Genomic DNA, 56954 nt, shown 5'->3' on the forward strand with positions numbered 1-56954 from the left:
GTTGACCCAGCGCGGAGCGGATGTCCGTGTCATCATGACCGGGTCAGCGACGAAGTTTATCACTCCTCTCACTCTGCAGGTGTTATCGCGGAACCATGTAACGGTGGACACGTTTGACGAGCACCGGCCGGAAGTGGTAAATCATATTGACTTGGCGGATCATGCCGATTTGTTCGTGATTGCTCCGGCCACGGCAAACATCATTGCCAAAATGGCTCACGGCTTGGCCGATGACATGTTGTCCACCACGTTACTTGCGACCCGGGCGCCCGTTGTTTTGGCGCCGGCAATGAATGTCAATATGTATGAAAACCAGGCAGTGCAAGAAAACATCGCGATTCTGAGAAAAAGGGGCATTTTGTTCATTGAGCCGGGCGAAGGACAACTGGCTTGCGGTTACGTCGGCAAAGGGCGCATGGCGGAACCGGAGCAGATTGTCGAATGGGTGGAGCACTTTTTCTCCAATCGCCGGCTTTTGGCGGGAAAAAAGGTTTTGATCACGGCCGGCCCCACGTTGGAACCCATTGATCCGGTCCGCTATATCTCCAACCATTCTTCGGGAAAAATGGGATTTGCCTTGGCGGAAGCGGCCCGTGAGGCAGGAGCGGAAGTGATTTTGATCACCGGCCCGGTCTCCTTGAAAACGCCTCTCGGGGTCCGGCGGGTGGATGTCCGGCGAACGGGCGAAATGAAAGAAGCCGTCCGGAAACATTTGCCGGAGGTGGATGTGATTTTCAAGGCGGCCGCCGTTTCGGATTACCGTCCCAAAGAATTTATGGAACAAAAAATGAAAAAAACCAAAGACGAGATGACGTTAAACCTGGTCAAAACGGAAGACATCGCCAAATGGGTCGGAGCGCACAAAAAGCCGCATCAATTATTTGTGGGCTTTGCCGCCGAAACCGAAAATCTGGAAGCTTATGCAAGTGACAAATTAAAACGAAAAGGGATGGATTACATTGTGGCCAATAATGTAACCATGCCCGGAGCCGGATTTGGCAGCGACACCAATATTGTCACGGTGTATGACCGGCACGGAAAAGTTTTTTCCCTGCCCCGGATGAGTAAATTGGAGGTGGCACGGAAGTTGATGACCTTGGTTGGGGACTGGTTTGCAAATGATTGCTGAAGTGATCGTGGATGTGCCGGCTCAGGCCGCAGACCGCCCGTTTGATTATTTGATTCCAAAAGAGCTGGAACCGGATATCCGTGTGGGCAGCCGGGTCCATGTTCCTTTCGGGAACCGCAAGCTGATCGGATATGTTGTGAAAATCAAAGAGAAGGCGGAAACCAAGCGGGTGAAACCGGTTATCGAAGTGATGGATTTCATCCCGCCTCTTACGCCTGAACTGGTTGAGCTGGCCGCCATGATGGCGGAAGAATATATGTGCCACACGATTACCGCTCTGCAATCCATGGTGCCGGCGGTTTTGAAAGGAAAGTACCAAAAAGTGGTTCGTTATGCGGATAATCAGACGGACGAGATCGCAGACGATCTGTCTCTGATTGATTGCGAACCTTTTTTGACCCGGTTGAAAGAGAAAGGCGAGTGTACCTGGGATGAGGCGTTATCGCTTGGCATGAGTGCCTCCCGGTTGCGAAAACTTGCCGCCGTCGGACGGATCATTCTGGAAGAAAGAGTGGGAGACCGGGTGACCCGGAACAAGGTGACCTGGGTGTTTCCCAAAAGCCGGGAAACCCTGCTCCAAGCTTTGGAAGGATTGAGCAAAAGGGCAACGCGCCAGCGGGAAGTGCTCCGATATTTTTTGGCTCAAGAAAGCGAAATTCCGCTTCCCCGGTTGCTCAGTGAGCTTCAAGTATCCCGTTCGACGATCCAAAGCCTTGTCCAAAAAGGAATTTTGATGGAAGAGGAGCGGGAAGAATTCCGGGATCCTTATCGGCATCAACAATTTCAAAAAACCAAGCCGCTTCCTTTAACCGGCGAGCAGCAGAAGGCTTATGACGCCATGATGGAATCCATCCGTGAGAACAAGCCCCGTACCATCTTGTTGCAAGGGGTGACCGGAAGCGGAAAAACCGAAGTTTATCTTCAAGTGATTGCGGAAGTTTTGCGGCGGGGACGGGAAGCAATTGTGCTGGTTCCGGAGATCTCCCTCACCCCGCAGATGGTGGAACGGTTCAAAGGCCGCTTCGGTGATCAGGTGGCGGTTTTGCACAGCCGTCTGTCCGGCGGCGAACGGTATGATGAATGGCGAAAAATCCGCCGCGGGGAAGTGAAGGTGGCCATCGGTGCCCGGTCCGCCATTTTCGCACCGTTTCAACAGCTTGGATTGATCATTATTGATGAAGAACATGAGTCTTCCTATAAACAAGAGGAAAATCCCAAATATCACGCGCGGCATGTTGCACAGTGGCGGATTCAAAAACACGGGGCAACCTTGGTATTGGGTTCCGCCACGCCGTCGTTGGAGAGTTACAAGCAAGCTTGCGAAGGGCATTTTCACCGGGTGGAGTTAAAAGAACGGGTTCACGGACGCCCCTTTCCGGAGATGAAAGTGGTGGATATGCGAAAGGAGCTGGCCGACGGCAACCGGTCGATGTTCAGTGCATGTTTGCGGCAGGAACTGACCCGGTGCCTGGACCAAAATGAGCAGGCGGTGTTGTTTTTAAACCGGCGCGGCTTTTCCACTTTTGTCATGTGCCGGGAATGCGGCGAATCGGTGATGTGTCCCCATTGTGACATTTCGTTGACTTATCACCAGACGAACCGGACGGTGCGTTGCCATTATTGCGGATATGCGGAGCGTGTGCCGGAAGTTTGTCCGTCATGCGGCAGCAAATATATCCGCCATTTCGGTGTCGGAACGCAAAAAGTGGAGCAGGAATTGGTCCGCCATTTTCCCGGTATCCGCGTGATCCGGATGGATGTGGACACCACCAGTCGCAAAGGGGCGCACGAACAGCTCTTGAGCCAATTCGGGAGAAAGCAGGCGGATGTTTTGCTTGGAACCCAGATGATTGCCAAAGGGCTGGATTTTCCAGATGTTACATTGGTGGGGGTCATTGCGGCGGATTCGATGCTTCATTTGCCCGATTTCCGCTCGGCGGAACGCACATTTCAATTATTGACTCAGGTCAGCGGCCGGGCAGGACGGCATGAAAAGCCGGGAAAAGTGGTGATCCAAACCTATAGTGCCGATCACTACAGCATCCGGATGGCAGTCCGCCGCGAGACGGAACGTTTTTACCGGCAGGAAGCGGAAGTCCGCAAAAAACATTTTTATCCCCCTTATTGCGGATTGTTTTCTTTTTTGATCAGTCATCCGGACCGGGTGAAGGTGATGCGTGCGGGGCAAGAGCTGGCTTTTCACCTCGGAAAGGATTTTCCGTCCGATTGTGAGCTCTTGGGACCGGTACCGGCTCCCATTCCGCGGATCAAAGACCGTTACCGCATGCAAATGTTGATTAAATATCCGCCCGGCAGCCCGTCCGTTCAGTGGTTGAAACACCGGGTGAGAGAAATGCTTTATTCGATGGAGGATCCCCAATTGAAAATCAGTTTGGACCGGGATGGAATGGAATCGTTGATTCCGGCCACTGCTTTATAAAGAAAAGACAGGAAAGGAGCTTGATGATGGCAATTCGCAACATTGTTCAATACCCGGATCCGGTCTTGAAGAAAAAAGCCCGGCCGGTTCAAAAATTCAACGCACGGCTTCACAAACTGCTCGATGACATGGCAGAAACCATGTATGATGCAAAAGGTGTCGGGTTGGCGGCTCCGCAAGTCGGGATATTAAAAAGAGTGATTGTCGTCGATGTCGGGGAAGGGTTGATGGAAATCGTGAATCCCGAAATCGTTGAGAAGAAAGGGGAACAACTTGCTCCGCCGGAAGGGTGCTTGAGCATTCCCAATCTGTTGGGGGAAGTGCGGCGGGCACAATGGGTGAAAGTCACCGGGCAGGACCGGGACGGAAATCCGGTTGAAATCGAGGCGGAAGGTTATTTGGCCCGGGCATTGCAACACGAAGTGGATCATTTAAACGGTGTATTGTTTATTGATATTGCTGACCGCGTATTCCGTCCGGAGGAGGAATTGGATTGAGCAAAGCCAGAGTGTTATTTATGGGCACGCCGGATTTTGCTGTGCCCTCTTTGCGTTTGTTGCTGGAAGAGAAGGATCAGGTGGAAGTGATCGGGGTGGTGACCCAGCCGGACCGCCCCAAAGGCAGAAAAAAAGTGTTAACGCCGCCCCCAGTCAAGGTGGAAGCCATAAAACATGATCTGCCGGTGTTCCAGCCGCAAAAATTGAGATCAGAAGAAGCCATCCGTCAGGTTTTGGAACTTCAGCCGGACTTGATTGTGACCGCGGCATACGGACAAATTTTGCCGGAGCCGGTTTTAAATGCCCCCAAATACGGATGCATCAATGTTCATGCCTCGTTGTTGCCCAAATACCGGGGAGGGGCTCCGATCCACCATGCCATTATCAACGGGGAAAAGGAAACCGGGGTGACGATCATGTACATGGTCAAAGCGCTGGATGCCGGGGACATGCTCTTGCAACGGGCTATTCCGATCACCTCCGGGGATAATGTGGGGACCATGCATGATAAATTGGCAAATCTTGGCGCAGAATTATTAAAAGAAGTTCTTCCTTCCATTCTGGACGGCACGGTGCAGGCCGTTCCTCAAGATGATGAGCAGGCGACTTTTGCCCCCAATATCACCCGCGAAGATGAAAAAATCGACTGGGAACGAACTGCTCAGGAACTGGATTGTCAAATCCGCGGCTTGTGCCCGTGGCCGGTGGCCTATACATTGTGGAAGGGAAAACCGTTTAAAATTTGGAAGGCTTCGGTGGTGAATGAAGAAACCCAAGGCGAGCCCGGCACGGTAATCCGGCTTGATGCCGATGGCATTGTGGTGGCCACCGGCAAAGGATTGCTGCGATTGACGGAGGTACAGCCTTCCGGAAAAAAACCCATGCCGACCAGGCAATTTATCAACGGCCGGCAGATGAAGGCAGGAGATCGGTTCGGTGACTAAACAAAGGGAGGTCAATGCCCGGGAAACCGCTCTTTCCATTTTGGAGAAATGGGAAGAAAGACAAGCATACAGCAATTTGCTTTTGAATCAGGCGCTGCAAGCGTCCCCGTTGAATGAGAAGGACAAGCGCCTGGTGACTGAACTGGTTTATGGAACGATCCAACGGAAAAACACACTGGATTGGATTTTGAACCAGTTGGTGAAAAAAGGTGTCGGCTCTTTGGAACTCTGGGTCCGCCAATTGTTGCGGCTCGGGATTTATCAATTGCTTTATCTGGATAAGATTCCGGAGCGGGCGGCGATTTACGAAACGGTGCAAATCAGCAAAAAGAGGGGGCACCGGGGCATCAGCGGCCTGGTCAACGGGGTGTTGCGTTCTTTTTTAAGGAACCGGCACCGGTTGACACCGAAAAAGAATCCGCAAACCCTGGCGGAAAAAGCGGTTTCGTATTCCCATCCCGAGTGGATAATCGAACGGATGGAACAGGCATACGGGGAGGAAGAAACGAAAGCGGCATTGCTTTCCAATCACCATCCCCCCCGGGTGAGTGTCCGGGTGAACAGGCTGAAGATGGATCCGGATGTATTCATCAAAGAGTGGAATGCAACCGGAACCGGCCAGGCAGAGGCATCCGGAATCGCACCGGAAGGGGTCACGATTTCAGGCGGTGGAAACCCGGCGTTCACCCCGTGGTTCCGGGAAGGGTATTGCACCATTCAAGATGAAAGCTCGATGTTGGTGGCGCGAGTTTTGGCGCCGGCACCCGGAATGAAGGTGTTGGATGTCTGCGCGGCTCCCGGAGGGAAAACGACGCATTTGGCGGAATTGATGGGGAATCAGGGACACATTGTGGCCTGTGATGTCCATGACCACAAACTTTCCCTGATCCGGTCCAATGCTTCGCGACTTGGAATTGATATTATTTCCGTCCGGCAACTGGACGGGCGGAACCTGCCCGGACCCTTTCAACCGCATATGTTTGATGCCATTTTGCTCGATGCCCCCTGTTCCGGATTGGGAGTGATCCGGCGCAAACCGGATTTAAAATGGGGCAAAGAAGCGGAGAATATTGAGGCATTGGCACAGTTGCAAAAAGAGTTGCTGGATGCGGCTGCCCCGCTGCTGAAACCGGGCGGGGTTCTTGTGTACAGCACCTGCACTTGGGAACCGCGTGAAAACCGGGAGCAGGTGGAGTCCTTTTTAAAAAGGCATCCGGATTTTTCCGGTGACAACACCTGGAAGGAAAAATTGCCGGACCCGTTGAAAAACCGGGTCCATTCGGGGGACGGTTGGATTCAAATCCTGCCGCACGATTTTTTAAGTGACGGTTTTTTTATTTCACGGATGATCAAACATTGAAAGGTTCAGGGCGATGCGCCCATGTGCCGGAAATCAGCGGGAACAACATCCCGCTGATTTTTTTATTCCATCCCCCCATGCATGATTTCCCGGGCTTGGTGGGAAGTTATGGATGGTGATGTTTAATGAGAAGACCCAATCGTGTTTTAAACAGGGAACGCAAAAAGAAAAAGAAATTGGAAGAACATAATGAACAACAATTAAATAAAGCGGTGAAAGAGGAAACACCCGTCTATCCGGATTTGGATCAGAATCTGGAGTTTATCAAAAATGTTCTGGGTGATTCCTCGGATCTGGTGATACGTGAGTTCACGATTGACCAACCCCGGAAAAAAGCGGCCGTGATTTATTTTGATGAGTTGATCAATAAAGAGTTGGCCCATAATTTTTTAATCCGGCCGCTGATCAAGCTGGAAAAAACAGGAGAAGAGCTGTCGGATCCGTGGGAAACGATTGTCAACGAAGTGGAGGCCGGAGAGACGGAAGAAGTCGATCAGATGAGAAAAGTCTTGGAAGGCGTGTTGGGAGGGGACACCGTTTTATTGGTGGATGGTTCCGAAAAAGGGTTGATTGTCGGCTCGAAAGGTTGGGCTACCCGGGGTGTTGATGAACCACGGGCAGAACAAGTGGTGCGAGGGCCCCGTGAAGGATTGAGTGAAACCTTAAATTTCAGTTTGTCCATGATCCGCCATCGTCTGCGGGATCCATCCCTGCGTGTGAAGTATATCGCGGTGGGAAAAAGGACCAAGACGACGGTTGCCGTCTTGTATATTGAAGAGATCAGCGAAAAACAAATCGTGCAAGAAGTGGAAGAGCGGATCAAACGGATCAAAATCGACGGGATTCTGGAAGCCGGTTATATTGAAGAGATGATCCAGGATCAAATGTGGACGCCGTTTCCGCTGTTACAAAACACGGAACGGCCGGACACGGTGGTCTCGCATTTGTTGGAGGGGAAAGTGGCCGTGATGGTGGACGGGGCTCCCCAAGCGTTGATTGCCCCGGCGGTGTTCAGCCAGTTTTACAACAGTCCGGAGGATTATTACGAGCGTTATTTGATTTCGACGTTCCTGAGGTTTATCCGTTTGCTCAGTTTGTTTATCGCCTTATTGTTGCCGGCACTTTACATCGCTTTCATTTCGTTTCATCCTGAAATGATCCCTTCCGACTTGATGCTTGCGATGGCTGCGGGACGGGCCACCGTGCCGTTTTCGGCAATTGTGGAGGCATTGATCATGGAGATCAGTGTGGAAATTTTGCGGGAAGCCAGCATTCGCCTTCCGGGACCGATCGGGCCGACCATCGGGATTGTCGGGGCGCTGGTCATTGGGAACGCGGCGGTGACCGCCGGACTGGTTTCCCCCGCCTTTGTGATTGTTGTCGGTTTGACGACGATCAGCTCGTACGCCAATCCCAACTACAATGCAGCCATTTCGGTCCGTCTGCTGCGCTTTCCGTTCATGATCGTCGCAGCGATGTTCGGGTTGTTTGGCATCATGATCGGATTGATGCTTTTGCTTTTGCATCTGGTTCAGCTCCGGTCTTTTGGCGTGCCGTACATGGCTCCGTTTGCCCCCTTGAATTTGAGGGATCTCAGAGACTCCCTGATCCGCATCCCGTGGCCGTGGATGAAAAAACGACCGACCATCTATCAGACACATAATAAAATCCGCTTGAAAAAGGGAGGAACCAAAGATGGATCGTAAAACCGCATCCAAACAAGTCATCACTTCCTATCAGGCTTTCACGCTTCTTTATTCCACCATTTTTGGAGCCGGTGTCCTGAGTTTGCCGAGGTCGGTCGGGGAATCGGCCGGAAACGATATGATTTGGGTGATTCTTTTGTCCGGGGTGGTCGTGGCGATCCTGGTGTATTTGATGACCCGGCTTTGTCAGCGGTTTCCCGGGATGACACTGGTGCAGTTTGCCCCTTACATTTTGGGTTCCAGAAAAAGAAAGTGGGTCGGATATGTCATCAGTTTTCCCTTTTTGTTGATGGTGGCGCTTTTTTTTGTCATGGGGACGGCATCAGTCGTGCGCATTTTTGGGGAAACCGTGGTGACGACCATGTTGCCGCGCACCCCTGTGGAAGCCGTGATGCTTATTTTTCTTTTGGCGGCGGCTTTTGGTGCGGGAAGTGATCTCGGAGTGATTGCCAAATTGAACGAGTTTTTGTTCCCGATCACGTTGATCCCTTTCTTGTCCATGATATATGCTTTGTTTCAAAGCGGGGAAATCACCAACATTCTGCCGCTCTTTCAACTGGATCCGATGGTCTTGCCGAAAGCGTTGATGGGAGGCGCTTTTGCTTTTGCCGGATTTCAAGTGGTGATGATTTTTTCCGGGTTTTATCAACAACCGGAGAAAATGAAAAAAGCAAATATGATTTCCATCCTCGCCATCACCATTTCGTATTGGTACTTGTGTGCCATTTCCTTGAGTGTTTTTGGGATCGACGAAGTGAAAAATTTGATGTTTCCTGTTTTGGAAGTGGCCAAAGTGGTCAAGATGGAAGACATTTTGTTTGAGCGGATCGAATCGGCCATTTTATCAATTTGGCTGGTTGCGGGTTATACATCGGTGGTCAATTTGTTTTCGGCTTTGGTTCAAATCATCATCGAGTATTTTCGCCTTTCCGAAAGGTACCGCCGCTGGATTGCTTTTCTCGCCGTCCCGGTTTTTTTGTACTTGGCATTGATCCCGGAGAATACACAGGAAGTGGGGATTTATGCCGATCGGATCGGGCTTTATGACGGCGTCATTTCTGTCATCATTCCCGTGGTTCTGTTGCTGGTTGCCGTGATTCGCAAGAAGAAAGGAGAAGTTCGCGATGAAATTTAATCTTCTCCAAAGAAAAAGATGGGTCATCATACTTTCGGTGTTGTCCCTGATGTTGACCAGTGGATGTTGGGATGCGATCGAAATTGAAAAACGGGCGGTTGTCGTGGCATTGGCGGTGGACCAAAGCCCGTTGGGGCATAAAGTGTCAATCCAAGTCCCGAACCCCCGCAAAACCGTCGGCGGCGGTGAAGAAGGTGGGGGAGGAGGCGGAGGTGCCGGAGCTGTCGAATTATTTTCGGAGGAAGGACGCACCCTCCAGGAAGCATTCATGCAAATCGAGAATGAAACCAATTATCCTTTGTTTACGGGACACACTCAAATTTTGTTGATCGGTGAGGAGTTGGCGAAAAACGGGACCAGGGATTTGATGGAAGGATTGAGGCGAAATCAACAAATCCGGCGCCATTTGTGGCCGGTGATCATTCAAGGCGAGGCGAAGGATGCCTTGGACGTTCAGGTTCGTCTCGAAGAAATTCCCATCGATTATTTGCGGGAAACGATCGATACCGGAATCAAAAATGGGCGTTTTCCGTCGATGGTTTTGGGGGAGTATTTTGAGGAATTGTCCAACCCGGCCAAACGGGCCCCGATTTTGAATGTTTTCCGCGTCTCTGACAACCGCTATGTTTGGAACGGAATCGGCATTTTTAAAAATGACCGCCTGCTCGGGGTTTTGAAACCGCCTTTGGTCAATGCATTGCTGCATGTCCGGGAACACAAACCCGGATGGCCGGTGATGATCGATTGCCCCCAACAACAGAAAGGGCAAATCGTGTTTTTTCCAAAATCATCCTCCAGCAACATTCACATTTCGGACAAGGAACCGGCGATCGACGTGAACGTGAGCATGGAAGGGGAAATCACGGTCAAAGAATGTACTTCGTATAAGCTGGATCAACCGCAAAAATACCAGATGCTCAGTAATATGGTCCAACATGAATATGATAAATCTGCGAAAAAGCTGATTGATCTGGCCCAAAAAGAGTACAATACAGATATCTTTGCCCTTGGCAAATTTGTAAAGGCTTATTACCCGAAACTGTATCACCGGTTGAACTGGGAAAAAGACTTTTCCCAAATACCGATCCGCATTCATTATGACGTGGATGTGCGAAGAGCCGGTTTGGAGTCGAAGTGACACAGGGGGGAGGAGAAGCCGCAATATCTGTCAGAAAGGACACAAAAATCTTCACGAGCTGTCCCTTTTCTTTCATTGGGACTATGATATAATAAGAAAAGTTTTGAACAGGCGTTCCCTGTTCAAGATGGATGGCTAGTTAGGAATTGGTGAGATCATTTATGAAACCTTTTGCATACGATTTGACTTATGAAATGTGGATGGAATGGATGAAAGAAAGGAATCAACCGGCATTCCGGGCCAAACAGGTGATGGATTGGCTTTATGTGAAACGCGTTGATTCATTCCGGGAGATGACGAATCTTCCCAAAACGTTGAGGGAAACCTTGGAGGAGCATTTTCAACTGGCACCGCTTCAAATCATCACCCGCCAGGTTTCCAAAGACGGTACGGTGAAATTCTTGTTTGGTTTGCATGACCAACATGCCATTGAGACCGTGGTCATGCGGCACAATTACGGAATCAGCGTTTGTGTGACCACCCAAGTGGGATGCCGGTTGGGATGTACATTTTGTGCATCCACACTGGGCGGATTGAAACGGAACCTTTCCAGTGGAGAAATTGTCGCGCAAGTGATGATGGCTCAAAAATATTTGGACCAAACGAATGAAAGAGTGAAATCGGTTGTTGTCATGGGTTCCGGTGAGCCTTTTGAAAACTACGATGCCACCATGCGTTTTGTTCGCACGATCAATGATTCGCATGGTTTAAATATCGGGCAAAGACATATTACCGTTTCCACCAGTGGAGTGGTGCCGAATATTTATCGGTTTGCTGATGAAAATTGGCAAGTGGGTTTGGCCATTTCTCTGCATGCGCCCAATCAGGAATTGCGCAAGAAATTGATGCCCATCAGCCGGAAGTACCCGCTCGCTGAACTTTTGGAAGCGTGTTGGTACTACATCAATGAGACCGGACGCCGGCTCACTTTTGAATATGCCTTGATCGGCGGGAAAAACGACCAGGATGAACATGCCCACGAACTGGGGCAACTGCTGCAAGGAAAAAATTGTCTGGTCAATTTGATTCCGGTCAACTACGTTCCGGAACGCAATTACACCCGGACGCCGCGGGAACAAATTTTTGAGTTTAAACGGATTTTGGACTCATATCATATCAATACAACCATCCGCAGAGAACAAGGACATGACATTGATGCGGCATGCGGACAATTGCGGGCCAAACACAACCAGTCAAAATGAGAATTTTTCGGGCGGCATGCAATCGATTCCCGAGGAAAACGCGAAGGTTGAGAAACGTCATTTCCTCTATATTGCATTTCAACCAAGGGAAACTGAAAGGGAAAGGGGTAACCGGAATGGAGCTAGCTCGGCGCACAGACATCGGACGTGTGCGTGATCTGAACGAAGACAGCACAGGTCTGATTGTGACCAAATCCGGGGCTGTGATTGCCATTGTTGCGGATGGAATGGGCGGGCATCAGGCTGGAGACGTAGCCAGCAGCAAGACCGTGGAAACCATTGAACAGGTGGTCTCAGCCCAACCCTTGGATATATCTACGGATGAAAAAAGTGACTTACTTCTTCATGCAGTAGGGAAAGCGAATGAAACCGTATATAATATGGCAGCTGAGAATAACCAATATAAAGGGATGGGTACAACGGTGATCGCATCCATTGTAGACACCAAAGAAGTTGTCTTGGCCCATGTGGGAGACAGCCGGGCATATATGCTGCATAATGGCGGACTCTATCAATTGACCGAAGATCATTCCTATGTCAATCTTTTGAAAAAACATGGGCAAATCACTGAAGAAGAAGCGGCAAATCATCCGCAACGCAATATGATCGTCCGGGCAGTCGGAACCAGTGAAGAAGTGGAAGTGGATTTGATCAATACACCATGGAGTCAGGGAGACACGTTGCTCCTTTGCTCAGACGGACTGACTACAATGGTTAGCGAGAGGGAAATCGGGCTTGTTTTATCTTCCAAAACCATGTCCTTGGATGAGAAAGCGGATCAGCTGATAAAAATGGCGTTGGACGCCGGCGGAACAGATAATATTTCCCTTATCTTACTAAGGCATACAGGAAGGTCAGCGACATCTTAATCGGGTGCAAGGAGGAACGAGGTGACCATGCAGATGGAAGGGAAGAAGCTGGGGGGACGTTACGAAATCGTCAGCCGCGTCGGCGGCGGAGGGATGGCCGTTGTATATAAAGCAAAAGATGTGCTTTTAAACAGATATGTCGCCATCAAGGTCCTGAGTGAATCCCTCAGTAATGATTCGGAATTTATACGTCGATTCAGCCGGGAAGCCCAGGCTGCTGCAAGTTTGTCTCACCCCAATATTGTCAATGTTTATGATGTGGGGCGCGATCACTTTACGCATTACATTGTGATGGAATTGGTGGAAGGTCCGACCTTGAAGCAGTACATTCAGGAGCGCGGTCCCCTGCCCGTTCAGGAAGCGGCGACGATTGCCGTTCAGATTTGTGACGGATTGGCCCATGCCCACGAGAATCAGATTGTGCACCGGGACATCAAGCCCCACAATATTTTGCTCGGTCCCAACGGGCGCGCCAAAGTGACAGACTTCGGAATTGCCCGTGCCGCCAGCTCATCCACGATTACCCAACAAGGATCAGTGATGGGGTCGGTTCATTACTTTTCACCGGAACAAGCCCGGGGCGGGGTGATTGGCGAAAAATCGGACTTATATTCGTTGGGAATCGTATTGTATGAAATGTTGACCGGAAGAATTCCGTTTGACGGGGATTCAGCCATCAGCATTGCATTGAAACATTTACAGGAAACACCTGAAGACCCCCGGAAATATAACTCGAATATTCCGGATAATGTTGCGGAAATCGTCATGCGGGCCTTGAGCAAAAATCCGGAAGACCGGTTCGAATCGGCCCGTGACATGATGAAAAGCATCCAGTATGCGGTACAATTGACGCCCCATATGGAAGCCAATTGGGTGAATCACCAACGGAATCAAGGACAGGAAATGTACCAGACGATTCCGTTGAATGAAGAATCGTCGAACAATGACGAACAATATGAGTCGCCGGTACAGCGTCCGGAGATTCGCTCCGGCAAAAAAGAACCGTCCCCGCAAAAGAGCCAAACGCAAGGACTCGGGGAGCGCACGCTGACCAATCTGGAGCGGCTGAAGAATGTTTCCGGTGACAAAGAAAAAACGGTCCTGCAACGGACGGTTGTCTGGCTCGAAAATGTGCAAGCCAAGTTGCCTTGGTGGCAAAAGCTGTTGTTTGGCCTCTTTACCATTGCAGTCATCGTCATGTTGAGCATCTGGGGCTTTACCACCGTTTGGGGACTGTTTACCGGGGATGGAAGTGAATCCGAACAACAACAAGCGCAGGAAAATGTGATTCCAACCTTTGCAACAGAAGAAGATGCCGTGAAGTTTGCAGAGAAACACGGTTTGGGAAAACCGGAAATCAGCTATGTCGAGGGAGATCCGGGAAAAGTGGTGGAACAATCCCCGAAACCGGGAACAGAATTTTCATCGGATACAAAAATTAAACTCAAAGTCGGAATTGACGGTGTAACAGTTAAGAATTATGTTGGAGGATGGGAATCTACTCCGAAAGAAGACAGACTTAAGTCCGATCAACTGGGATATAAAATCAAGGTATACTGGTGTTCCGAAAGTGGTGGGCAAGATGCATACCATGTTTTTAAACAGGAACCTAGTGGTGGTCAACCTATTAAACGAGGTGAAACAGTCAAGGTTTATACCTATACCCCGAGTATAAGTTCAGGGTGTGTACCGGCTGATTATAACCGATAATTTTTTTAAAAGGAGGTCTCCGATGCCCTTTGGTCAAATCGTAAAAGCAATCAGCGGATTTTACTACGTGCGCACGGATGAAGGGAAAGTGATTCAATGCCGGGCGCGTGGTGTTTTTAAATTTGAAAAGAAAAAGCTGACTCCGCTGGTTGGCGATTTGGTGGAAATCGAACAAACGGGGTTGGACGAAGGCGTGGTGACCTCCGTTCAACCCCGTTCTTCTGAATTAATCCGTCCGCCGATCGCCAATGTGGATCAAGCGATTGTGGTGGGTTCCCTCAAACGTCCCCGTTTTCAGCCCATGCCGCTGGACCGTTTCCTGGTTCACGGGGAACGCGAAGGGTTGAAGATGGTTATTGTTTTGACTAAAAAAGACTTGGTGAAAAATGAACAAGAAATTGAAAAAATCCGGTCGGTATATGAACCGGCAGGTTATCCCGTTATTGAGACGAGCATCAAAACCGGAGAAGGAATTGATGAACTGAAACAACACCTCAAAGGAAAAGTCTCCGTTTTCGCCGGTCAATCCGGTGTCGGAAAGAGTTCTCTGTTAAATGAATTGCTGCCCGGGCAAAAGCTTGAAACCGGGAAGGTGAGTGACAAAATCGGGCGTGGGCGCCATACTACCCGGCAAGTGGAGCTGCTTTCTTTGCCGGAAGGAGGTCAAGTGGCGGATACGCCCGGTTTTAGCCAACTCCATTTCAAAGGCATGGAACCGGCTGAGCTGGGGGATTGTTTTCCCGAGATCCGCCAGCGCGCTCCGGAATGCCGGTTTCGAGGTTGCCTGCACATTAATGAACCGGATTGTGCGGTCAAAGAAGCGCTCCGTCAGGGACAGATGGACGAAAAGCGGTATCAGCACTATACACAGTTTTTGACAGAGATTAAAGAGGCATTGGAAAGGAGATATACCTGATGATTAAGATTGCCCCCTCGATATTGTCCGCGGACTTTGCCAATTTGAAAAAGGAGATTCAGGAAGTGGAAAAAGGCGGAGCCGACTGGATCCATGTGGATGTGATGGATGGGCATTTTGTGCCGAATATCACGATGGGGCCACTGGTTGTCGAAGCGATCCGCCCCCATACCGGTTTGCCCTTGGATGTCCATTTAATGATCGAAGAGCCGGACCGGTATATTGACGATTTTGTCAAAGCCGGGGCCGATTTGATCTCCGTTCATCAAGAGGCCTGCCGGCATTTGCACCGGACGGTTTCTTATGTGAAAGAACGGGGAGTGAAGGCCGGCGTGGTGATTAATCCGGCAACGCCCGTGCAAATGCTGGAACCGGTTTTGCCGGAGGTGGATCTGGTTTTATTGATGACGGTGAATCCGGGGTTCGGCGGACAACGGTTTATTCAAAATGTGTTGCCGAAAATCCGGGAGGTCCGGAAAATGTTGGACGAGCAGGGCCGGATGCATGTGGATATCGAAGTGGATGGCGGCATTCAGCCGGAAACGGCCCGCTTGGCGGTGGAGTACGGAGCCAATGTGTTGGTGGCAGGTTCGGCAATCTTCGGACAGAAGAAGCGGGCAGAGGCGATCAAAGCCATCCGGCAGGCGGCTGAAAAATAAACAAAAAGGTGGAGAAAATGGCGGGCAAAAAACTGGTCACAATGATTGAAATCGCAATGATGGCTGCAATTGCCATAGTACTTCATAAGTTGATGATTCCGTTTCATTTATGGCCCAACGGTGGTTCGGTGACCTTTTCCATGGTTCCGATTGCGGCAGTGGCTTTTCGCCGCGGGGCCAAAGCGGGGGTCATTTGCGGAGGAATCACCGGGTTGTTGTTATGGATGTTGGGAGGCACTGTGATTCATCCGGCTCAGGCCGTTCTGGACTACCCGCTTGCTTTCGGGGCCTTGGGGGTTGCCGGATGGGTCCGGATGGGTGAAGCAGCGAAAAGGCCATTGCTCTTCCTTTCTTTGGGACTTCTCTTGTCCGGCGGATTGCGGCTGACGGCCCATTTCCTGTCCGGGGTTATTTTTTTCAAAGCATTCACTCCCGCCGGCCAATCCGTCTATCTGTATTCGCTGGTGTATAACCTGTCGTACATTTTGCCGGAAGTGATCCTGACCTTCCTCATCATGGCGGGAATTTGCCGGTCGGCGCCGCAACTGATCAGAAGACAGGGATAGATGGTGAAGAGATTGGAAAAAAACAGGGTGGTTGTGATTGCCGGCGGTGATTTTACCCGTTTTGAGGCGGGACTCATTCGTCCGGAAACGGATCTGATTATTACGGCGGATGCAGGGGCCATGAGCCTGGAAGCACACGGATTGGTTCCGGATATTGCCGTGGGGGATTTTGACACCACGGGCATTGGCTATATCGAAACGTTGAAGCAAAAGGGAGTGCGGGTTATTCCGCTTCCCGCCGAAAAAGAAGTGACCGATTTACATTTTGCTCTCCTTTGCGCCATCCGGCAAAAACCGAACGAAATTTTGATCCTGGGAGCGCTGGGCGGAGACCGGGCGGACCATATGCTGGCCAACATCGGATTGTTGGAATGGTTAAAGGAAGAGGGCAAAAATGCAACCATGCTTCATCCTGCGAACCGGTTGCGGTTGCTTTCGGGACCGGGAAAGATGAGGATAGACAGCAAAGATTTTCAATATGTTTCGTTGCTTCCGGTTTCCCGGAAAGTGACCGGGATTGAGACGGACGGATTGAAATATCCGCTCAAAAAGGAAACGTTGTACCGGGGACGAACCCGGGGGATCAGCAATGAGTTGGTGAAAGTGCCGGCTTTCGTTTCGGTTGAAAAAGGGATTTGTTTGGTGGTCGAAAGCCGGGAATAAACAAAACCTGCGGTGTGCCGCAGGTTTTTCTTGTTTCGGGAAGAAAAATTCAGGCTCGTCTTTCAGGATTTTTCCGGAGGTTCTAGGTACACATTCTCATCTATAGAATATAAATAAGTTGAAAAATAGGGTATTCTTCCTTTTGTCGATCCTGGTGAATTGTTGAAATGAGGGGTGATCCTGGTGAAATTTTACACGTTTAAATTGCCGAAGTTTTTGGGCGGGATGGTAAAAGTTATCCTGGCCGCTTTTAAAAAAGATCCGCAATAAAAAAAGAAACCACAAAAAAAGCACCTCTTCACGGTGCTTTTTTCCTGGCATTATACACGGGTAACCTTGCCGGATTTCAATGCGCGGGTGCTTACGTACACGCGCTTTGGTTTTCCGTCTACAAGAATGCGGACTTTTTGGACATTGGCGCCCCATTTTCTCCGCGTTTTGCGGTGAGAATGGCTTACTTTATTTCCAGCATGCCCTTGTTTTCCGGTTACAAAACAACGACGAGCCATGTCGACACCTCCTGTTTCTCACTCGTTCCAACCGATGAAACGTTACCAACCGGTAACTTTATGGACTAAACACCTGGTCATTTTAGCATACCTCCCCGCTGCTTGCAAGGAGTTGACAGGTTCAGTATGATGAATATTATTGCTCTTTTATTCGTTATGTTAATATTGTACAATTGACCTAGCTGGAATAAGTACCTCATTTGGGAGGAATCAAAATGAGCGTTGAAATAGCCACACAACTTGGACAGATTGAAGTGACCAATGATGTGATTGCCACGGTTGCCGGGATCGCGGCAATGGATTGTTACGGATTGGTCGGCATGGCATCACGCAGTCAATTGAAAGACGGGATTACGGAATTATTGCGAAAAGAGAACTTGAGTAAGGGAATCGAAGTCCGTGAAGAAAACGGCGAGATTGTGATCGATCTGTACATCATTGTCGGCTACGGCACCAAAATTTCGGAAGTGGCGAGTAATGTGCAGTCAAAAGTGAAATACACGCTCAGTGAAATTATTGGAGTCAAAGCCAATAAAGTGAACATCTTTGTACAAGGTGTTCGACTGGTGAATGAAGAGTAAGGAGGAGCATTGTGACAAAGCAACAAATCCATACATCACAGTTTTTACAGATGATGCGGGCGGGTGCCAGGGCACTCAACAAAAACGCAGAAAAAGTGAATGCATTAAACGTCTTCCCCGTGCCTGACGGTGATACGGGAACCAACATGAGTTTAACCATCAGTTCCGGTGTCAAAGAGATGGAAAAAGCTTCTGCAACCGCCGGGACCGTTGGGGAATTGGCGCAAGCGCTCGCAAAAGGTTTGTTAATGGGAGCACGAGGAAACTCCGGCGTGATTCTTTCTCAGCTATTTCGTGGTTTTTCCAAAGCAGTGGCGGATAAGGAGTTTATTTCGTCTCACCAGCTGGCCGATGCGTTTCAGCGAGGGGTCGATACGGCTTACAAAGCAGTGATCAAGCCGGTGGAAGGAACCATTCTGACCGTGGCGCGCGAAGCGGCAGAGGCTGGAAAGAAACAGGCGCTTGCGGCCGATGATCCGTCCGTTGTGATGAATACCGTTTTAACCGAAGCAAAAAAAGCGTTATCAAAGACCCCGGAGTTCTTGCCCGTGTTAAGGCAAGCCGGGGTGGTGGATGCCGGTGGACAAGGCTTGGTCTATATTTATGAGGGAATGCTTGCCGCCTTGAGAGGGGAAGAGGACGATGCTTCCGAAGTCCTCCCGGATGATCTGTCGTCCATATCGGATCTGGCTCATGAGTCGGCGCAGTCCAAATTGGATCCGGCTGACATTCAGTTCGGATATTGCACCGAATTTATGGTGAACCTGATGACGGACCGCCGGGAAACCGAAGTCTTTGAGGAGGCGGAATTCCGACGGGCATTGGAGCAATTTGGGGATTCCATCTTGGTCGTCTCCGATGACGAGCTGGTGAAAGTCCACATTCACGCCGAATATCCCGGAGACGTGCTGAACTTTGCAATGAAATTCGGCGACCTGAAAAAAATCAAAATTGAAAATATGCGCGAGCAATATGACGATGTGGTCAACAAAACACCGGCACCGAAGGCCAAAGCGGAAGAAAAGCCGGCTGAAAAGACTCCATATGGCATTGTGGCCGTCGCGTCCGGGAAAGGAATTGCGGACATTTTCCGTTCGATGGGCGCGGATGTGGTGATTGAAGGCGGCCAAACAATGAATCCGAGCACGGAGGATTTGGTTCGTGCCGTGGAACAACTCCATGCAGAGCATGTGATTATCCTCCCGAATAATAAAAATATTATTTTAACCGCAGAACAAGTGGGAGAAGTGGTGGGCCAGCCGGTGCATGTTTTGCCGACACGCACGATTCCGCAGGGGATGGCAGCGTTGTTGTCTTTTGATGCAACCGTTTCGCCTGAAGAAAACAAGGAGAATATGACGGAAGCTTTCCAAGAAGTGAAATCGGGCGAAATCACCGTGGCTGTACGTGATTCCCAAGTGGATGGGTATCAGATTGAGCAAGGAAATTATCTTGGCATCCTGGAAGGCAAAATCGAAGTCGTCGACAAGGACTTAAAGCAAACGTCCTTGGCTTTGCTGGCTGACATGATTGAAGAGGACACGGACATTGTGACGATCTTCTATGGAGAAGCGTTGGAAGAAGCTGAGGCACAAGACCTGGTGCAAACCTTGGAAGATCAATATCCCGATGTGGAAATCGAATTGTATGACGGCGGTCAGCCGGTTTATTACTACTTGTTTGCGGTTGAGTAAGGGGAGGATCAAATGGGGAACGTTAAAATCATTACAGACAGTACGGCAGATATTCCCAAGTCACTTGCAAAAGAATTGGACATCACGGTCATCCCGATCAATGTGCATTTGGATGGGGAATCTTATCAGGACGGAATCAACATCACTCCGGATGAGTTTTATCTGAAAATGAGCCGGACGGATCAATTGCCAACCACTTCACAACCTTCTCCGCTGGATATTGTCAGCGCGTTTAAACGAGCCGTTTTTGACGGGGCCAAAGAAATCATATCTTTTCATATTTCATCGAGAATGAGCGGGACTTATCAATCTGCTTTGCTGGCAAAATCAATGGTGGAGGAAGAATATCCCGATGTCAAAATTGAAGTGGTTGACACCAAAACCGTCACCTACTGTTTGGGGGTGATTGTCGTTCTGGTGGCGCGTGCCGCCAAAGAAGGCAAGCCGTTTTCGGAACTGTTGTCCATGGCGATGAAGATCCGGCAGGAACAAAAATTGCTTGCTTTGGTCGATACCCTGGAATATTTGCATAAAGGCGGCCGGATCGGAAAAGCGGCTGCCTTTGTCGGTACCTTGTTAAACATCAAGCCCATCATTACTGTCAATGATGACGGGGAAGTGGAAGCTGTTGATAAGGCGCGGGGAAATAAAAAGGCGGTCCAAAAAGTGTTTGACGGTTTGAAAAAGAAAGCGTCGGGCCGTCCGGTTGCCTTGGCGGTGATCCATGCAGCCAAAAGAGAGCAAGCGGAACAATGGATGGCACGGGCTCAGGAACTGTTTGACATCCGGGAACAACATGTAGTGGATATCGGGCCTGCCGTGGGGACACATGCCGGGCCCGGAACCATCGGCTGCATCATTGTGCCCCTGGACCGGCTGTGAGCCGGGAAAGCAGTCTGAAGAGGTGGAGTTTATGAAATATCGGACGGTTTTTGATATTATCGGCCCGGTGATGATCGGGCCGTCCAGTTCCCATACGGCAGGTGCAGCCCGTATCGGCAGAGCGGCACGGACCATTTTCGGACGAAAACCGAGCCGGGCAGAGATTACATTGTACGGCTCCTTCGCCAAAACTTACCGCGGCCACGGGACGGATGTCGCTTTGGCAGGCGGATTGCTCGATTTTGACACTTTTGACAAGCGGATGGTGCATGCGCTTCAAATCGCCGAACAAGAAGGCATAACAATCCGCTTTCATGAATCCGATGAAATCACGGACCATCCCAACACGGCCCGGATCCGGCTGGAGGACGAAGCGGGAAGTCTGGAAATCGTCGGGGTATCCATCGGTGGCGGAAAAATGGAAATTGTGGAATTAAATGGTTTTGAACTTCGTCTGTCAGGGAACGGGCCGGTTTTGTTCGTATTGCATCAAGACAAATACGGAGCGGTCGCGCGTGTTGCCGGTGTCCTTGCCGAGCATCAAATTAACATTGCATTTATGCAGGTGTCGCGCAAGGAAAAAGGTTTGCAGGCACTGATGTCCATCGAGACGGATCAACCGGTGGACGAAAAGGTGCAAGCGGAAATTCGCGACTTGGAGGATATCCATGCTGTAACGGTTTTATAGTTTCACCACCGCCGTTTCTTCACAGATGACGGCGGTTTTCTATGAAAAGGGGGTTTCGTTGATGAGATTTCGTACCGTGAGGGAATTGACAGAAGTGGCTCAAACCCTGAAAATCCCGATCTCCGAAGTGATGATCCGGCATGAGGAGGAAGTGATGAATCGTCCGCGGGCAGAGATCGTGGAGGAAATGGGAAAAAATCTGGATGTGATGACAGAAGCGATCGAACGGGGATTGACGGAAGAAATTCGGTCTCACAGCGGCATTACCGGTGGCGATGCGAAAAAAATCCGGGAATACCGGAAAAAAGGCGTGTTTTTATCCGGCACCACGGTTTTGGATGCGGTTTCAAAGGCCACGGCCGTGTCCGAAGTGAATGCCGCCATGGGAACGATTGTCGCAACCCCAACTGCCGGAGCTTGCGGGATTTTACCCGGAGCCATTCATGCAGCGGCTGACAAATTGCAATCGGACCGGGAAACGATGGTTCGCGCTTTATTTACAGCCGGGGCCATCGGATTTTGCATTGCCAATAATGCATGTATTTCCGGAGCCGCCGGGGGATGTCAGGCTGAAGTGGGTTCAGCGACCGCCATGGCCGCCGCCGCTGTGGTGGAGATGGCCGGAGGAACCCCTTCGATGTCGGCAGAAGCGGTTGCCATTGCGTTAAAAAACATGTTGGGGCTGGTTTGCGATCCGGTTGCCGGTTTGGTGGAAGCGCCCTGTGTGAAACGAAATGCCATGGGGGCTTCCATTGCGCTGGTTGCGGCAGATATGGCGATGGCCGGAGTGAAGAGTGTGATTCCTGCCGACGAAGTGATTGATGCCATGTACAAAATCGGCCAATCCATGCCGGCCGCCTTGAAGGAAACGGCTCTGGGAGGGCTTGCGGACACTCCGACGGGAAGGGCATTGGAACAGCGGGTTTTCGGGAATTCCGGAAAATGAAGAAACTGAAAGAGATTTCCGTGGAAGTTCTTCCCGGAGTGGGGAAACAGAAAAAAGAAGCCCTTGCCGAGTTGGGGATCCATTCGATCGCTGATTTATTGTCCTATTTCCCATATCGTTATGAAGACTATCGACTGAGCGACTTGTCTGAAGCCCGGCATGAAGAGCGGGTCACGGTGGAAGGGCAAGTTTACGGGCAACCAAGTGTTCGTTGGTACGGAAAGAAAAAATCAAGAATGACGCTGAAACTCCTGGTTCGAGGCATTCCCGTCCAAGTGGTTTGGTTTAACCAGGCGTTTTTAAAAGATAAACTGCAAGCCGGCAAAACGATTGTCGTCTCCGGAAAATGGGACCGGAACCGGATGCAACTGACAGCGGATCGCACGTGGATCAGTCCGTCGGAAATCGAAAAATATGCCGGCCGGTTTGAACCGGTTTACTCCGTCAGCGGAAAAGTCAAGGTGAACTGGCTCCGCAAATTGATTCATTCAGCCTTTCAAGCGTACGGACAGGAGATCGGGGAGATTTTGCCGCATGCATTAAGGAACAAGTACCGGTTGATTCCGCGGGCCACCGCCATGTATTATCTGCATTTTCCCAAAGGAAAAGAAGAAGGGAGACAGGCGCGGAGGCGCATGGTTTACGAAGAGCTGTTTCTGTACGAATTAAAAATCATGTGGTTGCGCCGGATCCACCGGACGAAGGGAAAAGGGCTGGCGCATGCGTTTCCGGATGAAAAAGTGGAGCAATTCATCGCCGGACTTTCCTTTCCCTTGACCGGAGCCCAACAAAGGGTGACACGCGAAATTCTCAATGATCTCCGCGAACCGGTTCAGATGAACCGCCTGCTGCAGGGGGATGTTGGTTCCGGAAAAACGGTTGTGGCCGCCATCGCGTTATATGCCAATTATTTGAGCGGGTATCAGGGGGCAATCATGGTGCCCACCGAAATTTTGGCGGAGCAACACGCTTCTTCGTTGCAGGGGTTATTGTCTCCTTGGGGGTTAAATGTGATTACGCTGACGGGAAGCATGACGGCGCGGGAAAAAAGAGAGGCGCAAGGCCAAATCAAGATGGGGCTTGCGGATGTGGTCGTGGGGACCCACGCTTTGATTCAGGAAGTGGTGGAATTCCGGAAATTGGGCTTGGTTATTACCGATGAGCAACACCGTTTCGGGGTGAAACAGCGGGCGATGTTCAGGGAAAAAGGGGAAGTGCCGGATGTGTTGCACATGACGGCAACGCCCATTCCGCGGACGCTGTCCATTACAGTGTTTGGCGAAATGGATGTTTCCACGATCGATGAGATGCCAAAGGGAAGACAACCGGTCGATACGTATTGGGTAAAAAAAGAATTGTGGCCGCGCATCGTGAATTTTATCCGGGAAGAATGCCAAAACGGGCGGCAAGCCTATGTGATTTGCCCGCTGATCGAAGAATCGGAAAAACTGGACCTGGAAAATGCGCAAGAAGTGTTTGAACAGCTTGTGACCGAGTTGGCGCCCCTTCGGGTCGGATTGTTGCACGGGCGCATGTCGCCAGCGGAAAAAGAAGAAGTGATGCGTTCGTTTGCCGAAAATGATGTGCAGGTTCTTGTATCCACCACCGTGGTGGAAGTCGGAGTCAATGTTCCCAATGCTACCGTCATGGTGATTTATGATGCCGACCGGTTCGGGCTGGCTCAGTTGCATCAGTTGCGCGGCCGTGTGGGCCGGGGAGGGGGGGCTTCCACCTGTATTCTGGTGGCCAACCCCAAATCGGAAACCGGCAATGAGCGGATGCGGATTATGACCGAAACCACGGATGGATTTGAGATTTCCCGACGCGATTTGATGCTGAGGGGGCCCGGCGATTTTTTGGGGGTGAAGCAAAGCGGGCTTCCTGATTTTAAAGTGGCGGATCTAAACCAGGATTTGACCGTTTTGGAATACGCCCGCGCCGATGCGGCGGAATATGTCAGCCGCGATGATTTTGCGACCTCGGAAGAAACCAAACCTTTATATGAATATCTGTGTGCACAAAACCTGACGGAAGTCAATTTTGACTGAAACAGGTCTGAAACCGGTCATGGATGGCCGGTTTGTTTTTTTATCACAAACTTTTTCTTGCCGAAGACATAAGATATATTGTTCGAAACCGATCCGCCGACGGGTAAAGGTGGTGGATATCACGGCAGGAGGAGTGTTTTATGAATCAGCGTGACGCTTTTTATGTGGAGCTGGCAGAGGAGATCAACCGGACAGTCGGCAGAAATGCCGTTTCTCCCAAAAAAATTAAATCCTTGATCAAACAGGCCAAACAAATTCGCAGATCTTACGGCAAGATGGGGCTTTGGGCTTTTGCCCGGGAATTGCCCTGGCAGATCTTCACCCCCCGGGAAATCGACCGTTTGCAACGTTCGCCGCGTTGGCATGAATTATCCAACCGTTTTGTGGATGCGATGGTGATGGAAGGGGTCATTACTCCGATTGAAGCCAACATGATCCGCCGTTATTTGTAAAAAAGCATGGGCCTTTCAATCAGACGGATGCCGGGGTGTTGTCATATCGTATAGAGAAATCCAAGTGGAAAGGAGGAGAAGGATGGGAAAAAGAAATCGGGCAAAGAAAAAAGCGATTCGCAAGGCGAAGGCCCCTTCCGACAAAGTTGACAATCTGAAGGTCGAAGAAAATTGGGATGATCCCAAGCCGGAAGAAGCAGCACCGGTGGCTGTCAACGAATGGGAAGAGGACTGGTTGTTCGGGGATTTGTTTTTGCAACCGGAAGCAGATGAGCCGGCAGAACGCAAAGACTTCGAAGAAGAAAGATAGGATCGTTTCCATGCAAAAAAAAAAATGGCTCGCCTCAATAGCGAGCCCCATGTTTCTTACGCATCCATGCGTAAGTCTTCAATGGGAGAGGAGAAACCGGAGGAAGAGCTTATTGGGGAAACGTAAGTCTTCTCCGCGGTTGACAGCATCGCAGCAGATGCTGTCATCATTTATGATTTCCATTTTTCGGGCGTTCATACCTCTTCTTTGAATGTTTTTTACAGATTTTCTTTTGCCGGTTCTTTATGGTAGGATAAGAAACGTAATGCATTCATAATCCATTCATAAAGTCAGGTGTAAAATGATATGCGAATCATTGCTGGAAAAGCCAAAGGAACCCGTTTGAAAATGGTTCCCGGCAAGCATGTTCGCCCGACGGCAGATCGTGTCAAAGAATCCTTGTTTCAAGTGATCGGTCCTTTTTTTGATGGCGGCATGGCCCTGGATTTGTTTGCGGGCACCGGCGCATTGGGGCTGGAAGCTTTGAGCAGGGGATTGGATAAAGCCGTTTTCATCGATTCTTCGCGGACAAGCTGTGATGTGATCCGGATGAATGCCGGTGCTTCCAAATTAAGCGATTCCGTTGAGGTTTACCGGAATGACGTCCAACGGGCGTTGCCGCTTTTAAAAAAGCGCCGTTTACAATTCGATTATATTTTCTTGGATCCTCCTTATAAAAAAAATTTACTGGCTCCCACGATTGAAAAGATTTCCAAGCACGGGTTGTTAAAAGGGGATGGCTTGATTGTTGCCGAACATGAGGCGGAATGCGTTCCCCCGGAAGAGATAGGGGCTTTCCGACGTTATCGCTTGCTAAATTACCGGGATACATCGATTTCTTTATACGAATGGGGTGAGCCGAGTGAAAGTGGCAGTATATCCGGGAAGTTTTGACCCGATTACGTATGGCCATTTGGATATCATTGAGCGCGGAAAAAAAGTGTTTGACAAGATCATCGTGGCTGTCCTGATTAATTCTTCGAAAGATCCATTATTTTCAGTAGAAGAAAGAACGGAAATGATCCGGGAGGCGACCCGGCATCTTTCCAATGTCGAAGTGGACAGCTTTAACGGCCTGTTGGTCGATTACTTGAAAAAAAGAAATCCCCATGCCATCTTACGCGGCCTTCGGGCGATTTCCGATTTTGAGTATGAATTGCAGATTGCCTCCATCAACCGAAAATTAAACGACAAGGTTGAAACCTTTTTTCTGATGACAAGCAACGAACATTCCTTTATCAGCTCGTCGATGGTCAAAGAAGTGGCCCGATACGGGGCGGATGTCAAAGATTTGGTTCCCGGGACCGTGGAGAAAGCGCTCAGAAAAAAATTCAGTGAAAAATTTGCCCGCTGAAACCAGGATCAGCGGGTTTTGTTGTAACGGAAGGATTGGGCGACGGCTTTCGTTTCCTGATAAACCAGCGCCAAAAACCAAATCAGGGTGACGGTGACCGCAAAACCCTGTAAGATTCCCCAGACGGAAAAAGCCACTGGGGAGGTGACCGGGTGAAAGACGGAAAGAATGGTTGTGTCATTTTGCAGAGAATAATTGAAAAACGGAAAAATGATGATGGTGATCAGTGCCGCAAGGAACCCGTGCAGGATTTTGGCGGCAAAGTAAGGATAATACCGGATGTCTGTCCGGCTGATCATGCTGGCGATTTGGGCATGGATGGAAAGGCCGTTCCATCCGATGATCAAGCTGACAATGGCCAATTTATAAAGAATCGGGACGGACGGGTCGACGGAACTGGCAACTTGCGAACCGACGGTGATTTCAAACAACCCGGCTAAAATGGATTCGGACAGTTCCGGCGGAAATGAAAAAAAGGTCAACAGATTGGAGATGCCTTTCAATAGCGGTGCCGTGACCCCCACATAGTTGATCAGATGGGTCAACACGGAAAACATCATGATAAACCCGCCGATTAAAAGCAAGGTCTGAATGGCGGATGTGACGGATTGCCCGATGAGTTGCCCCAGTGTCCGGCCGTCTTGAATCCGGGCCCGGTGCATTGCCGCCATGGCACGGGTCAAAATAAACCCTTTCTTGATGCCGGGGGGAGGGGTCGGCGTGGCTTGTTTTTCATAAAAGCGCATGGAAAATCCGACGATAAATGCGCTGATGTAGTGGGCAACGGCCAGGATCAAGCCGACGGATTTATTTTCAAAAAAACCAACAGCCACCGCTCCGAAAATAAACAAAGGTCCGGCGGTGCTGGTAAAGGATATCAAACGCTCCCCCTCTTCTTTGGAAACCAGATTTTGTTCCCTTAAACGGGCGGTCAGTTTGGCGCCCATGGGGTTGCCGGAAATCAAGCCCACGGCCATGACAAAAGCACCGGCACCCGGAACACGGAAGATGGGGCGCATCAAAGGCTCCAACAATACGCCGAGAAAATGGACCACTCCGAAGCCCATCATCATTTCCGCCGTGATAAAAAACGGCAACAATGCAGGAAAAACGACGTCCCACCAAATATGTAATCCTCTTAATGATGATTTCACGGCTTGCTCCGGGTACATGACCAGGATCACCGCGATGAATAAAGCGACGGATGCCAGCAAAACGGTTTTTAATTGACTTCGGAGAAGGGCTGGATTCATATGCATTCTCTCCTCACAGTAGCTGCATCAATACCATGTCTACGCAACGGGATGGTGGATTAGACCGCTTTGTCCAAATGTTTCGGAAATGCAGATGAGAAAGAAAGGTGGGAAAGGGATGACCAGACCCAAAATCGGATTGGCTTTGAGTTCGGGAGGGGCCAGGGGGTTTGCCCATTTGGGCGTTTTGAAAGTCCTGAAAGAAGAGGGTATTCCCGTCGACTGTGTGGCCGGAAGCAGCATGGGAAGCATCATGGCTGTTCTTTTGGCCAACGGCCTGGATCTTGACATGTGCGAAAAACTTGCTTGTTCTTTAAAAAGAAAATATTGGCTTGATTTTACGGTTCCGCGAAAGGGATTTGTCCCGGGGGAAAAGGTGAAAGCGTTGATTTGCCTGCTTGCACATCATAAGAAATTGGAAGAATTGCAGATTCCGACCGCGATTGTGGCCACTGATCTCGTTACAGGGGAACCGGTTGTGTTTACCGAAGGGCCTGTCGATCAAGCGGTTCGGGCCAGCATTTCCATTCCGGGCATTTTTGAGCCGGTGATCCGGGGAGATCAGGTGCTGGTCGACGGAGGGGTGGCGGACCGCCTGCCCGTTTCGGTGGTGAGAAAACTGGGGGCTGATTTCGTGATCGCCGTGGATGTCATCCCGAGGGCGCCGCAAGCTGAGATCCGAAATATTTTTGATGTAATTACACAAACTTTAATTATCATGGAAAAACAAATAACCGGCCAAAAACGGTCAACCGCCGACTTTTTGATCCATCCGGATGTAGGGGACATCCAAGTGACATCTTTTTCCAGAGTGGAAGAATGCATCCGGCGGGGGGAAGAAGAAGCCAGAGCCCAAATCGACAAATTGAAAGAACGAATCCATCACTGGCAAGGAGAGAAAGCATTGAATGAATTCATGGACTAAACGGGAACGGATTCCTGTCATTGCCTTCATCGGACTGGTGGCGGTCATCGGAGCCCTGTTTCTTGTTCCCATCCCGTATTACACGATTTCGCCGGGATCGGCTGAAGATGTGAGTCCGTTGGTGAACGTAAAGGGGCATCCGCCTGATGAGCAGGGGGATTTTTATCTGACGACGGTCTCGATGAAGGAAGGGGTCCTGATTGATTATCTGTACAGTTTCCTGTCCGGGAATGTGGATTTGATTCCCGAAGAGAAAGTGCTGGCCGAAGGCGAGTCGGACGAAGACTATGAACGCAGGCAAGCGGAAAGCATGCAAATGTCACAAAATCATGCTGTGATCGCCGCTTACCGGTATGCCGGGAAACCGGTCACGGTCCGGGTGCGGGGAATCGAAGTTTTGCGTTTGATCGACGGGTCCGGCGGGCTTGAGGAAGGGGACCTGATTACGCAAATCGATCATCAACCCGTCCGGTCGGTGGAACAGTTGACCGGTTACCTCAGCCGGAAAAAAGCCGGGGAGAAGGTTCATGTCCGTGTCGTCCGCCAACAAACCCCCCGGGACCTTCTGGTCCGATTGACTTCCCTGCCGGCAACGAAAGGAAAAGAAAAAGCCGGCCTCGGCATTGTGCCCGTTTTAAAAACCGAAATTCAAACCGATCCTTCTGTCCGGATTGACAGTGCAAAAATCGGAGGGCCTTCAGCCGGGTTGATGTTTTCCCTGGAGGTGTTAAACCGGTTGATGCCGGAAGATTTGACCCGTGGTTACCGGATCGCGGGCACCGGCACCATCTCGCCGGACGGGCAAGTCGGGCAAATCGGGGGCATTGAGTATAAAATCACGGCGGCGGCCGAAAAAGGGGCGGAACTCTTTTTTTGCCCCGCAGACAAAACCCCTGCTGACCAAAATGAAAAGTTGGCAAAAGCGACGGTGAAAGCAAAGAAATTTCCGATGAAAGTGATCCCGGTCCGTTCTTTAAACGAGGCCGTGGAGTATTTGAAACGGTTGCCAAGTCAAAAACATTGACAGAGATTGGTTTGATATCTTATAATAACCCTGTTTTTATACAAGGAGTGGAATTATGCAGATTTCTCTGCACCAATTAAACCAGGCAAAAGATGGGCTGTTGTTTGTAGAGGATACGATTCACTTGACATTGGATGAAGAAGTATCCGGACTTGAACAATTAGCGCCGGTTGACGTGAAAGCCCGTGTGGAGATGGTTGATCCTCATTTTTTTGTTGCCAAAGGGGAATTATCAACCACCGCTGTGTTTTCTTGCGCCAAATGTTTGAGTGAATTCAAGCAGGAAATCAAAGCGAGCTTTGAAGAACATTTTACAGATGATCCGCACCGGGCCGTGGAATCCGAGGAGCAGGAAATTCATTTGGCCGATGAAAATAAACTGGATTTGACTCCGTTTATTCGGGAAGCCTTGTTGCTCCAATTTCCTTATATTCCTGTGTGCCGGGAAGATTGCAAAGGGCTGTGTCCGGAATGCGGAAAAAACCGGAACACCGAATCGTGCCGGTGCCGGGTTGAAAAAATCGACCCCCGGCTTGCGGTTCTGGGGGACTGGTTTCAAAATGATGCGTAACAGTATATGAAACTTCCCGGGCTTGTGTTACATTCTTAGAGGGGGTGAAACAAATGGCAGTACCTTTTCGGCGTACATCTAAAACGCGTAAACGCAAACGTCGTACTCATTACAAACTTTCTGTACCGGGTATGGTAAATTGCCCGCAATGCGGAGCACCCAAATTATCCCACCGCGTATGCAAAGAGTGTGGATATTATAAAGGCTCTGGAGTGGAAGGAGTCGTGAACGACTGATTCACGGGCTCCAAAGACAACAGGACTGGCGCTTTGGTTCGCCAGTCTTTTTTTTGTTGTCAAATGACTCTTTTTTTTATATACTGAATTAGTACCAGGTATTAATAACTGATCATAAAAACGGGAAAGGTGGTGACTCCGTTATGCGGTTATCCAAAAAAGAACGGCAACAGCAAGTGATCCGGGCTTTTGAAGACGAACCGTTCTTGACGGATGAAGAATGTGCCAAACGATTTGGCGTGAGTATTCAAACCATCCGTTTGGACCGGTGGGAGCTGGGGATTCCGGAATTGCGCGAACGTATCAAGCACATGGCTGAGAACCATTTGGATCGTGTCCGATCCTTGTCGTTGGATGAAGTGATCGGTGACGTGGTGGATTTGCAGCTCGACCATAGCGGAGTTTCCATCCTTGAAATAAAAAAGGAGTATGTTTTTGCCCGCAATCACATTGCGCGGGGGCATATTCTGTTTGCTCAAGCCAATTCGCTGGCCATCGCCGTTGCCAACGCGGAAGTCGCCCTGACCGGGGCGGCGGGAATCCGTTTTGTCAGACCGGTTTATCTGGGGGAAAAATGCATTGCCAAAGCCAAGGTCGTCAAAAAATTATCTTCCCGGTTGCAGGTGGACGTGCTGACAAAAGTAAACGGCGAAACCGTTTTTCAAGGCACATTTGATGTGTATTGCCTGGAAGATAAGGAGCTTGTTAAGGAGGAGCTTTGATGCGGATAGCAATTGATGCACATGGAGGAGATCATGCTCCGGACGCAGTGGTGGAAGGGATCAGACAGGCGAAAGAAAAATGGCCGGATTTAAAGATCATTTTAATCGGCCTGAAGGACATGGAAGATCAATTGGCCTTGGATGGCGTTGAGTTCCGGCCGGTGACGGAAAAAATCGAACCGGAAGACAAACCGACCCAAGCCGTTCGGCGGAAAAAAGATTCTTCCATCGTTGTGGGTTGCCAGATGGTCAGAAAGAAAGAGGCCGATGCGTTTATCAGCGGGGGAAACACCGGTGCGCTGATGGCGGCGGGTTTTTTCCACGTCGGCCGGTTGAAAGGAGTCGACCGTCCCGCACTGGCTCCCGTTTTTCCGACCCTCAACGGAAAAGGAATTCTCGTGTTGGATGTCGGCGCAAACCCGGAGGCCAAACCGGAGCATTTAAGGCAGTATGCGACGATGGGAAGCATTTATGCCGAAAAGGTGTTGGGTTTTGAGTCTCCGCGTGTCGGGTTGCTCAATATCGGGACCGAAGAGGGGAAAGGAACAGAACTTACCCGGGAAGCCTATGCGCTGATCGAAAAAGATTTGGCAGCCCGGTTTGTGGGAAATGTGGAAGCCCGCGACATTTTGGAAGGGCCTTGTGAAGTGCTCGTCTGTGACGGTTTTACCGGAAATGTGCTTCTGAAAAACACCGAAGGGGTGGCCAAAGCGGTTTTTGGCCGTTTGAAACAGGAACTCACGGCCAATTTGATGACAAAGTCCATGGCGGCCTTGTTGAAACCGCGCTTGAAAAAGTTTGCCCAAGCGATGGATTACAAGGAGCATGGAGGAGCTCCGCTTTTGGGGCTTAAGGGGCCCGTGATCAAAGCGCACGGTTCTTCCGATGCCAGAGCCTTTTGTAATGCCATCCGGCAAACACGCCGTTTTTTGCAACACGATGTGATTTCGCGGATGGAAGAGGAATTGTCTTAGGAAGAGAGGAGCTGGAAAATGAGGTCAGTGGGTATATTGGGAACGGGATCCTATTTGCCGGAAAAAGTGTTAACCAATGCCGATTTGGAGAAAATGGTGGATACCAATGATGAATGGATCGTAAGCCGGACAGGCATTCGTGAGCGCAGGATTGCGGCTCCGGAAGAAGCTTCTTCCGATTTATCCGTCAAAGCGGCGGAAAAAGCACTGAAAAAAGCCGGGATCCGTGCCGAGGAGCTTGACATGATCATCGTCACGACCGTGACACCGGATATGAATTTTCCGGCGACGGCTTGCTTGGTGCAAGACCGGCTCGGTGCCAAAAAAGCAGCCACGTTTGATTTGTCGGCCGCATGCACCGGTTTTATTTACGGAATATCAACAGGTGCACAGTTCATTGCAACGGGTGTATACAAATATGTGCTGGTGATCGGGGTGGAATGCCTGTCGCGCATTGTTGACTGGACCGACCGGAACACTTGTGTGTTGTTCGGCGATGGTGCCGGAGCCGCGGTGCTCGGTCCGGTGGAAGAAGGATATGGTTTCTTGTCTTTCGAATTAGGAGGAGACGGTTCGGGAGGCAATTTGTTGAATTTGCCGGCGGGAGGATCCCGTCTTCCGGCTTCTGAGAAAACCATCCGGGAGCGCCTTCATTATGTGCATATGTCCGGACGGGAAGTGTTTAAATTTGCGGTGCGCGTGATGGGAAATGCCACGGAAGAAGCACTGGCCAAAGCAGGTTTGTCAAAAGAAGACATCGATTTTCTTGTTCCTCACCAGGCGAATATTCGCATTATCGATTCTGCAGTGAAACGGCTGGGCCTGACCGAAGACAAAGTGGTTGTGAACCTGGACCGCTACGGGAACATGTCATCCGCCTCGATTCCGGTTGCTCTCGATGAAGCGGTGGAACGCGGACTGATTAAAAAAGGGGATACGATGGTTCTCTGCGGTTTTGGCGGCGGCCTGACCTGGGGGGCAACCGTTTTGAAATGGGCGTTGGATTAAAGAAGAGGGAGGAATCCGAGTGAGCAAGATCGCCTTTGTTTTTCCGGGCCAAGGTTCGCAAAAAACCGGCATGGGATTGGAAATATACAAGGCCACGGAGACCGCGAAACAAGTATTTGCCGATGCGGACAAAACGTTGGGGTATGCCTTGTCGCAACTTTGCTTTGAAGGGCCGGGAGAACAGCTTCGCTTGACGAAAAACACACAGCCTGCCATCCTCACGACAAGCATCGCCTTGTGGAAAGTGCTGGATGCGCAGTTGGACCGAAAACCGGATTTTGTAGCCGGACACAGCTTGGGGGAATATTCCGCATTGGTGGCTGCAGGCTCCCTTTCTTTTGCGGATGCCGTTCTCACTGTACATAAACGCGGAACCTACATGGAAGAAGCGGTTCCGGCCGGTGAGGGGGCAATGTCTGCCGTAATGAACCTGGATCGCGACAAACTGGTGGAAATTTGCAAAGAAGTGTCGCACGAAGGACACGTGGTGGAACCGGCAAATTTCAACTCCCCGAACCAGATTGTGATTTCCGGTCACCAAGCGGCGGTCAAAGAGGCAGGGGAAAAAGCGGTGGAAGCCGGGGCGCGCCGTGTGATTCCGCTTTCGGTCAGCGGACCGTTCCACTCTTCGCTGATGCAACCGGCCGCAGACCGTTTGGCGGACCACCTGGCATCGGTTCCGATCCGCGAGGCGAAAGTGCCGGTGGTGGCCAATGCCACGGCACGGGGAGTGACGGATTCCGAAGCGATTCAGCAACTGTTGGTGCAACAAGTGGCTTCCCCGGTTTTGTGGGAAGACAGTGTGCGATACATGCTGGAGGAAGGGGTCACCGTCTTTGTCGAGATCGGAGCCGGAAACGTATTGTCCGGACTGATCAAAAAAGTGGACCGGAAAGTCAAGACCCTCTCCGTTCAGGATCCGGAATCGTTAAAACAAGCGGTTGAAACCTTACAATCTCTCAAATAGGGAAGGAGAGACTGCGGATGTTGACAGGGAAAATTGCATTTGTGACGGGCGGTTCGCGCGGGATCGGACGAGCCGTGGCGCTGTCTTTGGCCGATGCCGGTTGCGACGTGGCCGTCTTTTACGCGGGAAACCATCAGGCTGCGGAAGAAACGGTGGCGGCCATCAAAGAAAAAGGGCGCAATGCCGTGGCGGTTCAAGTTGATGTTTCCAAAGCGGATCAAGTGGAACGCGCTTTTAAGGAAGCGGAATCCACTTTGGGGAAAGTGGATATTTTGGTGAACAATGCCGGCATCACGCGGGACAACTTATTGATGCGCATGAAAGAAGAAGACTGGGAACAGGTGATTGACACCAACTTGAAAGGGGTCTTCCTGTGCACCAAAGCTGTTGCCCGCACCATGATGAAGAAGCGGAGCGGCCGGATCATCAACATCAGTTCCATTGTCGGCATTGTCGGCAACCCGGGACAAGCCAATTACGTCGCGGCCAAATCCGGAGTGATTGGGATGACCAAAACGATTGCAAAAGAACTGGCCGGCCGCGGGATCACCGTGAATGCCGTGGCACCGGGTTACATCGATACCGACATGACCAGCCGGTTGGATGACACGATCAAGGAGCAGATGTTATCCGCCATTCCGCTGGGCCGGTTTGGCAAACCGGAAGATGTGGCGGAAGTCGTCAAGTTTTTGGCTTCCGATGCCGCCGCTTACATCACCGGTCAAACCATTCAGGTGGATGGCGGCATGGTCATGTAATCCGTTGATTGCTTGTCCACAATCAAATGCGTATAATACGAAAGGGAGGTGAAAGAAATGGCAGAAACAACGTTAGAACGAGTGAAAAAAATCATTGTGGAAAACTTAAGCGTTGAACCGAGTGAAGTAACGTTGGAAGCAAACATCAAAGAAGATCTCGGTGCAGACTCTCTCGATGTGGTGGATCTCATCATGGAACTTGAAGATGAGTTTGACATGGAGATCTCCGATGAAGAGGCTGAAAAAATCGCCACGGTCGGAGATGTCGTGGAATACATCGAAAAAAACCAACAATAAGCATTTTTTGTACTTATTCTAAAGTCCCGTATCATGCGGGACTTTACACACCTAATCGTATGAATGAGGAAAGGCGGTGGACCAGATGAACCGGGTTGTCATCACTGGTCTTGGAGTCATTTCTCCTCTGGGCAATGATATTGATACCTTTTGGAATCATTTGATTCAGGGAAAATCCGGAGTGAGTACGATCACGCGGTTTGATACTTCGGATTTTGCAGTCAAGATTGCTGCGGAAGTGAAAGATTTTAATCCATTGGATTTTATGAATAAAAAAGATGCCAAAAGAATGGACCGCTTTGTCCAATTTGCCGTGGCCGCATCCAAAATGGCTCTTGAGCATGCCGGACTGGACATGGACAAAGTGGAAAAAGAACGGGTCGGCACATACATCGGCTCGGGAATCGGCGGACTGGAAACGTTGGAGGAACAGCACAAAGTCATGATGAAACGGGGACCGCGGCGGGTCAGTCCTTTCTTCGTTCCCATGATGATTGCCAATATGGCATCCGGTATCGTTTCCATTCAAATCGGGGCCAAGGGACCCAACAGCGCGGCCATTTCGGCATGTGCCACCGGAACGCACTGTGTCGGCGATGCTTTTAAAATTTTGCAACGCGGCGATGCAGACGTCATGATCGCGGGTGGAACCGAAGCCACCATTTTGCCGATGGCAGTTGCCGGTTTTTCAGCGATGGGGGCATTGTCCACCAACAATGAGGCTCCGGAAAAAGCCAGCCGTCCGTTTGACAGGGACCGTGACGGATTTGTCATGGGGGAAGGCGCCGGCGTGTTGGTTCTGGAAACCTTGGAACATGCACAAAAACGTGGAGCCAACATCATTGCGGAAGTTGTCGGATACGGCATGACTGCGGATGCTTATCACTTGACAAGTCCTGATCCGGAAGGGGACGGGGCAAAACGCAGCATGCTGATGGCTGTCAAAGACGCCGGACTGGAGCCGGAAGATGTGGACTACATCAATGCACACGGCACGTCCACCGATTACAATGACAAATTTGAAACCATGGCGATCAAAGGCGCATTTGGCGAGCATGCCAAACGTTTGGCCATTAGCTCGACCAAATCCATGACCGGCCATTTGCTGGGAGCAGCCGGCGGCATTGAAACCATTGCAACGGCACTCGCCATTAAAGAAGGCATTGTTCCGCCGACCATCAACTTGGAAAATCCGGATCCTGATTGTGATTTGGATTATGTTCCGAATGAAGCGCGGAAAATGCGGGTGCGTGCGGCCCTGTCCAATTCGCTCGGATTCGGGGGGCATAATGCAACCATTGCCTTGAAAGAATATCAGGAGGCATAAGGAAAAGGGGTGAAACGGAATGGATCTGGCACGATTGGAGCAAATCACCGGATTAAAGTTTCATAACCGAAAACTATTCCAACAAGCGTTCACCCATACTTCATTTACGCATGAGAAAAAGGCGACCGGCGTGCATCCGGATAATGAGCGGTTGGAATTTTTGGGGGATGCCGTTTTGGAATTGGCGGTTTCAGAGTATTTGTTTCAACAGTATCCCAAAATGAGCGAAGGAGACTTGACACGCACGAGGGCCCGTGTCGTGTGTGAAGCTTCATTGGCCTCCTTTGCCAAAGAGTTGGGATTTGGTGAACATGTCCGCTTGGGAAAAGGAGAAGAGATGACCGGAGGACGTTCACGGCCATCTCTTCTGGCTGACGTGTTCGAAGCGTTTATCGGAGCGCTCTTCTTGGACAGCGGGCTGGAGCAGGTGAAAAAGTTTTTGGAGCGCGTTGTGTTTCCAAAAGTGAATAGTGATTGGCTGAAAAACATGCTGGATGCCAAAAGTCAATTGCAGGAAGTCGTTCAGCAAGGACGGCTGGGAACTTTGGAATACCGCATTGTGGATACAAAAGGTCCGGCTCATGACCGCCATTTTGTCGTCGAGGTGTGCTTGGACCAAAAACCTATCGGGAAAGGGACGGGCCGGTCCAAAAAAGAGGCGGAACAACGTGCTGCTTCAGAGGCGTTGGCAAGATGGAGAACTTAAGCGTATGAACCACCGCAAATATACATTACGGTGGTTTTTGTTTTTGATAAGAGGGGGGGAGAAACATGGAAGTGATTGCGCCTGTTTTTTTTCAAGTTTTTTCAATCATGGCCATCATTCTCCCTGTTTCCGGGGGGATTTTTGCTTTGTTCCTGTTGTACAGAGGGGTGAAAGCATTGGAAGGGATCCGGGACACCTTGGAAAAGTTTGCAGGTGGCCAAAACCCGAAAAATGAGGAGCACCCAGATGAACAAAACTGAAAAGGGGATAGACCTTTCCGTTTGCATCCATTATAATTGATAATAAATATCATTTTCAGCAAGCGGAAAGGGGTTTTCAACATGCCCCCTGTCAGTTATGCAGTGGATATCTTACCGACGCAATTTCATATTGTCTTTCCGGAAGAAAATGATTCCTCTTTCATGTTGCTTTCCGGGCGGGAACTGTTGAAACATGAAGTGTGCGTTCGTTTGTTGGAAGAGTGGTCGGAACGGATGAAGGTGAATTCCTTGAGCGTTGTGGCTTCTCAATTTTCCAAACATTACAGTTTTACGGTTGTGGTTCCTGCTTTGTATGCGATGAGCGCATTAAATGAACGATTGGATTTTTCGCCGGACAATGTGCGGATTCAAACCACTTGGCAACATCAGCGTTTGAACATGCAATTGCAATTGCGCGATTGGAAAGCACAACCGATGAGGGAGAAAAACCGGAAGTTTTTGCGTGAGCAATTATTGACATCATTATTTACTCATCATATTGCTCCCCTTTGGCATCAATTGCACCGTCTGACCGGCATTCCTTTATCGATTTTGTGGGAAAACCTCGCCGGATATATTTATTGGTTATATGAATCCAAATTAAAAGAAGATGACCAGGTGAATCCGTCCTTGGCCCAAGATGATTTTCATTATTTGCTTTCCGGGGCGGAGGCCGGCATGTTTCGCGAAAAAGTTCAACCCATTGGCCGTTACTATGCCGGTGCTCAGGCAAGAGTCCGAAAAACTTGTTGTTTGTATTATCTGGCCAGTGAAGATCAGGTTTGTTGCCAAAATTGTCCGCGCTTACAACAACGCGGCCCGGCAAATGGATGAAACAAGGACGATATTTCAGGAAAAGCCGCTTCGACATTTACCGGGAGGCGGCTTTTTTTTAGAGGAAATAGCGGTTAAACCGGAAAATCAAGTAATAAGCGGTCTGAAAGGAGAGGAAGGATCATGGATTTTTGTTCGTATCAGGACTTTCAAAAAGTGGAACTGAGGATCGGGCAAATTGTCAAAGTTGCTCCTTTTCCCAAAGCCAAAAAACCCGCCTACCAATTGTGGATCGATTTTGGCGAAAAGCTGGGAGTGAAAAAAAGCAGTGCCCAAGTGACAAAACGGTATCAGCCGAAAGAGCTGGAGGGCCGGAAAGTGGTCGGTCACCAATTTGCCGCCCAAGCAGATCGCCGATTTTCAATCGGAAGTGTTGGTGCTCGGAGTTGATTCGGTCCAAGGCGGGGTGACACTCTTGGACATCGATCATGAAGCTCCTTTGGGAAGCCGGGTTTATTGACAGACGGATGTTGATGAATCTGTGATCAATATGAAAAAAATCAATCCCGCCCGTTTTTTTGTGCTAAAATATATCAGTTCATACACTTTGTAAGGGTTGTGCTCTTTCTTTACAGACATGAGAAGAGCATTATTTTTTGGGGAGAGGAGGGCTGTTTGTGTATTTAAAACGACTGGAGATGAATGGTTTTAAATCCTTTGCCGACCGGACGGAATTGGAGTTTGTTCCCGGGATCACCGCCGTGGTCGGGCCGAACGGCAGCGGAAAAAGCAATGTGACCGACAGCATCCGCTGGGTACTGGGGGAACAAAGCGCCAAATCCCTGCGCGGCAATAAAATGCAGGATGTGATTTTTGCCGGCAGTGACACCCGGAAACCAGTCGGTTTTTGTGAAGTCTCGATGACGTTTGATAATTCGGATCACCGCCTGCCCCTGGATTATTCCGAAGTGACTATCACCCGGAGGGTTTACCGTTCAGGGGAAAGCGAGTATCTCTTGAATAAACAACCCTGCCGGTTGAGAGACATTCATGAGCTGTTCATGGACACCGGAATCGGGAAAGATGCCTACTCCATGATTGGGCAAGGCAAGATTGATGAAATTTTAAGCTCAAAATCCGAAGACCGCCGCATTATTTTTGAAGAGGCGGCCGGGATTGTCAAATACAAAACGAGGAAAAAAGAAGCCGAAAAAAAACTGGAGGACACCGAACAAAACCTGGCGCGCATCCATGATCTGATCCATGAAATTGAAAGCCAGGTGGAGCCTTTAAAAGAACAGGCCGATAAAGCCCAAAGATTTAAAGAATTGAAAGAAACCTTGAAAAATGTGGAGATCGGCTTATATATACATAAAATTGAATCGTTGCACGATGAATGGGAAAAAGTGACGACGCAAGCGAAAAAATTGAAAAATACACAGGTTTCACTGGCGGCCGAAATCACAAAAAAAGAAACCGCTTTGGAAGAATTAAAACAAACACTGCACGAAGTGGAGACCCAATGGGAACAGGTCCAAACCCGTTTGATCACCATCAGCGAAGAGCTGGAAAAAGCGGAAGGACAAAAAGAAGTGCAATTGGAGCGGGTGAAAAACCGCAAAGAAAACAGACAACAATTAATTGAACGGATTTCCCTGTTGAAGGAAGAATTAAAGCGGTTGAAAAGCGAAGAAGAGCAGGCAGCCGGGGAACTGGAGCGGAAAAAACAAGAATTAAAGGAAAAGGAAAAAGAGCTTGCGGTATTTAAATTGCGACTGACGGGAGTCACCGGTGATGAGGGCGAGCAGCTGCAATCATTAAATGAGAAGTGGCAGGCCCATGAGAAAAAATTGGTGGCTCTTTCCAGTGAAAAGCAATATACGAAAGATCACCTCAAACAGTTAAAAGAACGGGCCCGGTCGCTCGGTGAGACGAAAAAGCAATTGGAGAAAGAGGAAGAAGAACACGAAAAGCAATCGGAACAATTGGCCGCTTCAATCCATGAAGTGGAGCAGGCATTGAAACAGGCGGCGGATGAAGTGCGCACCCTTGCGGAAGAACGCGAACGGTTGGAAGAAGAAGAGAAAAAATGGACGGGGGAATTGCGCCAAGCCGAGCAGGTGTTTAACCGCCTCCGCTCCCAGTTGGAATGGATGAGGGAAGTGGAAGCGGAGCATCAAGGGTTTATGCAAGGAGTGAAAGAAGTTTTGCGTGCCCGTGACCGGGGCGTTCCTTCTTTGAAGGGGGTTCACGGGGCGGTGGCCGAACTCCTTCAGGTGCCGGAAGAATATGAGGCGGCGCTGGAAACCGCTTTGGGAAGTGCATTGCAACATATCGTCGTGGAAGATGAAGCCACCGGACGCGGCGGAATCCGGTATTTAAAAGAAAGAAGATTGGGACGGGCCACTTTTTTGCCGCTTTCTGTCATCAAGCCACGGAACATGGAGTCATGGGAATTGGACAGTTGCCGCCGGGTGGACGGTTTTGTGGGCGTCGGGTCCGACTTGATTCAGTATGATCCGCGTTACCAAGCATTGTTTTCTTATTTGTTGGGCAGAGTGGTTGTGACACGGACCCTGGAACAGGCCAATCAACTGGCGCGGATTTTATCTTACCGCTACCGGGTGGTGACCCTGGATGGAGACGTTGTCAATCCCGGGGGATCGATGACGGGAGGAAGCCGCAAACAAAGCAAAACCAATCTTCTGGGCCGAAACCGCCAATTGGAAGAATTGGAAACCCGGTTGAAAGATGCCGAAACAAAGGTGCGCCAAGTACAGCAGACCTTGGATGAGATCAACCGCCGCAAGCAGGAATTGGAAGACAAGTGGGAACAGGTCCGCAAACAAGGAGAAGAGCGGAGGCTGAGAGAACAGGAGCTGCGCAGCCGAGAACGCGAATGGTCTTTGGCCCGGCAAAATGTGGTGCAGAAAAAAGAAGAAATCCTGGCAGAGATCGGGCAGGTGCAAAAGCAAAAAGAAGCTTACCGTGCGCAGTTGGAAAACATCGACCGGGAAATCGCCGCGTTGCAAAAAGAGCAGGAAGCTCTTGAACAACTGCTGAAAGAGTCGCAGGAAAAAGCAAAAGAGCAGGCCCACACCCGGGAGGAAGTCAGCGAAAAAATTACGGAATTGCGCATTCAAGTGGCCCAAGTCAGCCAGGAGATCACAAACTTGGAACAAAACTTGCATCGCACGCGGAAAGAAATCAAGCGGGTCACCGGTCAAAAAGAAGCGGCCGCCGGGGAACTGGAGGCGCTCGAAGACCATCAGGAGAATAACCAGGTTCAAATGGACCGGTTGGAAGAAACCATCCGGCATCTCAAAGAAAACAAAGAGCAAGTCCAGATGCAATTGAATGAAATCCGCAAGCGGCGTGAACAGATGTTGCTCATGCGGGAGAGCCAGGAAAAAGAAGTCAGACAGATGCAACAGTCGCACCGGCAACAGGAGCAAGATTTGCATGAATTGGAAGTGCGCGGCAACCGCCTGGATGTGGAATTGAATCACCTGTTGAACAAGTTGGCGGAAGAATATGAGATCAGTTTCGAACGGGCCAAGCAACAGTATCCCGTCCCGGAAGAACCCAAACAGGCGGAAAAGGAAGTCCGTTCACTGAAAGGAAAAATCGCCGCCCTCGGCGATGTCAACCTGGGAGCGATTGAAGAGTATGAACGGTTGAAAGAACGTTACGACTTTCTGAAATCGCAAGAAACCGACTTGCTGGAAGCCAAAGAAAAACTTTTTGAGATTATCCATCAATTGGTTGAAGAAATGGGCCGGCGGTTTGAAGAAAGTTTTGAACTGATCCGCATCGAGTTTCAAGATGTGTTTGTGAAAATGTTTGGCGGCGGCCGGGCCGATTTGAAACTCAGCGAGCCGGACAATCTCTTGGAGACCGGCATTGACATTATTGCACAGCCACCCGGAAAAAAATTGCAAAACCTGAATCTGCTCTCCGGCGGGGAAAGAGCCCTTGCGGCGTTGGCACTTTTGTTTGCGGTGCTCCGGATCAAGCCGGTTCCGTTTTGTGTGCTGGATGAGGTGGACGCGGCTTTGGATGAAGCCAATCTGACGAGATACACGCAATATATGCAGGAATTTTCGGGGGAAACGCAGTTTATTATTATCACCCATCGTAAACATACCATGGAAGGTGCCGATGTGTTGTATGGAATTACCATGCAGGAATCGGGCGTATCCAAACTGGTATCGGTGAAGCTGGAAGAGTATGATGATAAAGTGGAAGTTGCCGCCACAAAGGAATAATGCAAGAGATGGGAGGAACAACATGAGTTTTTTCCGGAAATTAAAGGATCGCGTGTCCAAAAAAACGGAGACGGTCACCCAGAAGTTTGTGACCGGATTGAGCACGAGCAGGGATCAATTTGTCGGGGCCATCTCCAACCTGTTCAGCGGACGCAGCAAAATTGACGAGGATTTGTATGAAGAATTGGAGGAAATTCTCATTGGCGCCGATGTGGGGGTCCAAACCACGATGTACTTGGTGGAGCGTCTGCGCGATGAGGTGAAAGAGCGGAAAATCAAAGACCCCGTGGAATTAAAACCGCTGTTGTCGGAATTGATCGCCGAGATTCTCACGAAGGATGAAGAGGAACAGGGATTGCGGTTTAATGAAGACGGCCTGACGGTCTTTTTGTTCGTGGGAGTCAACGGTGTCGGAAAAACCACCACGATCGGAAAACTGGCACACCGGCTTAAGAATGAAGGGAAGAAAGTGGTGTTGGCCGCGGGAGACACCTTTCGCGCCGGGGCCATTGAACAACTGGAAACCTGGGGCCGACGTGCCGGGGTGGATGTGATCAAACATCAAGCCGGTTCCGATCCGGCGGCGGTCATTTATGACGGCATTCAGGCGGCCAAGTCCCGCAAAGCGGATGTATTGCTTTGTGATACGGCCGGCCGGCTGCAAAACAAAGTGAATTTGATGGAAGAGTTGAAAAAAGTTCACCGCGTGGTGACCCGGGAGGTGCCCGGAGCGCCGCATGAGGTTTTATTGGTGCTGGATGCCACCACCGGACAAAATGCATTGGTACAAGCGAAACAATTCCGGCAAGCCGTCAATGTTTCCGGAATCGTCCTGACCAAACTGGACGGCACGGCCAAAGGCGGAATCGTGATTGCCATTGACCATGAGCTGGGATTGCCCGTGAAATTGGTCGGGCTGGGGGAACAGGCGGATGACTTGCAGGAATTTGATTCTGAACAATTTTTGCACGCCTTGCTGCAGGACATGATGGAAGAGGAAGCTTCCGAAGGCTGAAAAATTTTCTCTTGCAAGGAAAAATCCTTGACATCGCTTTGGGTCTCCGATATATTATACAACCGTAAAGGTTATTGCCTTGACGGCGTTTGGGGGGATCACTCCCGTGTTGGATCAAACTACCCAAATGAATTTGCTTTATGATTTTTACGGCACGTTGTTGACGGAAAAACAACGTTCGTTGCTTGAACTATATTATGTGGAAGACTGGTCATTGGGTGAAATCGCTGAGCATCAGGGAGTCTCCCGACAGGCAGTCTATGAGGCGATTAAGCGAGCCCAATCCACCATGCTTGATTTGGAAAAAAGTTTGGGATTGGTGAAAAGTCACCTGAAACGGCAACAATTGATCGAAACGATCAAGAGCCGGTTAGATCAAATGCCAGAAGCAGCCAAAGCAATCGGGCCGTTGATCCGGGAGTTGGAGAAGCTCGATTAATCAGCCATGTGAGGAGGGGGCCATCATGGCGTTTGAAGGTTTATCGGAAAGACTGCAATCCGTCATGCGGAAGTTGCGTGGCAAGGGGAAAGTGACTGAAGCGGATGTAAAAGAAGCGATGCGGGAAGTCCGCTTGGCATTGCTCGAAGCGGATGTGAACTTCAAAGTCGTGAAACAGTTCATCGACCGTGTGAAAGAGCGGGCGGTCGGACAAGAAGTGATGAAAAGTTTAACCCCCGGCCAGCAAGTGATCAAAGTGGTGAATGAAGAGTTGACCCGGCTGATGGGGGGAGAACAAAGCAAACTGCATCAAGCCCAGAAGTCACCGACGATCATCATGATGGTTGGATTGCAGGGTGCCGGTAAAACGACCACTTCTGGCAAATTGGCCCGCTATCTCAAAAAGCAGAATCGCCGTGCCCTCTTGGTGGCGGGAGACGTTTACCGGCCGGCGGCGATCAGACAATTGGAAGTGTTGGGGGAAAGTTTGGACACGCCCGTTTTCTCCATGGGAGATCAAGAAAGCCCCGTGGTGATCGCGGAGAAAGGCGTCCAAAAGGCCAAAGAAGAAGGCTTTGATTATGTCATCATCGATACGGCGGGGCGCCTGCACATCGATGATGAGATGATGGACGAGTTGAGGCAGATCCGCGAAAAAATTTCGCCGCATGAAATCCTGCTTGTGGTGGATGCGATGACCGGGCAGGATGCGGTCAATGTGGCAGAACACTTTCATCAGCAACTGGGGCTGACGGGTGTGGTTCTGACGAAGCTGGATGGCGACACCCGCGGAGGAGCGGCTTTATCCGTCAAAGCGGTGACCGATTGCCCGATCAAATTTGTCGGAACGGGGGAAAAAACGGATTCGCTTGAACCGTTCTTCCCGGACCGGATGGCATCCCGCATTTTGGGAATGGGCGACGTGCTGACGTTGATCGAAAAAGCCCAGTCTGCGGTGGATGAGGAAAAAGCCAAAGAGATGGAACGGAAAATGCGCACCTTGTCTTTTACTTTTGATGATTTTTTGGATCAATTGCAACAAGTGCGCAAGATGGGCCCGCTCGAGGACATGCTTTCCATGTTGCCGGGAGCGGGGGCGATGAAAGGTTTGAAAAACGTTCAAGTGGATGAAAAACAGCTGGTGAAAGTCGAAGCGATCATCCGTTCCATGACGCCACAGGAAAAATCCCATCCGGAAATCATCAATGCCAGCCGGCGCAAAAGGATTGCACAAGGCAGCGGTACCACGGTGCAAGATGTGAATCGCCTGTTGAAGCAATTTAATGACATGAAGAAAATGATGAAGCAATTCTCCCAAATGGCAAAAGGCGGGAAGAAGAGAAAACGCAGAGGTTTTCCTTTCCCCTTTATGTGATAAACATCATTCTTGACTTTGATGAGGAGGTGAAAAGTGATGGCAGTGAAAATTCGTTTGAGAAGAATGGGAGCCAAAAAAGCACCATTTTATCGTGTGGTCGTGGCTGATTCCCGCGCTCCCCGTGACGGACGTTCCATTGACGAAATCGGATACTACAATCCGATCACGGAACCGGCCACAGTGAAAATCGACGAAGAAAAAGCCCTCTCTTGGTTGGCCAAAGGTGCGCAACCTTCCGACACGGTTCGCAACCTGTTCAAAAGAGAAGGGATTCTGAAAAAAGTTCACGAACAAAAACATGGCAAATAATGAAATGGTCTTGATCCGACAGGAGGACCAAGATGAAAGAACTGAAAGAACTGATTGAATACATGGCGGCGCCACTGGTCGACCATCCGGAAGAAATCCGGGTGGATGAAGTGGAGAAAGATGATGTCATCATCTACCGATTGTCCGTCACCAAAGAGGATTTGGGAAAGGTTATCGGCAAACAGGGACGGGTTGTGCAGGCGATCCGTTCCGTGGCCAAAGCTGCTGCCTGGAAGGAGAAGAAACGGGTATGGGTGGAAATCATGAATACTTAAATGTGGGCCGGATTGTCGGAACACATGGCATTCGCGGGGAAGTTCGTGTCCAATCCAACACGGATTTTCCAGAAGTCCGTTTTGCACCCGGCAGCCGGCTGATCCTCCTTCCTCCGCAAGAAGAGGAACCGATGGTGCTGACGGTGGAAAAAAACCGCATCCATCAATCCGTCTATTTGGTCAAGTTCCGCGAATGGGACAATATCAACCAAGCCGAACCTTTCAAAGGAGGACGATTGGTGGTCCATAAAGAAGATCAGGTGCCTGTCGATGAAGAAAGTGGAGAATATTATTTCCACCAGATTGTCGGCCTGACGGCTGTCACGACCGATGGACAAGAACTGGGCCGGGTCAAAGAAATCTTGCCGCTTCCGGCCAATGATGTTTGGGTGATTCAGCCGGCCGATCAGAAAAAAGACATTTTGATTCCTTATATTTCCGAGATTGTCAAAGATGTCGATCTCAAGGAAAAACGCATCACGATTGAGTGGATGGAAGGACTGGCGTAACCTTGGCACACATTCATTTCGATGTTCTCACCCTTTTTCCCGAGATGTTTGAAGGCTTTATGCAAACCAGCATGATTGCTAGGGCTCGTGAAAAAGGTTTGATCTCAGCGAATCTGGTCAATTTTCGTGAATATGCAACAGACCGGCATCGTACGGTGGATGACACGCCGTATGGTGGCGGCGGCGGCATGGTCTTAAAACCGGAACCGCTGTTTCGTGCCGTCGATGATCTGACACAAGGCTCACCACGTCCCCCCATCCTGTTGATGTCACCGCAAGGTGAAACCTACACGCAAAAAAAGGCCGAGGAATTGGCACAGCACTCCCGGTTGATTATCCTTTGCGGTCACTATGAAGGATTTGACGAGCGAATCCGGGAGCATCTGGCCACCAAGGAAATTTCCATCGGCGATTATGTTCTGACCGGCGGAGAATTACCGGCGATGATTTTAATTGACAGCATCAGTCGTCTGGTTCCCGGAGTACTGGGGAATGAAACTTCAGCGGTGACCGATTCTTTTTCCACCGGGTTGCTGGAGTATCCCCAATACACGAGGCCGGCGGATTTCCGCGGTCTCAAAGTGCCTGAGGTGCTGTTGTCCGGGCATCATGCCAAGATTGAAAAATGGCGGCGTGAGCAGTCATTGCTTCGGACTTGGCAAAGAAGGCCCGATCTTCTGGAAAAAGTCCCATTAACCGAAGAGGATCGCCGCTTTTTAAAAAAGCTGTCGGATTAGGATGGCGAAATTGTATTCAATTAGTGGCTGTGGTAAAATATCCCCGTTCTGGTCGTTCGACGGCATTGGACGGAGAGACTGATGAAAGGAGGTTTGGATGAGATGCGTCCAATCATTCGTGAAATTACCGAAGAACAACTTCGTAAAGATATTCCTCAATTCCGTGCAGGGGACACCCTCCGTGTTCACGTGCGCGTTAAAGAAGGACAACGGGAACGGATTCAGGTGTTTGAAGGCGTTGTGATTCAACGTCGCGGCGGAGGCATTTCCGAAACATTCACCGTTCGCAAAATTTCTTACGGGATCGGTGTGGAACGTACCTTCCCGTTACATTCACCGCGCATTGAAAAAATCGAAGTGGTTCGCCGTGGTAAAGTTCGTCGCGCCAAATTGTTCTACTTGCGTGAACGCCGCGGAAAAGCCGCTCGTATTAAAGAACTTCATCAAAAATAATAAGACAGAAGAAAAAGGGCTTGAGGATCAAGCCCTTTTCTCACATTGACGAGCCAATTGGGGGAAATCCAATGACCTCATATGTCCCTCGTACAGAGAAAAACAATCAGGAATACGGGAAAGGCGGAAAAGTGCTGGATTGGGTTCGTGCATTTCTGATCGCCGTTCTTTTGGCGGTGTTGATTCGTATCTTTGTTTTTGAACCTTTTGCCGTATCCGGTCCGTCGATGGAAGAAACGATGTATACCGGAGATCTGGTTTTGGTCAATAAGTTGATTTACAAAATGAGAGAGCCTGAACGAGGAGAAATCGTTGTTTTTCACGAAAGTAAAGACAAAGATTTCATCAAACGGGTAATCGCCTTGCCGGGGGAGACGGTCGAAGCCAAAAACAATAAAATTCTGATCAACGGGAAGATCGTGGATGAACCTTATCTTTCCGACCATATGCGCACCATGGATTTTGATGAGGTGCAAGTGCCGCAAGGCAAGGTTTTTGTTCTGGGGGATAACCGGTTGAACAGCACGGACAGCCGGGTGATCGGAGCGGTTTCGATGTCTCAACTGGTGGGAAGGGCGGAATTTATTTATTGGCCCGTTTTTGAAATGAAATGGTTGTGATTTTTTCAATTGAAGGAGCCTTTTTGAAAGCTCCTTTTCCATTTGACACCGATTGGAAAAATCCCCCTGTTGGCAACAGGATAGAAGAGGTGTGACGTACATATGACCATTCAGTGGTTCCCGGGACATATGGCAAAGGCGCGCCGGCAGGTTGAAGAGAAACTGAAGTTGGTCGACATCGTGTTTGAATTGTTGGATGCGCGTTTGCCGTTATCCAGTCGAAATCCCATGATGGATGAAATTCTGAAAGACAAGCCCCGTCTCATTTTATTGACCAAATGCGATTTGGCGGATGAACAGGCGAATCAGGCTTGGATGAAATATTTTCAAGCCCGTCGGATGCCGGTGCTTCCGGTTGATGCACAAACAGGGAAAGGGGTCCAACAGATTATTCCGGCGTGTGAAAAAGTCCTGGCCCCGCTGTTCCAACAAAGAGAGAAAAAAGGGATTCAGTCCCGCAAATTTCGAGCCATGGTGACCGGAATTCCCAATGTGGGAAAATCTTCGTTGATCAACCGCCTGGCCAAACGTTCCGTTGCCGAAACCGGTGACCGGCCCGGGGTGACCAAAGCACAGCAGTGGATCCGGGTCGGAAAAACCATGGAACTGTTGGACACCCCCGGGATTTTGTGGCCCAAATTTGACGATCCCGTCACCGGCTTGCGTCTGGCGGCAAGCGGCGCCATCAAAGAAACGATTTTGCCGATCGATGAAGTGGCTTTGTATGTATTAAATTATTTAAAAGACCGGTATCCGGATCGTTTGAAAAAACGGTACAAACTGGAGCAAACGGAACAAGACGGAGTCACGTTGATGGAGGAGATTGGGAAAAAACGGGGGTGTTTGTTGCGGGGCGGAGAGATTGATTATGAAAAAGTGGCTGAGCTTTTGTTGCATGAGTTGAGAGTCGGTCGTTTGGGGCGGATTTCTTTTGAATTTCCGGAGGATTGGATCGGAAAAGAGGAGATGGGAAATGCAGGGGACGATCGCGGAAATTAAGAAATGGTTGGAGAAGAAAGAGAGGCTGAGCCCGCAGGAATTGGCGGAACTTCAAAACGATTCGCGGGCGGGTGTGCAAAAATTGGCGGCCCAATATATCAGAAAACAGGAACGAAGAAAAAAAGAAGAAGAACGCTTGGAACAAATGTGGCATTACGAAAAGAAATATCGCCAACAAGGAATCCGGATGATTGCGGGGGTGGATGAAGCCGGACGGGGGCCTTTGGCCGGTCCCGTGGTGGCGGCGGCGGTGATCCTGCCGGAATCGTTTCCCGTGGAGGGGTTAAATGATTCCAAACAAATGACACCGCAAAACCGGCAACGCCTGAAGGAGCGCATTGAGTCCGAAGCGATTGCCATTGGTGTGGGAATGGCGGATGAGCTTTATATTGACCGGCACAATATTTTGCAAGCCACGTACCATGCGATGCGAAAAGCCATCGAACAATTGCCGGTGAAACCGGACATGGTGTTGGCTGACGCGGTGACCATTCCGGATCTCGGCATCCCGCAACAAGCGATCATCAAAGGAGATGCCAAAAGCCATTCGATTGCTGCTGCATCCGTCATTGCCAAAACGGTTCGTGATGAGTGGATGATGCAAATGGCCGAAAAGTATCCAGAATACGGGTTTGACCATCATATGGGATATGGAACGCCGGAACATCTCAAGGCGCTTGAAGCGTTCGGCCCTTCACCCATTCACCGGAAAAGCTTTGCGCCGGTCCGCTCGTGTATGAAAAACACCGCCCGTCTTTTGTTGCAAGGAGAATCACGATGAGAAAAGACAAAAGAAAACAGGTCGGCCGGCTTGGGGAAGAGCTGGCGGCCCGGTTTCTGTCGGAAAAAGGGTATATCATCTGGGACCGGAATTGGGCAACCCGGATGGGAGAACTGGATATCATTGCGATGAAAGACGGGCAACTGGTGATTGTGGAAGTCCGGACGACCCGGAGTGCCAAATTTGGTTACGGTCTTGAGTCGGTCGGTTTCCGAAAACAACAAAAACTGCGACGTTTGGCGGTGCTGTATGTGAGCCGGCACCGTCTGCACCATTTGCCGCTTCGTTTCGATGTCATTTCCGTATTGTGGGATGAAGAAAATCCGCAACTGAATCATATCGAAGGCGCTTTTTAAATAATGAAAACCACCACTTTTCACGGTGAAAGCGGTGGTTTTTGTCAAACAAAGAGTCAGATTAACAGATGGAACAGGCGCGGATCGTTGTTGATTTCGATAAACGGGAACCCTTTCTTTTTCATCCGCTCAATGAGTGAAGGATAATCCTCCCGGTATTTCAGTTCGATTCCCACCAGTGCCGGCCCGTTGTCTTTGTTGTTTTTCTTGGTATATTCAAAGCGGGTGATATCATCATTTTCGCCGAGGACATCATCCAAAAACTCGCGCAAAGCGCCGGCCCGTTGGGGGAAGTTGATAATGAAATAATGTTTTAACCCCTCGTAAATGAGAGAACGTTCCTTGATTTCTTGCATCCGGTCGATATCATTATTGCCGCCGCTCATGATGCAGACGACATTTTTTCCGCGAATGGCTTCCCGGTAAAAATCCAGGGCGGATATGGCCAATGCCCCGGCCGGTTCCGCAATGATGGCATTCTGATTGTATAAGTTCAAGATGGTGGTGCAAATTTTTCCTTCCGGAACCAAAACCACCTCATCGATATTTTCCCGGCAAATTTGAAAAGTGAGCTCGCCGACATGTTTCACTGCCGCTCCGTCCACAAAAGGGTCGATTTCTTTTAATTCAGTAACTTTTCCGTTCTCAAAAGACGTTTTCATCCCCGGGGCCCCGGCAGGTTCCACACCGATCACCTTGGTTTGGGGATAAACGCTTTTTATGTAAGAACTGATCCCGGCAGCCAGTCCTCCGCCGCCGATGGCGACAAAAACATAATCCGGGGGTTGGTTCAGGTCATTCAGGATTTCGATCCCGATGGTTCCCTGCCCGACAATGGTGCGGTAATCGTCAAACGGATGGATAAAAGACATGTGATGTTTTTTGGCATAAGCCACGGCTTGATGATAAGCGTCATCAAAGGTGTCCCCGGTCAAAACCACTTCTACAAATTTGCCACCGTAATGTTTGACTTGATTGATCTTTTGCCTCGGTGTGGTGGTCGGCATGAAAATTTTGCCGGGAATTTTTAAATGATTGCATGAATAGGAAACCCCCTGGGCATGGTTTCCTGCACTCGCGCAAACCACCCCTTGTTGCCGTTCTTCCTCCGGGAGGCTGATGATGGTGTGATAAGCCCCGCGGATTTTAAAGGAACGGACCACTTGCAAATCTTCCCGTTTCAAATGGATTTGACAGCCGTATTTGTCGGACAAAAGGGGATTGTGCTCCAAAGGAGTATGCCTGCAAACTTCTTTGAGCCGCTGATTGGCAATGAGGATGTCCTCCACTTTGACCCGTTCGGTTCTCAGATCCAACACTTTGCTCATCTCAACTCATCCTTTGGCTAAGAAGTATTTAATGAAGTATTTTAGCACAATCCTCTCATTTTTGGGAATATTAAATGAAAATTTTAAAGAGGAGGACAGAAAAAAGAAAAAGCGCCGATGATGCGGCGCTTTCCACCGGTTAACAATGTTTGCAACGAAGCAGAACGGCTTCACCCGGTTTCAGACAAAGACGGTGGACTTTCCGGCATCGATCCGGGTGCCCGCAGGTGACCACCGCTTTGCTGTGTCCACAATGAACTTTGACGGCTTCTCCCCGTTCCAAAACACAAGTTTTGGTATGGTGTGCATGGTGGCAGCATTTGATCAGGACGGATTGCCCGCGTCTTAAATGGACAAATTTTCTTTTTCTTTTCTCCGGATCCAGTACAACCCGCCTTCTCCGGTGATGGCATGAACATGAATGGCTCATCATCTCTTCCTCCTTGTTGGAATTTGGATCCTTCGGATCCTCTATTAAGTTATGAAAAAACAGAAAAATTCGTTTGTATTCTTGTGGAGAAAGACGAAAGAAAGCGATGGATTGTCAAAATATAGTAAAATATGAAAAAATAGAGTTGGTTTGTCGCAAAGTGAGAAACAGGGCGGGGGTGAAAAAATGTACAGCAAATTATACAGTGCCAGTTTGATGGGCATCGACGGGTTGATTGTCGAAGTGGAAGTGGATATCAGCAACGGGCTTCCTGTCTTTGATATTGTCGGGTTGCCGGATTCTTCCGTTCGCGAGTCCAAAGAACGTGTCCGGGCTGCGTTAAAAAACAGCGGGGTTTCGTTTCCGCTGCAGCGGATCACCACCAACCTGGCCCCGGCTGACGTGAAAAAGGAAGGGGCCGGATTTGACCTGGCGATTGCCATTGGTGTGTTGGCGGCCAGCGGTCAATTGGAAGGGAAGCAACTGGATCGCTTGTTATTGATCGGCGAGTTGTCATTGGAAGGAGGGCTTCGCCCTTTGAGTGGGGTGTTGCCGATGGTTATGGCAGCCAAAAAAGCGGGTTTTACGGAAGTGATTCTGCCAAGCCGGAATGCGGGGGAAGGGGCACTGGTGGACGGGATGAAAATCGTGCCGGTGGATTCCTTGAAGCAGGCGATCGGTTATTTGCGCCAAGAATGGAGCCCTCCGGAAGTGTCCGGCGAAACAGAAGAAGAACCGGAACATTTTTTGGCTGACTTTTCGGATGTCCAAGGGCAGGCCCATGTGAAAAGGGCCATGGAAGTGGCCGCTGCCGGAGGGCATAACCTGATGTTGATCGGTCCGCCCGGTTCAGGCAAAACCATGCTGGCCAAAAGAATTCCCACCATTCTGCCGCCGATGGATTTGGAAGAGTCCTTGGAAGTGACGAAAATATACAGCATTGCCGGATATATCAAGGAAAAGGGAAGATTGATCCGCTTTCGCCCGTTCCGGTCTCCCCACCATACGATTTCCAGCGCCGGTTTGATCGGTGGCGGAGCCGTTCCCAGGCCGGGAGAGATCAGCTTGTCGCACCAGGGTGTTCTTTTCCTGGATGAATTGCCGGAGTTTTCCAAAACGGTGCTGGAAGTGCTCAGGCAGCCCTTGGAAGACGGGACCGTCACCTTGGGAAGGGCAAGAGCGGTTTACACTTATCCGGCGGAATTTATGCTGGTCGCTTCCATGAACCCGTGTCCATGCGGTTTTTTTGGTTATGAAGAGGATCGCAGTTGCACCTGCACCCCGCACCAAGTGCAGCGATACCGGTCCAAAATTTCCGGTCCCTTGCTGGATCGGATCGACATTCACATCGAGGTACCGAAGGTGGATTTTCAAACATTGAGCAAAGGGGAAAGCGGAGAATCCTCCGCTTCCATCCGAAAACGGGTAAACCAGGCGCGAAAAAGACAGCAGGAACGTTTCCGGGGAAGCGAAACGAAAACCAACAGCACCATGAGCACAGCCGATATCCGCAAATACTGCAAGTTGGATCCGGCGTCGCTCCGGCTGATGAAGCAGGCTTTTGAAACCCTCGGTTTGAGTGCCCGGGCACATGACCGTATCCTCAAGGTGGCCCGCACCATTGCCGACTTGGCAGGAGAAGAAAACATCGGGCCTGCCCATATTGCCGAAGCGATCCAGTACCGGAGCCTGGACCGGAAGTTTTGGGAGTGATTTATCTTAGACAAAGGGATTATGCGAAAAAAAAGGCTTATCGCGTGTCCGGGGATTATCAGTGAACAACGAATGACGGCGGGCTTCCCAAGCCGAATTCTCAAAAACTCGTGTGCCTCAGTTCGATGAACGTCGGATGGAGAGCGGAGTTGGGTGTCTGTTTTGACACACTCTCCGCTTGTTAATCAAAGCGGCTCCATATCAAAGCAAACTCACAAGCAATTCAAGCCGGCTGGGGTGCCACCTCATGTTGCAACATCATAAAAATCCTGCTCTACCATCCAGGAGCACAAAAGTGGTTTGATGGATTTGGCCAATATAAATATGGAATGGAAATAAAGCAGAGAGGAATGAATCATGCAGATACCACCAGAAATGCAATTGGCACCGGAGATCAGGGCAGCATTGGAGAAGATTGATTTTATTAACAGGTACAAAAATATGTCTGCGAAATATGACTTTGACGAAGAATTTGATTATGATAATGAATTGGGTTATCCGGCCCGTAACGATAAAAGGGAAAATTTCTTTCAAATTGTGGAGGAATACCCTCCTTTTCAATTTAAATTCAATATTTCTCTCAGCTATGCTCTTTTGGATTTTATCCGGTGGTCCGAATGGATGGGGAGTTGCTGATTGGTGATCCATGGGACTAGGTTAAAGCAGTTATTGGATGGTACAGACGAACGTTTCAGAGCAGCCGGATTCCGCAATTAAGATGATTTAAGGGAAATATTGAAAGAAGCATTTGAGATGGATGAGGATTTCAAACGGACTTTAATGTAAATGCTCTGATCCGGAAAGAGGATTTTGTTGGGCGATAAAGAGCTATATCGCCCTTTTTTGGTTCTTTTATATCTTGGCGTTTGGATTTCACAAACCCATCATCTTCAGCGGGAAAGATAAAAATTGAGGAGGAAAATTTTTTGGAGAAAAAAGGATATGTATCCATGTTCATTGGTGACGTAAGTTCGTTTGAAGAGCTGGAAAGCTATGTGATGCAAAGTTATACAGAGGACGGGGATTGGGTTAATTCGCAATTTGAAAAGGATTTTAGCATTGAATATTACGATGAAGATTTTTTAGAAGTGGAGTTTTACAATGAACCATCAAATGATTTGAGAGTTATTCTTAAGGGGTTTTCATATGATGAAAAGATAATTCCTGGATTTATCGGGATTTGCGGTGAGTATCTGGATCAAGAAGTGAATTCAGTTATTTTACTTTATAACTTTGCCTATGATGGAACCGTAAAAGAAACAAATCGGTTTCGGTTTTTGGGGGCGTTACCATATATGTAAATGAATAATGTTCCCATTTAAAGCATTGTGATTCCGTTTACAGGGACAACCCCAACACCATGGATCACTTCACATGGAAAGGAATTCAAAAGGCGTTAACCTTGGATGTGAAATAACAATTTTCCTGGCGGGTAAGATATGCCACGAAGTTGCTGAAATATGGTCTTTCGGGTAACGATTTGGGATCAGAAGGAGTAAGAGACTTGGATGAAGAGGATCCCACTGAAAAGTGGATTAAAGAAGTTTGTGATTTGACTGTTCATTGAAACCCATAATCAACTTTTACCCTTTTGCAATGGTTAGAACTTAAAAGGCTTAGAGGATTATTGGGAATTATTAGAAGAAGATGTCTTTCAGGATATCACCATCGATTTATGGTTATGAAGAATTAGTTGTTGTGTCGTTTGGTATAGAAGAGTCAAATTACGCAATCCGGTACCTCAAGCCTCTTATTGACTGGTACCATTAGCTCTGGGGTTGATCGACCTGTTAGATTATAGAAAATTTTTTCAATTCGCTTTCGGGGCCGCTTTGGGGAGGTGTCGGTCGGGTTTATTGCCGCTTGGTTAGGCATTCCCTCCTTTTCCTATCCGGTTGTGTTGGCGGGACCATGCTTTTTTGTCTGCGGGGGTGGTCCTGCTGGGGGTCATCAGCGGTTTGATCACCAGTATGTTGACCCCTTTTTTGCCGGTGATCATTAAAAACAGCGGATTCTCCATTACCAGTGTCGGGGTCCTCATGGCGGTGATCACGTTGGTTTGGGTGATCGTCTCTCTTTTTATTAGTGGAGAAAAAATCCATCACAGAAAAGTCCTGTTGTTTACCGGATCCCAAATTTTGACCGGTGTGGTGGTTTTGCTTTTGATGGTGAAATTCCCGCCCCTTGTGGTCATTGCCATTTTGGTTTTACGATCCGTTTTTTTATCCGTCTCAATCCGCTTTTTTCGTCGGAGATGCACTCGGGGGATCGGTGGGAGGATGGCTGTACAGTTATCACATGAATGTTGCCATTCTCGTTTGCGGGGGGCTGACTTTGCTGAATGCGCTGTTGGTGCCTTTGTTGTTTGCAATCGTCAAAGCCAAAGAAAAACACCGGCTGGTTCATGATCAGTCTTTTCATAAGAATGTGTGAACTCCATGAAACCGCACAAATGTTGCGGGAGCCGGGTGCACCTTCAGACGTGAAAAACATATGATAAAAAGAGACACCAGCACGGTGTCTCTTTTTGAGAGAAGAAAAAAGGGTGTTGAGAATGTGATCTATGTGAGTTGTCCGTCCATACAGAGATGGTTGTCTTCGATGTTCAGAATGGATCTCTTATGTGATGTTGCTGAAAACGGTACTTTGCAAGTGCCGCTGCGATATTTCCACAGCGATGGCAGCAATCAATATCTGTCCGTATTTCAGAATCAGTAAGAGAGATCGGCAGTGGACCAGGTTTTGCATTTGGGGCAGCGGACCATGCTGCCGGGAAGTGCTTTGCACACTTCGGTTTTACATTTGTGGCAAATCACTGTGACGAGCTGGTCTTTTTTTGAGTGCATGCTGCTTCCCCCCAATCGGGAACGTGACTCCTAACATCGATTGTACATATTTTTATCAATTTGTAAATAATATTATAATTTTTCAGTAACCTGGTGGGGGGTTCGTAATTGGGTTTTACATTCGGTAAAATAAAACAGGCAATTTGATTTTAAAAGAAAAACAAATAGGCTGTCCAAAACGGCCGGCCCATTTAAGGAGGGGTGATGAAATGGATGAGAAGTTGATCCGGGTGTTGCTTCATGCGAGCATCTGGTTTGCTCCGATTTTGGTGCCGTTGATTGTGTTTTTGTTTGGAAG

The 56954-nt window shown here is 49.6% G+C and carries 64 protein-coding genes (2 of these 64 cut by a window edge); 59 read left to right on the plus strand and 5 right to left on the minus strand.

The genetic code is table 11. From position 1 onward, the window contains the following. From coaBC to spoVM, 16 genes are all read left to right on the plus strand, one after another. On the plus strand, positions 1 to 1129 hold the 3' portion of the coding sequence (coaBC, locus tag ATH33_RS06715) for a bifunctional phosphopantothenoylcysteine decarboxylase/phosphopantothenate--cysteine ligase CoaBC (protein ID WP_121874254.1). It extends 77 nt beyond the left edge of the window; the window shows 1129 of its 1206 coding nt (coding positions 78-1206); its start codon lies off the left edge, out of view; its stop codon occupies positions 1127 to 1129. Then, on the plus strand, positions 1119 to 3569 hold the full coding sequence (gene priA / locus ATH33_RS06720; protein WP_037994898.1) for a primosomal protein N': 2451 nt from the start codon (positions 1119 to 1121) through the stop codon (positions 3567 to 3569). The genes coaBC and priA overlap by 11 nt, the downstream gene beginning before the upstream one ends. 26 nt (positions 3570 to 3595) lie before the next feature. Then, positions 3596 to 4066 carry a peptide deformylase gene (gene def, locus ATH33_RS06725; protein WP_037995118.1) on the plus strand — a complete coding sequence of 157 codons (471 nt, stop codon included), beginning with the start codon at positions 3596 to 3598 and terminating at the stop codon, positions 4064 to 4066. A gap of 20 nt (positions 4067 to 4086) precedes the next feature. Continuing rightward, positions 4087 to 5010: a methionyl-tRNA formyltransferase gene (gene fmt, locus ATH33_RS06730; RefSeq protein ID WP_121874255.1), complete on the plus strand. Its 924-nt coding sequence runs from the start codon at positions 4087 to 4089 to the stop codon at positions 5008 to 5010. After that, positions 5003 to 6370 (plus strand): 16S rRNA (cytosine(967)-C(5))-methyltransferase RsmB, encoded by a 1368-nt coding sequence (rsmB, locus tag ATH33_RS06735; protein WP_121874224.1) that lies wholly within the window; start codon positions 5003 to 5005, stop codon positions 6368 to 6370. Before fmt ends, rsmB begins: the two co-directional genes overlap by 8 nt. A gap of 125 nt (positions 6371 to 6495) precedes the next feature. Beyond that, positions 6496 to 8076: a spore germination protein gene (locus ATH33_RS06740; RefSeq protein WP_121874225.1), complete on the plus strand. Its 1581-nt coding sequence runs from the start codon at positions 6496 to 6498 to the stop codon at positions 8074 to 8076. Beyond that, positions 8066 to 9211 (plus strand): GerAB/ArcD/ProY family transporter, encoded by a 1146-nt coding sequence (locus tag ATH33_RS06745; protein WP_121874226.1) that lies wholly within the window; start codon positions 8066 to 8068, stop codon positions 9209 to 9211. The genes ATH33_RS06740 and ATH33_RS06745 overlap by 11 nt, the downstream gene beginning before the upstream one ends. Then, positions 9201 to 10349, plus strand: a complete 1149-nt coding sequence (locus tag ATH33_RS06750; protein WP_121874227.1) for a Ger(x)C family spore germination protein — start codon at positions 9201 to 9203, stop codon at positions 10347 to 10349. Before ATH33_RS06745 ends, ATH33_RS06750 begins: the two co-directional genes overlap by 11 nt. Before the next feature lie 161 nt (positions 10350 to 10510). After that, on the plus strand, positions 10511 to 11551 hold the full coding sequence (rlmN, locus tag ATH33_RS06755; RefSeq protein ID WP_121874228.1) for a dual-specificity RNA methyltransferase RlmN: 1041 nt from the start codon (positions 10511 to 10513) through the stop codon (positions 11549 to 11551). 116 nt (positions 11552 to 11667) lie between these two features. Next, positions 11668 to 12420 carry a Stp1/IreP family PP2C-type Ser/Thr phosphatase gene (locus ATH33_RS06760; protein ID WP_121874256.1) on the plus strand — a complete coding sequence of 251 codons (753 nt, stop codon included), beginning with the start codon at positions 11668 to 11670 and terminating at the stop codon, positions 12418 to 12420. Between the two features lie 33 nt (positions 12421 to 12453). Further along, positions 12454 to 14130, plus strand: coding sequence for a Stk1 family PASTA domain-containing Ser/Thr kinase (gene pknB / locus ATH33_RS06765; protein ID WP_242062477.1), 1677 nt, complete (start codon positions 12454 to 12456; stop codon positions 14128 to 14130). A gap of 22 nt (positions 14131 to 14152) precedes the next feature. Further along, a complete protein-coding gene (gene rsgA / locus ATH33_RS06770; protein ID WP_121874230.1) occupies positions 14153 to 15046 on the plus strand; it encodes a ribosome small subunit-dependent GTPase A in 894 nt (297 codons plus the stop codon). After that, positions 15046 to 15705, plus strand: a complete 660-nt coding sequence (gene rpe, locus ATH33_RS06775; RefSeq protein ID WP_037994881.1) for a ribulose-phosphate 3-epimerase — start codon at positions 15046 to 15048, stop codon at positions 15703 to 15705. The genes rsgA and rpe overlap by 1 nt, the downstream gene beginning before the upstream one ends. A 17-nt stretch (positions 15706 to 15722) precedes the next feature. After that, the gene (gene thiT / locus ATH33_RS06780) at positions 15723 to 16271 is read left to right on the plus strand and encodes an energy-coupled thiamine transporter ThiT (protein ID WP_037994880.1); all 549 of its coding nucleotides are present in this window, start codon (positions 15723 to 15725) and stop codon (positions 16269 to 16271) included. After that, positions 16272 to 16934: a thiamine diphosphokinase gene (locus ATH33_RS06785; protein WP_037994878.1), complete on the plus strand. Its 663-nt coding sequence runs from the start codon at positions 16272 to 16274 to the stop codon at positions 16932 to 16934. Between the two features lie 183 nt (positions 16935 to 17117). After that, on the plus strand, positions 17118 to 17204 hold the full coding sequence (spoVM, locus tag ATH33_RS06790; RefSeq protein WP_037994876.1) for a stage V sporulation protein SpoVM: 87 nt from the start codon (positions 17118 to 17120) through the stop codon (positions 17202 to 17204). 50 nt (positions 17205 to 17254) lie between these two features. Here spoVM and rpmB read toward each other — a convergent pair whose 3' ends face one another. Next, entirely contained in the window at positions 17255 to 17443 is a 189-nt protein-coding gene (gene rpmB, locus ATH33_RS06795; protein WP_037994875.1) for a 50S ribosomal protein L28, read from the minus strand. 215 nt (positions 17444 to 17658) lie between these two features. On the opposite strand from rpmB, the gene ATH33_RS06800 reads away from it, so the two are divergent. From ATH33_RS06800 to coaD, 10 genes are all read left to right on the plus strand, one after another. Continuing rightward, positions 17659 to 18024 (plus strand): Asp23/Gls24 family envelope stress response protein, encoded by a 366-nt coding sequence (locus tag ATH33_RS06800; protein WP_037994873.1) that lies wholly within the window; start codon positions 17659 to 17661, stop codon positions 18022 to 18024. 11 nt (positions 18025 to 18035) lie between these two features. Continuing rightward, complete coding sequence (locus ATH33_RS06805; protein WP_037994871.1) at positions 18036 to 19718, plus strand: DAK2 domain-containing protein; 1683 nt, start codon at positions 18036 to 18038, stop codon at positions 19716 to 19718. A gap of 12 nt (positions 19719 to 19730) precedes the next feature. After that, positions 19731 to 20600: a DegV family protein gene (locus ATH33_RS06810; protein ID WP_037994869.1), complete on the plus strand. Its 870-nt coding sequence runs from the start codon at positions 19731 to 19733 to the stop codon at positions 20598 to 20600. A 31-nt stretch (positions 20601 to 20631) separates the two neighbouring features. Beyond that, positions 20632 to 21288 carry an L-serine ammonia-lyase, iron-sulfur-dependent subunit beta gene (sdaAB, locus tag ATH33_RS06815; protein WP_037994867.1) on the plus strand — a complete coding sequence of 219 codons (657 nt, stop codon included), beginning with the start codon at positions 20632 to 20634 and terminating at the stop codon, positions 21286 to 21288. A 61-nt stretch (positions 21289 to 21349) separates the two neighbouring features. After that, positions 21350 to 22234: an L-serine ammonia-lyase, iron-sulfur-dependent, subunit alpha gene (sdaAA, locus tag ATH33_RS06820; protein WP_037994864.1), complete on the plus strand. Its 885-nt coding sequence runs from the start codon at positions 21350 to 21352 to the stop codon at positions 22232 to 22234. Next, positions 22231 to 24282: an ATP-dependent DNA helicase RecG gene (recG, locus tag ATH33_RS06825; protein WP_121874231.1), complete on the plus strand. Its 2052-nt coding sequence runs from the start codon at positions 22231 to 22233 to the stop codon at positions 24280 to 24282. Before sdaAA ends, recG begins: the two co-directional genes overlap by 4 nt. Positions 24283 to 24422: 140 nt before the next feature. Then, positions 24423 to 24734 (plus strand): hypothetical protein, encoded by a 312-nt coding sequence (locus ATH33_RS06830; RefSeq protein WP_037994860.1) that lies wholly within the window; start codon positions 24423 to 24425, stop codon positions 24732 to 24734. Between the two features lie 82 nt (positions 24735 to 24816). Continuing rightward, a complete protein-coding gene (locus tag ATH33_RS06835) occupies positions 24817 to 25044 on the plus strand; it encodes a hypothetical protein (protein WP_037994859.1) in 228 nt (75 codons plus the stop codon). Positions 25045 to 25350: 306 nt separating this feature from the next. Then, positions 25351 to 25938, plus strand: a complete 588-nt coding sequence (rsmD, locus tag ATH33_RS06840) for a 16S rRNA (guanine(966)-N(2))-methyltransferase RsmD (RefSeq protein WP_037994856.1) — start codon at positions 25351 to 25353, stop codon at positions 25936 to 25938. After that, complete coding sequence (gene coaD / locus ATH33_RS06845; protein WP_037994855.1) at positions 25907 to 26398, plus strand: pantetheine-phosphate adenylyltransferase; 492 nt, start codon at positions 25907 to 25909, stop codon at positions 26396 to 26398. The genes rsmD and coaD overlap by 32 nt, the downstream gene beginning before the upstream one ends. Before the next feature lie 8 nt (positions 26399 to 26406). Here the strand turns inward: coaD and ylbJ are convergent, their stop codons facing one another. Further along, positions 26407 to 27651 carry a sporulation integral membrane protein YlbJ gene (gene ylbJ, locus ATH33_RS06850; RefSeq protein WP_037994853.1) on the minus strand — a complete coding sequence of 415 codons (1245 nt, stop codon included), beginning with the start codon at positions 27649 to 27651 and terminating at the stop codon, positions 26407 to 26409. Between the two features lie 118 nt (positions 27652 to 27769). Here ylbJ and ATH33_RS06855 point away from each other — a divergent pair, with 118 nt between their 5' ends. The 28 genes from ATH33_RS06855 (at position 27770) to ATH33_RS06990 (ending at position 50339) form a co-directional block, all read left to right on the plus strand. Then, positions 27770 to 28576, plus strand: a complete 807-nt coding sequence (locus tag ATH33_RS06855; protein ID WP_049720266.1) for a patatin-like phospholipase family protein — start codon at positions 27770 to 27772, stop codon at positions 28574 to 28576. Next, complete coding sequence (locus ATH33_RS06860) at positions 28560 to 29600, plus strand: SepM family pheromone-processing serine protease (protein WP_049720265.1); 1041 nt, start codon at positions 28560 to 28562, stop codon at positions 29598 to 29600. The genes ATH33_RS06855 and ATH33_RS06860 overlap by 17 nt, the downstream gene beginning before the upstream one ends. A gap of 55 nt (positions 29601 to 29655) precedes the next feature. Continuing rightward, complete coding sequence (locus ATH33_RS06865; protein WP_049720264.1) at positions 29656 to 30171, plus strand: YceD family protein; 516 nt, start codon at positions 29656 to 29658, stop codon at positions 30169 to 30171. Positions 30172 to 30224: 53 nt separating this feature from the next. After that, on the plus strand, positions 30225 to 30407 hold the full coding sequence (gene rpmF / locus ATH33_RS06870) for a 50S ribosomal protein L32 (RefSeq protein WP_121874232.1): 183 nt from the start codon (positions 30225 to 30227) through the stop codon (positions 30405 to 30407). A gap of 143 nt (positions 30408 to 30550) precedes the next feature. Next, positions 30551 to 31129: a transcription factor FapR gene (fapR, locus tag ATH33_RS06875; RefSeq protein ID WP_037994849.1), complete on the plus strand. Its 579-nt coding sequence runs from the start codon at positions 30551 to 30553 to the stop codon at positions 31127 to 31129. Further along, positions 31129 to 32103: a phosphate acyltransferase PlsX gene (gene plsX / locus ATH33_RS06880; protein ID WP_037994847.1), complete on the plus strand. Its 975-nt coding sequence runs from the start codon at positions 31129 to 31131 to the stop codon at positions 32101 to 32103. Before fapR ends, plsX begins: the two co-directional genes overlap by 1 nt. Before the next feature lie 18 nt (positions 32104 to 32121). Next, positions 32122 to 33111, plus strand: coding sequence for a beta-ketoacyl-ACP synthase III (locus tag ATH33_RS06885; RefSeq protein ID WP_037994845.1), 990 nt, complete (start codon positions 32122 to 32124; stop codon positions 33109 to 33111). 19 nt (positions 33112 to 33130) lie between these two features. Beyond that, a complete protein-coding gene (gene fabD / locus ATH33_RS06890) occupies positions 33131 to 34078 on the plus strand; it encodes an ACP S-malonyltransferase (RefSeq protein ID WP_049720263.1) in 948 nt (315 codons plus the stop codon). 17 nt (positions 34079 to 34095) lie between these two features. After that, positions 34096 to 34836, plus strand: a complete 741-nt coding sequence (fabG, locus tag ATH33_RS06895; RefSeq protein WP_037994841.1) for a 3-oxoacyl-[acyl-carrier-protein] reductase — start codon at positions 34096 to 34098, stop codon at positions 34834 to 34836. 57 nt (positions 34837 to 34893) lie between these two features. Beyond that, a complete protein-coding gene (gene acpP, locus ATH33_RS06900) occupies positions 34894 to 35133 on the plus strand; it encodes an acyl carrier protein (protein ID WP_037994838.1) in 240 nt (79 codons plus the stop codon). 85 nt (positions 35134 to 35218) lie between these two features. Further along, the gene (fabF, locus tag ATH33_RS06905) at positions 35219 to 36460 is read left to right on the plus strand and encodes a beta-ketoacyl-ACP synthase II (protein WP_037995103.1); all 1242 of its coding nucleotides are present in this window, start codon (positions 35219 to 35221) and stop codon (positions 36458 to 36460) included. 19 nt (positions 36461 to 36479) lie between these two features. Further along, positions 36480 to 37166, plus strand: a complete 687-nt coding sequence (gene rnc / locus ATH33_RS06910; RefSeq protein ID WP_062843172.1) for a ribonuclease III — start codon at positions 36480 to 36482, stop codon at positions 37164 to 37166. Between the two features lie 65 nt (positions 37167 to 37231). Further along, positions 37232 to 37426, plus strand: coding sequence for a DUF8066 domain-containing protein (locus tag ATH33_RS06915; protein WP_037994836.1), 195 nt, complete (start codon positions 37232 to 37234; stop codon positions 37424 to 37426). A gap of 81 nt (positions 37427 to 37507) precedes the next feature. Next, a complete protein-coding gene (gene fhuF, locus ATH33_RS06920; RefSeq protein WP_062843173.1) occupies positions 37508 to 38260 on the plus strand; it encodes a siderophore-iron reductase FhuF in 753 nt (250 codons plus the stop codon). Positions 38261 to 38383: 123 nt separating this feature from the next. Beyond that, positions 38384 to 38650, plus strand: a complete 267-nt coding sequence (locus ATH33_RS06925; protein WP_369792446.1) for a hypothetical protein — start codon at positions 38384 to 38386, stop codon at positions 38648 to 38650. A gap of 227 nt (positions 38651 to 38877) precedes the next feature. Further along, positions 38878 to 42468, plus strand: coding sequence for a chromosome segregation protein SMC (gene smc, locus ATH33_RS06930; protein ID WP_121874233.1), 3591 nt, complete (start codon positions 38878 to 38880; stop codon positions 42466 to 42468). Positions 42469 to 42490: 22 nt separating this feature from the next. Then, positions 42491 to 43483: a signal recognition particle-docking protein FtsY gene (ftsY, locus tag ATH33_RS06935; protein ID WP_121874234.1), complete on the plus strand. Its 993-nt coding sequence runs from the start codon at positions 42491 to 42493 to the stop codon at positions 43481 to 43483. A gap of 106 nt (positions 43484 to 43589) precedes the next feature. Continuing rightward, complete coding sequence (ylxM, locus tag ATH33_RS06940) at positions 43590 to 43922, plus strand: YlxM family DNA-binding protein (protein WP_037995188.1); 333 nt, start codon at positions 43590 to 43592, stop codon at positions 43920 to 43922. A 25-nt stretch (positions 43923 to 43947) separates the two neighbouring features. After that, a complete protein-coding gene (gene ffh, locus ATH33_RS06945; protein ID WP_062843176.1) occupies positions 43948 to 45297 on the plus strand; it encodes a signal recognition particle protein in 1350 nt (449 codons plus the stop codon). 39 nt (positions 45298 to 45336) lie between these two features. Continuing rightward, positions 45337 to 45609, plus strand: a complete 273-nt coding sequence (rpsP, locus tag ATH33_RS06950) for a 30S ribosomal protein S16 (protein ID WP_037997307.1) — start codon at positions 45337 to 45339, stop codon at positions 45607 to 45609. 41 nt (positions 45610 to 45650) lie between these two features. Beyond that, a complete protein-coding gene (locus ATH33_RS06955; RefSeq protein ID WP_037997324.1) occupies positions 45651 to 45884 on the plus strand; it encodes a KH domain-containing protein in 234 nt (77 codons plus the stop codon). Next, the gene (gene rimM / locus ATH33_RS06960) at positions 45860 to 46393 is read left to right on the plus strand and encodes a ribosome maturation factor RimM (RefSeq protein WP_037997305.1); all 534 of its coding nucleotides are present in this window, start codon (positions 45860 to 45862) and stop codon (positions 46391 to 46393) included. The genes ATH33_RS06955 and rimM overlap by 25 nt, the downstream gene beginning before the upstream one ends. A gap of 11 nt (positions 46394 to 46404) precedes the next feature. After that, on the plus strand, positions 46405 to 47130 hold the full coding sequence (gene trmD, locus ATH33_RS06965; protein WP_082240754.1) for a tRNA (guanosine(37)-N1)-methyltransferase TrmD: 726 nt from the start codon (positions 46405 to 46407) through the stop codon (positions 47128 to 47130). Between the two features lie 102 nt (positions 47131 to 47232). Beyond that, entirely contained in the window at positions 47233 to 47583 is a 351-nt protein-coding gene (gene rplS, locus ATH33_RS06970) for a 50S ribosomal protein L19 (RefSeq protein ID WP_037997320.1), read from the plus strand. A gap of 71 nt (positions 47584 to 47654) precedes the next feature. Then, on the plus strand, positions 47655 to 48203 hold the full coding sequence (gene lepB / locus ATH33_RS06975; RefSeq protein ID WP_062843177.1) for a signal peptidase I: 549 nt from the start codon (positions 47655 to 47657) through the stop codon (positions 48201 to 48203). Between the two features lie 102 nt (positions 48204 to 48305). Next, positions 48306 to 49202 carry a ribosome biogenesis GTPase YlqF gene (ylqF, locus tag ATH33_RS06980; RefSeq protein WP_121874235.1) on the plus strand — a complete coding sequence of 299 codons (897 nt, stop codon included), beginning with the start codon at positions 48306 to 48308 and terminating at the stop codon, positions 49200 to 49202. Then, complete coding sequence (locus ATH33_RS06985) at positions 49177 to 49983, plus strand: ribonuclease HII (RefSeq protein ID WP_121874236.1); 807 nt, start codon at positions 49177 to 49179, stop codon at positions 49981 to 49983. Before ylqF ends, ATH33_RS06985 begins: the two co-directional genes overlap by 26 nt. Further along, positions 49980 to 50339 carry a YraN family protein gene (locus ATH33_RS06990; RefSeq protein WP_121874237.1) on the plus strand — a complete coding sequence of 120 codons (360 nt, stop codon included), beginning with the start codon at positions 49980 to 49982 and terminating at the stop codon, positions 50337 to 50339. Before ATH33_RS06985 ends, ATH33_RS06990 begins: the two co-directional genes overlap by 4 nt. A 56-nt stretch (positions 50340 to 50395) precedes the next feature. Here ATH33_RS06990 and ilvA read toward each other — a convergent pair whose 3' ends face one another. Both ilvA and ATH33_RS07000 read right to left on the minus strand, forming a co-directional pair. Continuing rightward, complete coding sequence (gene ilvA / locus ATH33_RS06995) at positions 50396 to 51667, minus strand: threonine ammonia-lyase IlvA (RefSeq protein WP_121874238.1); 1272 nt, start codon at positions 51665 to 51667, stop codon at positions 50396 to 50398. A gap of 139 nt (positions 51668 to 51806) precedes the next feature. Further along, complete coding sequence (locus ATH33_RS07000) at positions 51807 to 52097, minus strand: hypothetical protein (protein WP_037997292.1); 291 nt, start codon at positions 52095 to 52097, stop codon at positions 51807 to 51809. Positions 52098 to 52283: 186 nt separating this feature from the next. On the opposite strand from ATH33_RS07000, the gene ATH33_RS07005 reads away from it, so the two are divergent. The 4 genes from ATH33_RS07005 (at position 52284) to ATH33_RS07020 (ending at position 56243) form a co-directional block, all read left to right on the plus strand. After that, positions 52284 to 53810: a YifB family Mg chelatase-like AAA ATPase gene (locus tag ATH33_RS07005; RefSeq protein WP_037997291.1), complete on the plus strand. Its 1527-nt coding sequence runs from the start codon at positions 52284 to 52286 to the stop codon at positions 53808 to 53810. Between the two features lie 357 nt (positions 53811 to 54167). After that, positions 54168 to 54446 (plus strand): hypothetical protein, encoded by a 279-nt coding sequence (locus tag ATH33_RS07010; protein WP_138614938.1) that lies wholly within the window; start codon positions 54168 to 54170, stop codon positions 54444 to 54446. Between the two features lie 290 nt (positions 54447 to 54736). Next, positions 54737 to 55111 (plus strand): immunity 22 family protein, encoded by a 375-nt coding sequence (locus tag ATH33_RS07015; protein ID WP_037997288.1) that lies wholly within the window; start codon positions 54737 to 54739, stop codon positions 55109 to 55111. Positions 55112 to 55994: 883 nt separating this feature from the next. After that, entirely contained in the window at positions 55995 to 56243 is a 249-nt protein-coding gene (locus ATH33_RS07020; protein ID WP_037997286.1) for a hypothetical protein, read from the plus strand. 278 nt (positions 56244 to 56521) lie between these two features. On the opposite strand, the gene ATH33_RS13825 is transcribed toward ATH33_RS07020, so the two are convergent. Beyond that, the gene (locus tag ATH33_RS13825; protein ID WP_255347204.1) at positions 56522 to 56656 is read right to left on the minus strand and encodes a hypothetical protein; all 135 of its coding nucleotides are present in this window, start codon (positions 56654 to 56656) and stop codon (positions 56522 to 56524) included. A 209-nt stretch (positions 56657 to 56865) separates the two neighbouring features. On the opposite strand from ATH33_RS13825, the gene ATH33_RS07025 reads away from it, so the two are divergent. Then, positions 56866 to 56954: the beginning of a DUF4870 domain-containing protein gene (locus ATH33_RS07025; protein ID WP_037997284.1), read on the plus strand. Its footprint extends 217 nt past the window's final position; the window shows 89 of its 306 coding nt (coding positions 1-89); the start codon lies at positions 56866 to 56868; its stop codon lies beyond the right edge, outside the window.

Source organism: Thermoactinomyces vulgaris, assembly GCF_003688725.1.
Taxonomy (GTDB): domain Bacteria; phylum Bacillota; class Bacilli; order Thermoactinomycetales; family Thermoactinomycetaceae; genus Thermoactinomyces; species Thermoactinomyces vulgaris.

Coding starts and splice junctions, on each gene's coding strand:
- ftsY (WP_121874234.1), top strand. CDS start 42,491: ATGAGTTTTTTCCGGAAATTAAAGGATCGCGTGTCCAAAAAAACGGAG.
- ATH33_RS06915 (WP_037994836.1), top strand. CDS start 37,232: ATGGAAGTGATTGCGCCTGTTTTTTTTCAAGTTTTTTCAATCATGGCC.
- rpmB (WP_037994875.1), bottom strand. CDS start 17,443: ATGGCTCGTCGTTGTTTTGTAACCGGAAAACAAGGGCATGCTGGAAAT.
- ATH33_RS07010 (WP_138614938.1), top strand. CDS start 54,168: ATGCAGATACCACCAGAAATGCAATTGGCACCGGAGATCAGGGCAGCA.
- thiT (WP_037994880.1), top strand. CDS start 15,723: ATGGCGGGCAAAAAACTGGTCACAATGATTGAAATCGCAATGATGGCT.
- ATH33_RS06985 (WP_121874236.1), top strand. CDS start 49,177: ATGCAGGGGACGATCGCGGAAATTAAGAAATGGTTGGAGAAGAAAGAG.
- ATH33_RS06760 (WP_121874256.1), top strand. CDS start 11,668: ATGGAGCTAGCTCGGCGCACAGACATCGGACGTGTGCGTGATCTGAAC.
- ATH33_RS06745 (WP_121874226.1), top strand. CDS start 8,066: ATGGATCGTAAAACCGCATCCAAACAAGTCATCACTTCCTATCAGGCT.
- ATH33_RS06800 (WP_037994873.1), top strand. CDS start 17,659: ATGAGCGTTGAAATAGCCACACAACTTGGACAGATTGAAGTGACCAAT.
- ilvA (WP_121874238.1), bottom strand. CDS start 51,667: ATGAGCAAAGTGTTGGATCTGAGAACCGAACGGGTCAAAGTGGAGGAC.
- priA (WP_037994898.1), top strand. CDS start 1,119: ATGATTGCTGAAGTGATCGTGGATGTGCCGGCTCAGGCCGCAGACCGC.
- fabG (WP_037994841.1), top strand. CDS start 34,096: ATGTTGACAGGGAAAATTGCATTTGTGACGGGCGGTTCGCGCGGGATC.
- sdaAA (WP_037994864.1), top strand. CDS start 21,350: ATGAGATTTCGTACCGTGAGGGAATTGACAGAAGTGGCTCAAACCCTG.
- ATH33_RS06785 (WP_037994878.1), top strand. CDS start 16,272: ATGGTGAAGAGATTGGAAAAAAACAGGGTGGTTGTGATTGCCGGCGGT.
- lepB (WP_062843177.1), top strand. CDS start 47,655: ATGACCTCATATGTCCCTCGTACAGAGAAAAACAATCAGGAATACGGG.
- rnc (WP_062843172.1), top strand. CDS start 36,480: ATGGATCTGGCACGATTGGAGCAAATCACCGGATTAAAGTTTCATAAC.
- rpe (WP_037994881.1), top strand. CDS start 15,046: ATGATTAAGATTGCCCCCTCGATATTGTCCGCGGACTTTGCCAATTTG.
- fabF (WP_037995103.1), top strand. CDS start 35,219: ATGAACCGGGTTGTCATCACTGGTCTTGGAGTCATTTCTCCTCTGGGC.
- rimM (WP_037997305.1), top strand. CDS start 45,860: ATGGGTGGAAATCATGAATACTTAAATGTGGGCCGGATTGTCGGAACA.
- rpsP (WP_037997307.1), top strand. CDS start 45,337: ATGGCAGTGAAAATTCGTTTGAGAAGAATGGGAGCCAAAAAAGCACCA.
- ATH33_RS06865 (WP_049720264.1), top strand. CDS start 29,656: ATGCAGATTTCTCTGCACCAATTAAACCAGGCAAAAGATGGGCTGTTG.
- recG (WP_121874231.1), top strand. CDS start 22,231: ATGAAGAAACTGAAAGAGATTTCCGTGGAAGTTCTTCCCGGAGTGGGG.
- ATH33_RS06855 (WP_049720266.1), top strand. CDS start 27,770: ATGACCAGACCCAAAATCGGATTGGCTTTGAGTTCGGGAGGGGCCAGG.
- fapR (WP_037994849.1), top strand. CDS start 30,551: ATGCGGTTATCCAAAAAAGAACGGCAACAGCAAGTGATCCGGGCTTTT.
- plsX (WP_037994847.1), top strand. CDS start 31,129: ATGCGGATAGCAATTGATGCACATGGAGGAGATCATGCTCCGGACGCA.
- ATH33_RS06885 (WP_037994845.1), top strand. CDS start 32,122: ATGAGGTCAGTGGGTATATTGGGAACGGGATCCTATTTGCCGGAAAAA.
- ATH33_RS06810 (WP_037994869.1), top strand. CDS start 19,731: ATGGGGAACGTTAAAATCATTACAGACAGTACGGCAGATATTCCCAAG.
- ATH33_RS06750 (WP_121874227.1), top strand. CDS start 9,201: ATGAAATTTAATCTTCTCCAAAGAAAAAGATGGGTCATCATACTTTCG.
- fmt (WP_121874255.1), top strand. CDS start 4,087: ATGGGCACGCCGGATTTTGCTGTGCCCTCTTTGCGTTTGTTGCTGGAA.
- ATH33_RS06830 (WP_037994860.1), top strand. CDS start 24,423: ATGAATCAGCGTGACGCTTTTTATGTGGAGCTGGCAGAGGAGATCAAC.
- ylbJ (WP_037994853.1), bottom strand. CDS start 27,651: ATGAATCCAGCCCTTCTCCGAAGTCAATTAAAAACCGTTTTGCTGGCA.
- fhuF (WP_062843173.1), top strand. CDS start 37,508: ATGCCCCCTGTCAGTTATGCAGTGGATATCTTACCGACGCAATTTCAT.
- acpP (WP_037994838.1), top strand. CDS start 34,894: ATGGCAGAAACAACGTTAGAACGAGTGAAAAAAATCATTGTGGAAAAC.
- ffh (WP_062843176.1), top strand. CDS start 43,948: ATGGCGTTTGAAGGTTTATCGGAAAGACTGCAATCCGTCATGCGGAAG.
- pknB (WP_242062477.1), top strand. CDS start 12,454: ATGGAAGGGAAGAAGCTGGGGGGACGTTACGAAATCGTCAGCCGCGTC.
- ATH33_RS07000 (WP_037997292.1), bottom strand. CDS start 52,097: ATGAGCCATTCATGTTCATGCCATCACCGGAGAAGGCGGGTTGTACTG.
- sdaAB (WP_037994867.1), top strand. CDS start 20,632: ATGAAATATCGGACGGTTTTTGATATTATCGGCCCGGTGATGATCGGG.
- ATH33_RS06835 (WP_037994859.1), top strand. CDS start 24,817: ATGGGAAAAAGAAATCGGGCAAAGAAAAAAGCGATTCGCAAGGCGAAG.
- ATH33_RS06860 (WP_049720265.1), top strand. CDS start 28,560: ATGAATTCATGGACTAAACGGGAACGGATTCCTGTCATTGCCTTCATC.
- ylqF (WP_121874235.1), top strand. CDS start 48,306: ATGACCATTCAGTGGTTCCCGGGACATATGGCAAAGGCGCGCCGGCAG.
- rlmN (WP_121874228.1), top strand. CDS start 10,511: ATGAAACCTTTTGCATACGATTTGACTTATGAAATGTGGATGGAATGG.
- def (WP_037995118.1), top strand. CDS start 3,596: ATGGCAATTCGCAACATTGTTCAATACCCGGATCCGGTCTTGAAGAAA.
- rsgA (WP_121874230.1), top strand. CDS start 14,153: ATGCCCTTTGGTCAAATCGTAAAAGCAATCAGCGGATTTTACTACGTG.
- rplS (WP_037997320.1), top strand. CDS start 47,233: ATGCGTCCAATCATTCGTGAAATTACCGAAGAACAACTTCGTAAAGAT.
- rpmF (WP_121874232.1), top strand. CDS start 30,225: ATGGCAGTACCTTTTCGGCGTACATCTAAAACGCGTAAACGCAAACGT.
- ATH33_RS07005 (WP_037997291.1), top strand. CDS start 52,284: ATGTACAGCAAATTATACAGTGCCAGTTTGATGGGCATCGACGGGTTG.
- ATH33_RS06740 (WP_121874225.1), top strand. CDS start 6,496: ATGAGAAGACCCAATCGTGTTTTAAACAGGGAACGCAAAAAGAAAAAG.
- ATH33_RS06925 (WP_369792446.1), top strand. CDS start 38,384: ATGGATTTTTGTTCGTATCAGGACTTTCAAAAAGTGGAACTGAGGATC.
- ATH33_RS13825 (WP_255347204.1), bottom strand. CDS start 56,656: ATGCACTCAAAAAAAGACCAGCTCGTCACAGTGATTTGCCACAAATGT.
- ATH33_RS06990 (WP_121874237.1), top strand. CDS start 49,980: ATGAGAAAAGACAAAAGAAAACAGGTCGGCCGGCTTGGGGAAGAGCTG.
- rsmD (WP_037994856.1), top strand. CDS start 25,351: ATGCGAATCATTGCTGGAAAAGCCAAAGGAACCCGTTTGAAAATGGTT.